Origin of the sequence: Aliiroseovarius zhejiangensis (assembly GCF_014656375.1) — a bacterium.
Classification (GTDB): Bacteria; Pseudomonadota; Alphaproteobacteria; order Rhodobacterales; family Rhodobacteraceae; genus Aliiroseovarius; species Aliiroseovarius zhejiangensis.
Window position 1 is genome coordinate 453,627 of sequence record NZ_BNCH01000002.1, and the last position, 56,408, is coordinate 510,034.

Annotated in this window: 55 protein-coding genes and 1 tRNA gene (2 of these 56 cut by a window edge); 34 read left to right on the forward strand and 22 right to left on the reverse strand. The window is 61.5% G+C overall.

The window, feature by feature from the left end:
* From queA to lpdA, 4 genes are all read left to right on the forward strand, one after another.
* Window positions 1–465: the 3' portion of a tRNA preQ1(34) S-adenosylmethionine ribosyltransferase-isomerase QueA gene (gene queA, locus IE188_RS06905; protein WP_191285722.1), read on the forward strand. It extends 597 nt beyond the left edge of the window; the window shows 465 of its 1,062 coding nt (coding positions 598–1,062); its start codon lies off the left edge, out of view; it ends in the stop codon at window positions 463–465.
* A 109-nt stretch (window positions 466–574) separates the two neighbouring features.
* Window positions 575–1,822, forward strand: coding sequence for an MFS transporter (locus IE188_RS06910; RefSeq protein ID WP_191285723.1), 1,248 nt, complete (start codon window positions 575–577; stop codon window positions 1,820–1,822).
* A gap of 57 nt (window positions 1,823–1,879) precedes the next feature.
* On the forward strand, window positions 1,880–2,464 hold the full coding sequence (locus tag IE188_RS06915) for a DUF924 family protein (RefSeq protein WP_191285724.1): 585 nt from the start codon (window positions 1,880–1,882) through the stop codon (window positions 2,462–2,464).
* 150 nt (window positions 2,465–2,614) lie between these two features.
* Window positions 2,615–4,009 carry a dihydrolipoyl dehydrogenase gene (gene lpdA, locus IE188_RS06920; protein WP_191285725.1) on the forward strand — a complete coding sequence of 465 codons (1,395 nt, stop codon included), beginning with the start codon at window positions 2,615–2,617 and terminating at the stop codon, window positions 4,007–4,009.
* Between the two features lie 57 nt (window positions 4,010–4,066).
* Here the strand turns inward: lpdA and IE188_RS06925 are convergent, their stop codons facing one another.
* The gene (locus IE188_RS06925) at window positions 4,067–4,420 is read right to left on the reverse strand and encodes a rhodanese-like domain-containing protein (protein ID WP_191285726.1); all 354 of its coding nucleotides are present in this window, start codon (window positions 4,418–4,420) and stop codon (window positions 4,067–4,069) included.
* 209 nt (window positions 4,421–4,629) lie between these two features.
* On the opposite strand from IE188_RS06925, the gene uvrA reads away from it, so the two are divergent.
* The gene (gene uvrA, locus IE188_RS06930; RefSeq protein ID WP_191285727.1) at window positions 4,630–7,500 is read left to right on the forward strand and encodes an excinuclease ABC subunit UvrA; all 2,871 of its coding nucleotides are present in this window, start codon (window positions 4,630–4,632) and stop codon (window positions 7,498–7,500) included.
* Between the two features lie 57 nt (window positions 7,501–7,557).
* On the opposite strand, the gene IE188_RS06935 is transcribed toward uvrA, so the two are convergent.
* Window positions 7,558–8,574 (reverse strand): Fe(3+) ABC transporter substrate-binding protein, encoded by a 1,017-nt coding sequence (locus IE188_RS06935; protein ID WP_191285728.1) that lies wholly within the window; start codon window positions 8,572–8,574, stop codon window positions 7,558–7,560.
* A gap of 82 nt (window positions 8,575–8,656) precedes the next feature.
* Window positions 8,657–9,502, reverse strand: coding sequence for a nucleoside triphosphate pyrophosphohydrolase (gene mazG, locus IE188_RS06940; protein WP_191285729.1), 846 nt, complete (start codon window positions 9,500–9,502; stop codon window positions 8,657–8,659).
* A 54-nt stretch (window positions 9,503–9,556) separates the two neighbouring features.
* Here mazG and IE188_RS06945 point away from each other — a divergent pair, with 54 nt between their 5' ends.
* The 3 genes from IE188_RS06945 to IE188_RS06955 all read left to right on the forward strand — a co-directional run bounded on the left by IE188_RS06945 (window position 9,557) and on the right by IE188_RS06955 (window position 12,414).
* Window positions 9,557–10,720, forward strand: coding sequence for a M20 aminoacylase family protein (locus tag IE188_RS06945; protein WP_191285730.1), 1,164 nt, complete (start codon window positions 9,557–9,559; stop codon window positions 10,718–10,720).
* An 81-nt stretch (window positions 10,721–10,801) separates the two neighbouring features.
* Window positions 10,802–11,764: an agmatinase gene (gene speB / locus IE188_RS06950; protein WP_191285731.1), complete on the forward strand. Its 963-nt coding sequence runs from the start codon at window positions 10,802–10,804 to the stop codon at window positions 11,762–11,764.
* Between the two features lie 197 nt (window positions 11,765–11,961).
* The gene (locus IE188_RS06955; protein WP_191285732.1) at window positions 11,962–12,414 is read left to right on the forward strand and encodes a DUF1499 domain-containing protein; all 453 of its coding nucleotides are present in this window, start codon (window positions 11,962–11,964) and stop codon (window positions 12,412–12,414) included.
* Here IE188_RS06955 and IE188_RS06960 read toward each other — a convergent pair.
* Window positions 12,411–12,704, reverse strand: coding sequence for a hypothetical protein (locus tag IE188_RS06960; RefSeq protein ID WP_229836586.1), 294 nt, complete (start codon window positions 12,702–12,704; stop codon window positions 12,411–12,413). The two genes, IE188_RS06955 and IE188_RS06960, sit on opposite strands and share 4 nt — an antisense overlap.
* A 73-nt stretch (window positions 12,705–12,777) precedes the next feature.
* Between IE188_RS06960 and prfA the strand changes: the two genes are divergently transcribed.
* From prfA to IE188_RS06975, 3 genes are all read left to right on the forward strand, one after another.
* On the forward strand, window positions 12,778–13,833 hold the full coding sequence (prfA, locus tag IE188_RS06965; RefSeq protein WP_191285733.1) for a peptide chain release factor 1: 1,056 nt from the start codon (window positions 12,778–12,780) through the stop codon (window positions 13,831–13,833).
* Window positions 13,830–14,690, forward strand: a complete 861-nt coding sequence (gene prmC, locus IE188_RS06970) for a peptide chain release factor N(5)-glutamine methyltransferase (RefSeq protein ID WP_191285734.1) — start codon at window positions 13,830–13,832, stop codon at window positions 14,688–14,690. Before prfA ends, prmC begins: the two co-directional genes overlap by 4 nt.
* Before the next feature lie 250 nt (window positions 14,691–14,940).
* Window positions 14,941–15,507: a DUF4167 domain-containing protein gene (locus IE188_RS06975; RefSeq protein ID WP_191285735.1), complete on the forward strand. Its 567-nt coding sequence runs from the start codon at window positions 14,941–14,943 to the stop codon at window positions 15,505–15,507.
* 158 nt (window positions 15,508–15,665) lie between these two features.
* Here IE188_RS06975 and gpt read toward each other — a convergent pair whose 3' ends face one another.
* Window positions 15,666–16,169, reverse strand: a complete 504-nt coding sequence (gpt, locus tag IE188_RS06980) for a xanthine phosphoribosyltransferase (RefSeq protein WP_191285736.1) — start codon at window positions 16,167–16,169, stop codon at window positions 15,666–15,668.
* Window positions 16,170–16,181: 12 nt separating this feature from the next.
* Complete coding sequence (fabI, locus tag IE188_RS06985) at window positions 16,182–17,000, reverse strand: enoyl-ACP reductase FabI (RefSeq protein WP_191285737.1); 819 nt, start codon at window positions 16,998–17,000, stop codon at window positions 16,182–16,184.
* Between the two features lie 168 nt (window positions 17,001–17,168).
* Here fabI and pdxH point away from each other — a divergent pair, with 168 nt between their 5' ends.
* The 6 genes from pdxH to IE188_RS07015 all read left to right on the forward strand — a co-directional run bounded on the left by pdxH (window position 17,169) and on the right by IE188_RS07015 (window position 24,103).
* On the forward strand, window positions 17,169–17,774 hold the full coding sequence (pdxH, locus tag IE188_RS06990; RefSeq protein ID WP_191285738.1) for a pyridoxamine 5'-phosphate oxidase: 606 nt from the start codon (window positions 17,169–17,171) through the stop codon (window positions 17,772–17,774).
* A gap of 114 nt (window positions 17,775–17,888) precedes the next feature.
* Window positions 17,889–18,440, forward strand: coding sequence for a cold-shock protein (locus IE188_RS06995; RefSeq protein ID WP_191285739.1), 552 nt, complete (start codon window positions 17,889–17,891; stop codon window positions 18,438–18,440).
* A 46-nt stretch (window positions 18,441–18,486) separates the two neighbouring features.
* The gene (locus IE188_RS07000; protein WP_191285740.1) at window positions 18,487–18,942 is read left to right on the forward strand and encodes a DUF192 domain-containing protein; all 456 of its coding nucleotides are present in this window, start codon (window positions 18,487–18,489) and stop codon (window positions 18,940–18,942) included.
* 79 nt (window positions 18,943–19,021) lie between these two features.
* Window positions 19,022–19,098, forward strand: a tRNA-Pro gene (locus IE188_RS07005).
* 562 nt (window positions 19,099–19,660) lie between these two features.
* On the forward strand, window positions 19,661–23,368 hold the full coding sequence (locus IE188_RS07010) for a vitamin B12-dependent ribonucleotide reductase (protein ID WP_191285741.1): 3,708 nt from the start codon (window positions 19,661–19,663) through the stop codon (window positions 23,366–23,368).
* A 402-nt stretch (window positions 23,369–23,770) separates the two neighbouring features.
* Entirely contained in the window at window positions 23,771–24,103 is a 333-nt protein-coding gene (locus IE188_RS07015) for a hypothetical protein (protein ID WP_191285742.1), read from the forward strand.
* 96 nt (window positions 24,104–24,199) lie between these two features.
* Here the strand turns inward: IE188_RS07015 and ilvN are convergent, their stop codons facing one another.
* From ilvN to IE188_RS07050, 7 genes are all read right to left on the reverse strand, one after another.
* Window positions 24,200–24,766: an acetolactate synthase small subunit gene (gene ilvN, locus IE188_RS07020; RefSeq protein ID WP_191285743.1), complete on the reverse strand. Its 567-nt coding sequence runs from the start codon at window positions 24,764–24,766 to the stop codon at window positions 24,200–24,202.
* Between the two features lie 13 nt (window positions 24,767–24,779).
* Complete coding sequence (locus tag IE188_RS07025) at window positions 24,780–26,534, reverse strand: acetolactate synthase 3 large subunit (protein WP_191285744.1); 1,755 nt, start codon at window positions 26,532–26,534, stop codon at window positions 24,780–24,782.
* Window positions 26,535–26,951: 417 nt separating this feature from the next.
* Complete coding sequence (locus tag IE188_RS07030; RefSeq protein ID WP_191285745.1) at window positions 26,952–27,803, reverse strand: arginyltransferase; 852 nt, start codon at window positions 27,801–27,803, stop codon at window positions 26,952–26,954.
* A 120-nt stretch (window positions 27,804–27,923) separates the two neighbouring features.
* Entirely contained in the window at window positions 27,924–28,412 is a 489-nt protein-coding gene (locus IE188_RS07035) for an RDD family protein (RefSeq protein ID WP_191285746.1), read from the reverse strand.
* 94 nt (window positions 28,413–28,506) lie between these two features.
* Window positions 28,507–29,043 carry a DUF2852 domain-containing protein gene (locus tag IE188_RS07040; RefSeq protein ID WP_191285747.1) on the reverse strand — a complete coding sequence of 179 codons (537 nt, stop codon included), beginning with the start codon at window positions 29,041–29,043 and terminating at the stop codon, window positions 28,507–28,509.
* A gap of 178 nt (window positions 29,044–29,221) precedes the next feature.
* Window positions 29,222–29,752, reverse strand: a complete 531-nt coding sequence (locus IE188_RS07045; protein ID WP_191285748.1) for a cytochrome b — start codon at window positions 29,750–29,752, stop codon at window positions 29,222–29,224.
* Between the two features lie 114 nt (window positions 29,753–29,866).
* On the reverse strand, window positions 29,867–30,346 hold the full coding sequence (locus tag IE188_RS07050; RefSeq protein ID WP_191285749.1) for a YbaK/EbsC family protein: 480 nt from the start codon (window positions 30,344–30,346) through the stop codon (window positions 29,867–29,869).
* Between the two features lie 133 nt (window positions 30,347–30,479).
* Here IE188_RS07050 and IE188_RS07055 point away from each other — a divergent pair, with 133 nt between their 5' ends.
* On the forward strand, window positions 30,480–33,281 hold the full coding sequence (locus IE188_RS07055) for a bifunctional [glutamine synthetase] adenylyltransferase/[glutamine synthetase]-adenylyl-L-tyrosine phosphorylase (RefSeq protein ID WP_191285750.1): 2,802 nt from the start codon (window positions 30,480–30,482) through the stop codon (window positions 33,279–33,281).
* Window positions 33,282–33,308: 27 nt separating this feature from the next.
* Window positions 33,309–33,581: a hypothetical protein gene (locus IE188_RS07060; RefSeq protein WP_191285751.1), complete on the forward strand. Its 273-nt coding sequence runs from the start codon at window positions 33,309–33,311 to the stop codon at window positions 33,579–33,581.
* 70 nt (window positions 33,582–33,651) lie between these two features.
* Here IE188_RS07060 and IE188_RS07065 read toward each other — a convergent pair whose 3' ends face one another.
* The 5 genes from IE188_RS07065 to cobA all read right to left on the reverse strand — a co-directional run bounded on the left by IE188_RS07065 (window position 33,652) and on the right by cobA (window position 38,594).
* Window positions 33,652–34,485, reverse strand: a complete 834-nt coding sequence (locus tag IE188_RS07065; protein WP_191285752.1) for a prenyltransferase/squalene oxidase repeat-containing protein — start codon at window positions 34,483–34,485, stop codon at window positions 33,652–33,654.
* A 40-nt stretch (window positions 34,486–34,525) separates the two neighbouring features.
* Window positions 34,526–34,951 carry a GFA family protein gene (locus IE188_RS07070; RefSeq protein ID WP_191285753.1) on the reverse strand — a complete coding sequence of 142 codons (426 nt, stop codon included), beginning with the start codon at window positions 34,949–34,951 and terminating at the stop codon, window positions 34,526–34,528.
* A 184-nt stretch (window positions 34,952–35,135) separates the two neighbouring features.
* On the reverse strand, window positions 35,136–36,362 hold the full coding sequence (locus tag IE188_RS07075) for an MFS transporter (RefSeq protein ID WP_191285754.1): 1,227 nt from the start codon (window positions 36,360–36,362) through the stop codon (window positions 35,136–35,138).
* Between the two features lie 79 nt (window positions 36,363–36,441).
* Window positions 36,442–37,725 (reverse strand): cobyrinate a,c-diamide synthase, encoded by a 1,284-nt coding sequence (locus tag IE188_RS07080; RefSeq protein ID WP_191285755.1) that lies wholly within the window; start codon window positions 37,723–37,725, stop codon window positions 36,442–36,444.
* Window positions 37,725–38,594 carry a uroporphyrinogen-III C-methyltransferase gene (gene cobA / locus IE188_RS07085; protein ID WP_191285756.1) on the reverse strand — a complete coding sequence of 290 codons (870 nt, stop codon included), beginning with the start codon at window positions 38,592–38,594 and terminating at the stop codon, window positions 37,725–37,727. Before cobA ends, IE188_RS07080 begins: the two co-directional genes overlap by 1 nt.
* 97 nt (window positions 38,595–38,691) lie before the next feature.
* On the opposite strand from cobA, the gene IE188_RS07090 reads away from it, so the two are divergent.
* The 9 genes from IE188_RS07090 (at window position 38,692) to pgi (ending at window position 47,437) form a co-directional block, all read left to right on the forward strand.
* Window positions 38,692–39,744: a cobalt-precorrin-5B (C(1))-methyltransferase gene (locus IE188_RS07090; RefSeq protein WP_191285757.1), complete on the forward strand. Its 1,053-nt coding sequence runs from the start codon at window positions 38,692–38,694 to the stop codon at window positions 39,742–39,744.
* Window positions 39,741–40,472 (forward strand): precorrin-6A/cobalt-precorrin-6A reductase, encoded by a 732-nt coding sequence (locus IE188_RS07095; protein WP_191285758.1) that lies wholly within the window; start codon window positions 39,741–39,743, stop codon window positions 40,470–40,472. The genes IE188_RS07090 and IE188_RS07095 overlap by 4 nt, the downstream gene beginning before the upstream one ends.
* Complete coding sequence (locus IE188_RS07100) at window positions 40,448–41,086, forward strand: DNA-3-methyladenine glycosylase family protein (RefSeq protein WP_191285759.1); 639 nt, start codon at window positions 40,448–40,450, stop codon at window positions 41,084–41,086. Before IE188_RS07095 ends, IE188_RS07100 begins: the two co-directional genes overlap by 25 nt.
* Window positions 41,086–41,766: an alpha/beta hydrolase gene (locus tag IE188_RS07105; protein WP_191285760.1), complete on the forward strand. Its 681-nt coding sequence runs from the start codon at window positions 41,086–41,088 to the stop codon at window positions 41,764–41,766. Before IE188_RS07100 ends, IE188_RS07105 begins: the two co-directional genes overlap by 1 nt.
* Window positions 41,767–41,946: 180 nt before the next feature.
* Window positions 41,947–42,531 carry an HNH endonuclease gene (locus tag IE188_RS07110; protein ID WP_191285761.1) on the forward strand — a complete coding sequence of 195 codons (585 nt, stop codon included), beginning with the start codon at window positions 41,947–41,949 and terminating at the stop codon, window positions 42,529–42,531.
* A 50-nt stretch (window positions 42,532–42,581) separates the two neighbouring features.
* Window positions 42,582–43,532, forward strand: a complete 951-nt coding sequence (locus IE188_RS07115; RefSeq protein ID WP_191285762.1) for an agmatinase — start codon at window positions 42,582–42,584, stop codon at window positions 43,530–43,532.
* A gap of 117 nt (window positions 43,533–43,649) precedes the next feature.
* Window positions 43,650–45,104 carry a glucose-6-phosphate dehydrogenase gene (gene zwf / locus IE188_RS07120; RefSeq protein WP_191285763.1) on the forward strand — a complete coding sequence of 485 codons (1,455 nt, stop codon included), beginning with the start codon at window positions 43,650–43,652 and terminating at the stop codon, window positions 45,102–45,104.
* On the forward strand, window positions 45,101–45,775 hold the full coding sequence (pgl, locus tag IE188_RS07125) for a 6-phosphogluconolactonase (protein WP_191285764.1): 675 nt from the start codon (window positions 45,101–45,103) through the stop codon (window positions 45,773–45,775). The genes zwf and pgl overlap by 4 nt, the downstream gene beginning before the upstream one ends.
* 30 nt (window positions 45,776–45,805) lie before the next feature.
* Window positions 45,806–47,437: a glucose-6-phosphate isomerase gene (pgi, locus tag IE188_RS07130; protein ID WP_191285765.1), complete on the forward strand. Its 1,632-nt coding sequence runs from the start codon at window positions 45,806–45,808 to the stop codon at window positions 47,435–47,437.
* Window positions 47,438–47,476: 39 nt separating this feature from the next.
* On the opposite strand, the gene IE188_RS07135 is transcribed toward pgi, so the two are convergent.
* Together IE188_RS07135 and IE188_RS07140 are read right to left on the reverse strand one after the other, a co-directional pair.
* Complete coding sequence (locus IE188_RS07135) at window positions 47,477–48,436, reverse strand: alpha/beta fold hydrolase (protein ID WP_191285766.1); 960 nt, start codon at window positions 48,434–48,436, stop codon at window positions 47,477–47,479.
* A gap of 20 nt (window positions 48,437–48,456) precedes the next feature.
* Window positions 48,457–48,747 (reverse strand): SCP2 sterol-binding domain-containing protein, encoded by a 291-nt coding sequence (locus tag IE188_RS07140; RefSeq protein WP_191285767.1) that lies wholly within the window; start codon window positions 48,745–48,747, stop codon window positions 48,457–48,459.
* Window positions 48,748–48,946: 199 nt separating this feature from the next.
* Between IE188_RS07140 and IE188_RS07145 the strand changes: the two genes are divergently transcribed.
* From IE188_RS07145 to IE188_RS07165, 5 genes are all read left to right on the forward strand, one after another.
* Complete coding sequence (locus IE188_RS07145; RefSeq protein WP_191285768.1) at window positions 48,947–49,552, forward strand: tetratricopeptide repeat protein; 606 nt, start codon at window positions 48,947–48,949, stop codon at window positions 49,550–49,552.
* Between the two features lie 50 nt (window positions 49,553–49,602).
* Window positions 49,603–52,500 (forward strand): helicase-related protein, encoded by a 2,898-nt coding sequence (locus IE188_RS07150; protein WP_191285769.1) that lies wholly within the window; start codon window positions 49,603–49,605, stop codon window positions 52,498–52,500.
* 56 nt (window positions 52,501–52,556) lie between these two features.
* Complete coding sequence (locus tag IE188_RS07155) at window positions 52,557–52,931, forward strand: RNA-binding S4 domain-containing protein (protein ID WP_191285770.1); 375 nt, start codon at window positions 52,557–52,559, stop codon at window positions 52,929–52,931.
* 49 nt (window positions 52,932–52,980) lie between these two features.
* Window positions 52,981–53,316 (forward strand): ferredoxin FdxA, encoded by a 336-nt coding sequence (gene fdxA / locus IE188_RS07160; protein ID WP_191285771.1) that lies wholly within the window; start codon window positions 52,981–52,983, stop codon window positions 53,314–53,316.
* Between the two features lie 296 nt (window positions 53,317–53,612).
* Window positions 53,613–54,119 carry a CarD family transcriptional regulator gene (locus IE188_RS07165; RefSeq protein ID WP_191285772.1) on the forward strand — a complete coding sequence of 169 codons (507 nt, stop codon included), beginning with the start codon at window positions 53,613–53,615 and terminating at the stop codon, window positions 54,117–54,119.
* Between the two features lie 63 nt (window positions 54,120–54,182).
* On the opposite strand, the gene cobS is transcribed toward IE188_RS07165, so the two are convergent.
* On the reverse strand, window positions 54,183–54,971 hold the full coding sequence (gene cobS / locus IE188_RS07170) for an adenosylcobinamide-GDP ribazoletransferase (protein ID WP_191285773.1): 789 nt from the start codon (window positions 54,969–54,971) through the stop codon (window positions 54,183–54,185).
* A gap of 80 nt (window positions 54,972–55,051) precedes the next feature.
* Between cobS and cobT the strand changes: the two genes are divergently transcribed.
* Entirely contained in the window at window positions 55,052–56,071 is a 1,020-nt protein-coding gene (gene cobT, locus IE188_RS07175; protein ID WP_191285774.1) for a nicotinate-nucleotide--dimethylbenzimidazole phosphoribosyltransferase, read from the forward strand.
* 3 nt (window positions 56,072–56,074) lie between these two features.
* On the opposite strand, the gene IE188_RS07180 is transcribed toward cobT, so the two are convergent.
* Window positions 56,075–56,408, reverse strand: partial view of an Lrp/AsnC family transcriptional regulator gene (locus IE188_RS07180; RefSeq protein ID WP_191285775.1) — the 3' portion only. The gene runs 128 nt beyond the window's last position; only the last 334 of its 462 coding nucleotides appear in the window; its start codon lies beyond the right edge, outside the window — the gene reads right to left on this strand; it ends in the stop codon at window positions 56,075–56,077.

Here is a 56,408-nt window from a genome sequence, read left to right on the forward strand (position 1 = left end):
ATCGCCGCGATGGGGGTGGGGCTGACCCATGTCACCCTTCATGTGGGGGCAGGCACCTTTCTGCCGGTCAAGGTCGTCGACATTGCACAACACAAGATGCACGCCGAATGGGGCCATGTCAGCGCCGAAGCCGCCGCCGAGATCGAGGCGACCATCGCCGCTGGCGGGCGCATCATTCCGGTCGGCACCACGGCGTTGCGGCTGATCGAAAGTGCGGCCACGGCACCGGGTCGGATCGCGCCTTGGCAGGGCGAGACGGATATTTTCATCACCCCCGGGTTCCGGTTCAACATCACCGATGGGCTGATGACCAATTTCCACCTGCCGAAATCCACCTTGATGATGCTGGTGTCGGCCCTGATGGGCACGGACCGGATGCGCGCGGTCTATGACCACGCCATCGCGCATCGCTATCGCTTCTTTTCCTATGGTGACAGTTCCCTGCTTCTGCCGGATCGGACCTAAAACCGGAAACGCGGGTCCGGGCCGGTGCCGGGCGCTGAAATGTCGTGAATTGTCATCGGTCCCGGGGCTGGGTCTGCTAAACTGACCGGGATGCAAACAGGAGACCTCCATGCTGCAAGTCTTGTCAAGCTCCTGGGCGCTGCTTCTGGGTATGATGCTGTTGATGGTCGGCAACGGTGTGCAGGGCACGCTGTTGGGGATCAGGGGCGGGTTGGAAGGGTTTTCCACCTTCCAGCTGTCAATGGTCATGTCGGGCTATTTCGCAGGTTTCCTGTTCGGGTCGCGCATGGCGCCGATCATGATCCGGCGTGTGGGGCATGTGCGGGTGTTTGCGGCGCTCGGCTCGTTCATTTCGGCGGTGCTGATCCTGTATCCGACGTTCACCGATCCATGGGCGTGGACTGCGCTGCGCGTGATCGTCGGCTTCTGCTTTTCTGGGGTGTATGTCACGGCGGAAAGCTGGCTGAACAACGCGGCCGACAATGAAAACCGTGGCAAGGCCCTGTCGCTTTACATGTTCGTGCAGATGGTTGGCATCATCGCCGCCCAGGGGCTTCTGGTGATCGGGGATCCCGGCGGGTTCATCCTGTTCATCCTGCCCTCTGTGCTGGTGTCGATTGCCTTTGCCCCCATTCTTTTGTCCGTCAACCCAACCCCGGCGTTTGAGACGACGAAAGGTCTGAGCCTGCGCGAGCTGTTCCATATTTCGCCGATGGGCTGTGTCGGGTTCATGTTGCTGGGTGGCGTGTTTGCCGCGCAGTTCGGCATGGCCTCGGTTTTCGGGCAGCAGATCGGGCTGACGGTGGGGCAGATCTCGGCCTTTGTGTCGGCGCTTTATATCGGGGGGCTGGTCCTGCAATACCCCATTGGCTGGATCTCGGACCGGATGGACCGGCGTATCCTGATCCTGATCGTCACGGCGATTGCCGCCATCGGGGCGATCCTGCCGGTCCTGTTCGGCGTCCGGTACGAGCTGTTGCTTCTGGCAGCCTTTCTTCTGGGGGGGATGACCAACCCGCTTTACGCGCTGCTTCTGGCCTATGTGAACGACTTTCTGGAACCCGACGACATGCCGGCGGCCTCGGCCGGGTTGATCTTCATCAACGGGATGGGGGCAATTGCCGGCCCGGTGGTAACAGGCTGGGTGATGGGCATCATGGGACCCCTGGGGTTCTTTGGGTATATGGCGCTGCTGCTGGTCGGGTTCCTGGCCTATGGCCTGTGGCGCATGACGCAGCGGTCCGGCCCGGCACCCAAGGACACCGGGGCCTATATGACAATGTCGCCCGCGGCCTCGCCGGTTGCCGTTGATATGGCGCAGGAGGTCTGGGCCGACGAGGCGGAAGAGGACGAATAGCGCCCGCTTGCACCGCTCCCCCGACCCGCTAGAGTGAGTGGCTGAGGAGGTGCCCGCATGAGCGAACCAAGTGAGATCATCAATTTCTGGATCGACGAGGTCGGACCGAAGGGCTGGTATGACGCCTCGGACAAGCTGGATCAGACGATCCGCGACCGGTTCATGGCCGATTATGAATCCGCTCGCGACGGTGCGCGCGATGCCTGGCGTGACAGCCCGGACGGGGCGCTGGCCTTTCTGATCCTGACCGACCAGTTCCCGCGCAACATGTTCCGCGGCGACGCCCGGTCGTTTGCCACCGACCCCGCAGCGCGTGCCTGCGCGGACCACGCCATTGCGCGCAATCTGGATATGCAGATCCCGTTGCCGGACCGGCAGTTCTTCTATCTGCCCTTCATGCACAGCGAGGCGATGGAAGATCAGGACCGCTGCATCGCCCTGATGGCCGAACGCATGGCCGAGACGCCGGGGCAGGGCGACACGCTGCACGCCCGCGTCCACCGCGAGATCATACGCCGTTTCGGCCGCTTCCCCTATCGAAACGAAGCCCTGGGCCGCGACAGCACACCCGAGGAAATCGCGTTCATAAAGGACGGCGGCTATACCGCACTGCGCAAGCAGTTCGAGGCGCAGGGGGCCTAGTGCGGTGTTGCCTGCCCGTGGCAACTGTGCTCCCATAATCTTGCGTGTTGCAGGGTTTCGCAGAGCGACTGGCAGGGTTTCCCTGACGTCATTGATCCGTTGAGCAAAATAGTTTAATGCCAAACTATCTTAGAACGAGGAGGAGACCCCATGGCGGGAAACGCTTTTGATACCGTGGTCATCGGCGCCGGTCCCGGCGGGTATGTTGCCGCCATCCGCGCGGCACAACTGGGCCAGAAAGTGGCGATTGTCGAACGCGAACACCTGGGCGGTATCTGCCTGAACTGGGGCTGTATCCCGACCAAGGCGCTTCTGCGCTCGGCCGAGGTGTTTCACCTGATGCACCGCGCCAAGGAATTTGGTCTGTCCGCAGGCAAGGTCGACTATGACCTGCCCGCCATCGTGAAACGCTCACGCGGGGTGGCCGCGCAACTTTCGGGCGGCATCGGGCATCTGATGAAGAAGAACAAAGTCACCGTGGTGATGGGTGAGGCAACGATTCCAGCCAAGGGCAAGGTCTCGGTCAAGACCGACAAGGGGACCGAGGATCTGACCGCCAAGAACATCGTTCTGGCCACCGGCGCGCGCGCTCGCGAATTGCCGGGGCTGGAGGCCGATGGGGATCTGGTCTGGACTTACAAACACGCGCTGAATCCACCGCGGATGCCTAAGAAACTTCTGGTGATCGGATCCGGTGCCATCGGGATCGAATTTGCCAGCTTCTTCAACACTTTGGGTGCAGACACCACGGTGGTTGAAGTGATGGACCGCGTGTTGCCCGTCGAGGACGCCGAGATTTCGGCCTTCGCCAAGAAGTCCTTTGTGAAACAGGGCATGAAGATCATGGAAAAAGCCATGGTCAAACAGCTTGATCGCGCCAAAGGCAAGGTCACCGCGCATATCGAAGAGGGCGGCAAGGTTGAGAAACAGGAATTTGACACGGTGATTTCAGCGGTCGGCATTGTCGGCAATGTCGAAGGGCTGGGACTGGAAGAGCTTGGCGTGAAAATCGACCGCACCCATGTGGTGACGGACGCCCACTGCCGCACCGGCGTCGACGGCCTTTATGCGATCGGAGACATCGCCGGCGCGCCGTGGCTTGCCCACAAGGCCAGCCATGAAGGCGTGATGGTGGCGGAATTGATCGCCGGTCTGCACGCCCATCCCGTGAAGCCCGAAAGCATCCCCGGCTGTACCTATTGCCACCCTCAGGTGGCCAGCGTCGGCCTGTCGGAAGCAAAGGCGAAAGAGCAGGGCTACGACATCAAGGTCGGTCGCTTTCCTTTTATCGGCAATGGCAAGGCCATCGCGATGGGCGACCCCGAGGGCATGGTCAAAACCATTTTCGACGCGAAAACCGGCGAGTTGCTGGGCGCCCATATGGTTGGTCCCGAAGTGACCGAGATGATCCAGGGTTATGTGGTCGGCAAGACGCTGGAAACCACCGAAGAAGAGCTGATGCACACGGTCTTCCCGCACCCGACGATCAGCGAATCCATGCACGAGGCGGTGCTGGACGCCTATGACCGCGTGATCCATATGTAAGCTGCAAAGAAGGCCGGTCCCCCGGCCTTTCTTTCTGCGCGGGTGTTCTGAGGACGTTTACCGCTCGATCTCGCCGCCCGCGCGGTGCCAATGGTCCAGTCCGCCGATGTTATAGACCTCGGCATAGCCCAGACGCTTCAAAACCTGCGCCCCTTGGGCCGAGCGGGCACCCGAAGCGCAGTACAAAGCGACGGGTTTTGCCGGGTCAAGATGCGCGTTGAAATCCGGCCCCTTGGGGTCGCATTGAAACGGCATCACGGTCAGCGGTACGACGATTGCGCCCTTGGCCTTGCCGGTCATCTGAACCTCGCCATGATCACGCACGTCGATCACGGTGATGTCACCGGCGCGCGCCTTGGCAACCGCTTCGCGCGGGTCCATCTTTGCACCGCCCATCATGAAACCAAACATGTGTCGCTCCTGTCCCGGTCGGGTTTGATCCGGGATATAGTTGGGTGCGTATTCGGGTCAATGGGTTGTGATAAATAATTCACAAAAGTGAATATAACCGACCGGGGGAGGCGGCAGGTTTGCGCATGTTCCGCAAATGTTCTAACTTTTCGATTGTCCCGCCACGCGGTTTGGCCTAACCGTTAAAGAATTGTGAACTGGGGGTCAGAATGGCCGAGTTGAAAGAAATACAGGTCCGCGGTGCGCGCGAGCACAACCTGAAATCCATCGACGTGGATATTCCGCGCGACCAGCTTGTGGTGATCACCGGGCTGTCCGGGTCTGGCAAGTCTTCGCTGGCGTTTGACACGATCTATGCGGAAGGGCAGCGGCGTTATGTCGAAAGCCTGTCGGCCTATGCGCGGCAGTTTCTGGACATGATGGAAAAGCCCGATGTGGATCACATTGCAGGGCTGTCGCCGGCGATTTCGATTGAGCAAAAGACGACCTCGAAGAACCCGCGCTCGACCGTGGGCACCGTGACCGAGATTTACGACTATCTGCGCCTGCTGTTTGCCCGCGCGGGCACGCCCTATTCCCCCGCAACGGGTCTGCCCATCGAAGCCCAGCAGGTTCAGGATATGGTCGACCGCGTGATGCAGATGGAGGACGGCACGCGCGCCTATCTGCTCGCCCCCATCGTACGCGACCGTAAGGGCGAATATCGCAAGGAATTTCAAGAGCTTCAGAAAAAAGGCTTCCAGCGCGTCAAGGTCAATGGCGAGATGTATGAGCTGGACGCCCCACCCACGCTGGACAAGAAGTTTCGCCACAATATCGACGTGGTGGTCGACCGGATCGTTGTGCGCGAAGGGATGGAGCAACGGCTGGCCGACAGCTTCCGCACGGCCCTTGATCTGGCCGACGGGATCGCCCTGTTCGAGACCGCCCCGAAAGAAGGCGAGGGCGAGATCATCACCTTCTCGGAAAATTTCGCCTGTCCGGTTTCGGGCTTTACCATCCCCGAGATCGAACCACGCCTGTTTTCCTTCAACGCACCGTTCGGGGCGTGCCCGGTCTGCGACGGTTTGGGCAAGGAGCTGTTCTTTGACGAACGACTCGTAGTGCCCGATGCCACGCTGCAAATCTATGACGGGGCGCTGGCCCCGTGGCGCAAGGGCAAGTCGCCCTATTTCCTCCAAACCATCGAGTCGATTGCGCGCCATTTCGAGTTCGACAAGAACACGCCATGGAAAGACCTGCCCAAACATGTACAGCAGGTGTTCCTGTATGGATCGGGCGAGGAAGAGATCAAGTTTCGCTTTGACGAGGGCGGACGGGTCTATGAGGTAACGCGGCCCTTCGAAGGTGTGATCCCCAATATGGAACGCCGCTATCGCGAAACGGATTCGAACTGGATCCGCGAGGAGTTTGAACGCTATCAGAACAACCGCCCTTGCGGCGCCTGTGGTGGGTATCGGCTGCGCGACGAAGCCTTGGCCGTGAAAATCGGGTCCGGGAAGGCGCTGTTGCATGTGGGGCAGGTGGTCGAAATGTCGATCCGCGAGGCGCTGGCCTGGGTCGAGGATGCGCCCAATCATCTGTCCGCCCAGAAAAACGAGATTGCCCGCGCCATCCTGAAGGAAATCCGCGAACGTCTGGGGTTTTTGAACAATGTGGGTCTGGAATACCTGACGCTCAGCCGCAACTCCGGCACCTTGTCGGGTGGCGAAAGCCAGCGCATCCGTCTGGCCAGCCAGATCGGGTCGGGGCTGACCGGGGTACTTTATGTGCTGGACGAACCCTCCATCGGGTTACATCAGCGCGACAACGGGCGGCTTCTGACCACGCTGAAAAACCTGCGCGATCAGGGCAACACCGTGATTGTCGTTGAACACGACGAAGAGGCCATCCGCGAGGCCGATTATGTCTTTGACATGGGGCCGGGGGCCGGGGTGCATGGGGGCGATGTGATCGCCCACGGCACGCCCGCCGATATTGCCGCCTGCGAGGCGTCGATCACCGGGCAATACCTGACCGGCACCCGCGAAATCGCGGTGCCCGCCCGGCGGCGCAAGGGCAACGGCAAAGCGGTGAAAGTGGTGAAAGCGACGGGCAACAACCTGCAAAACGTGACCGCCACCTTCCCGCTGGGCAAGTTCGTTTGCGTCACCGGCGTGTCGGGCGGGGGCAAATCCACGCTCACGATTGAAACGCTGTTCAAGACGGCGTCCATGCGCCTGAACGGTGCGCGCCAGACGCCCGCGCCCTGCGAGACCATCAAGGGGCTGGAGCATCTGGACAAGGTCATCGACATCGACCAGCGTCCCATCGGGCGCACGCCGCGGTCGAACCCGGCGACCTATACGGGGGCGTTTACCCCCATTCGCGAATGGTTCGCCGGGCTGCCCGAAGCCAAGACGCGCGGCTACAAGCCCGGTCGCTTCAGCTTCAACGTCAAAGGCGGGCGGTGCGAGGCCTGTCAGGGTGACGGTGTCATCAAGATCGAGATGCATTTTCTGCCCGACGTCTATGTCACCTGCGAAACCTGCAAGGGCAAACGCTATAACCGCGAAACGCTTGAGGTGCAGTTCAAGGGCAAGTCCATCGCCGATGTGCTGGACATGACGGTCGAGGATGCACAGACCTTCTTTCAGGCCGTGCCCTCGATCCGCGACAAGATGGATGCGCTGATGCGGGTGGGTCTGGGCTATATCAAGGTGGGCCAGCAGGCGACGACCCTGTCAGGGGGCGAGGCGCAGCGGGTGAAACTGTCGAAAGAGCTGTCCAAACGCTCGACCGGGCGCACGCTCTATATCCTCGACGAACCGACCACCGGCCTGCATTTCGAGGATGTGCGCAAGCTGCTTGAGGTGCTGCATGAACTGGTCGATCAGGGCAATACGGTCATCGTGATCGAACACAATCTGGATGTGATCAAGACCGCCGATCATCTGATTGATATTGGCCCGGAAGGCGGCGACGGAGGCGGGCGCATCGTGGCCTCCGGCACCCCGGAAGAGGTCGCACAGGTGGCGGAAAGCTATACAGGACACTATCTGGCGCAAATGCTGACGCCGATGCGCAAGGCGGGGGAATGAGCCACGAAAAAGCCCGGCTGAACAGCCGGGCTTTGACGTTTTTATCCGTGATGACGATCAGCCGTCAAAATCAACCTCTTGCACCAGCTTCAGCGCGTCGGCGCGGTGACTGGCCACTTCCATCAGGTTGACGCCATCCGGTGTGAAGCTGCCCCAGCTTTTGACCAGGTCCACCGCTTCCGTGCCCGGCGCAATCGGGTATTCGAAGTTGTCGGCGGCATAAATTTCCTGCGCTTTGGGCGAGGACAGGAATTCCATCAGCTTGATGGCGGCGTCCTTGTTTGGCGCGTGTTTTGCCAATGCAACACCCGACACGTTCACATGGGTGCCTGCGCCTTCAAAGACAGGGAATGTCACGTTCACGCTTTCAGCCCAAGCCTTCTGTTCGGGATCGCTGAGCATCTTGCCCATGTAATAGGTGTTGCCGATCGCGATGTCGCACTCGCCGGCCCAGATCGCTTTGACCTGTGCGCGGTCGTTGCCTTGCGGTTTGCGGGCAAGGTTGGCTTTCACGCCTTCCAGCCATGTCTTGGCCTCTTCCGCGCCGTGGTGCTGGATATAGGCCGACACAAGCGCCAGCGTATAGGCGTGGGTGCCTGAGCGGGTGCAGATGCGGCCTTTCCACTTGGGATCGGCCAGATCCTCATAGGTGGTCACTTCGCCCTCGGCCACGCGCTCTTTCGAGGCATAGACGATGCGGGCGCGGGTGGTCAGGCCGAACCACTGGTTGCCGGGATCGCGGTATTCGGCAGGGATATTGGCGTTCAGCGTTTCGCTTTCCACCGGCTGGGTCAGACCGGCATCCACCACACCGGCAAGACGCGAAATGTCGACGGTGAAAATCAGGTCGGCGGGGCTGCGTTGGCCCTCGGCCTCCAGACGTTCGATCATGCCCTTGTTCAGGAAGGCGACATTGACAGCAATCCCGGTTTCTTCGGTAAAGGCATCGGTCAGCGGCTGGATCAGCTCGGGCTGACGATAGGAATAAACATTGACCTCATCGGCGCTGGCAGCGGCGGGGATCAGGGTTGCGGCCAGGATCGAGGCCGAGGCGAGTGTGCGAACTGTGTTCATCACGCGAGTCTCCTTCATTTCGTTGACGCGCTTAAACCTGAGTCTTTTGCTTGGGTCAATACCTGATTAAATCAATCGGAAATTAATTGCTGCCCGCCCGCTCTGCCCGTTTCTCGGCCTCCCAATGGGCGTCCATTTCGTCCAGCGTGGCCTGTTCAGGACTACGCCCTTCGGCGGCCAGGCGCCGTTCAATCCCGCGAAAGCGGCGTTCAAACTTCGCATTGGCATGGCGCAGGGCCTCTTCCGGTTCGACATTCAGGTGACGTGCCAGGTTGGCGACCACGAACAGCAAATCCCCGATTTCGTCTCGCAATTCTTCTGGTCCCAGCGTGTCGCGGGCCTCGGCCACCTCGTGCGCTTCCTCGGTAATCTTGTCCAGAACGGGGCCGATATCGGGCCAGTCAAACCCGACGCGGGCCGCGCGTTTTTGCAACTTCACCGCGCGCAGAAGGGCAGGCAGGCCGATCGCGACACCGTCCAGTATCCCCTTCTGAGCTTTGCCCGCACGTTCCGCCGCCTTTATGGTCTCCCAATCGCGGGTCTGCTGTTCGGCGGATTTATCGCGCGATTCGTCGCCGAACACATGCGGGTGGCGGGCGACCATCTTGTCGGACATGGTGTCGGCCACCTCGTCAAATGTGAACATCCCGGCCTCTTCCGCCATTTGGGCGTGAAAGACCGATTGGAACAGCAGATCGCCCAATTCGCCCTTCAACTCGTCCCAGGCCTGACGCTCGATCGCATCGGCCACTTCATAGGCTTCTTCGATCGTATAGGGGGCGATGGTGGCGAAACTCTGTTCAATATCCCAAGGACACCCGGTCTGTGGATCGCGCAGGCGGCGCATGATCTCGCGCAACCGATCCATCCCCCCTTGCGGGTCGTGCACCAATTTGTCAGACGGGGAAAGATCGCGCGTTTTGCTCATTGCATCAGGGTCCAAATCAGGATTGTTTCATCGCACCCTTGATAGGAGGAAGTCATGGCGATCATCAACCGCATTGGCGAATTTGCGGACGACATGAAAACATGGCGGAGGCATATCCATGCCCACCCCGAACTGGGGCTGGAATGCCATGAAACCGCGGCTTATGTCGTCGAACACCTGCGCAGGTTTGGCGTGGACGAGATCCACGAAAAAATCGGTGTCTCGGGCGTTGTGGGGATCATCAACGGGCAGGGGGACGGTCCGACCATCGGCTTGCGCGCCGACATGGACGCCCTGCCGATGGACGAGGCGACGGGGCTTGACTATGCCTCGACCGTGCCGGGGCGGATGCATGCCTGTGGCCATGACGGGCACACCACCATGTTGCTGGGGGCCGCGCGCTATCTGGCGGAAACGCGGAACTTTCGGGGCCGCGTCGCGCTGATCTTCCAACCGGCCGAGGAAATCGACGGTGGTGCGAAATATATGTGTGACGAAGGGATGATGGAGCGGTTCGACATTGCCGAGGTCTATGCCCTGCACAATATGCCGGGGCATGAGGTGGGCAAGTTCTATACCACGCCCGGCCCGATCATGGCTGCGGTCGACACGCTGCGGGTCAAGGTGACAGGGCGGGGAGGGCACGCGGCCTATCCGCAGGACACGGTCGATCCGATCATGGCGGTCGTGTCGATGGTGCAGGCGGTGCAATCCATCGTCAGCCGCAATCTGTCACCAATGGACAATCTGGTGGTCTCGGTCACGATGATCGGCGGCGGGACGGCGGACAATATCATTCCCGAGGACGCGTGGTTTGCCGCCACCATCCGGTCCTTCACCCCCGAGGTGCGCCAGATGGTGCAGCGCCGCCTGCGCGAAGTGATCGGGGGGCAGGCGGCCAGTTTCGGTGTGACGGCCGAGATTGACTATGAACTGGGCTACCCGCCCACAATCAACGACCCGGACGCCGTGGCCAAGGCCGCCGACGTGGCACGCGAGATCAGTGGGGCCGATCGTGTGCGGGCCAATGAAGGGCGCGAGATGGGGGCCGAGGATTTTGCCTATATGCTGGAAGAACGCCCCGGTGCCTATCTGTTTCTGGGGCAGGGAGAAGACGGGGCTGGCGTCCATCACCCGGCCTATGATTTCAATGACGATGCCGCGCCTTATGGGGCCAGCTTCTTCGCCCGCCTGGTCGAGCGGTTGAACCCGGTCTGACAGCATATAGCGCAATTTGATCAAATTATCTGGCCAGAGCGGAAAACCTGTGCTAACCGATCACAAACAGGGGAGGCTGCCATGGCTTTGGAAGACGCAAAAACTCAGGTTGATACCGCGTTCACGCGGGACGGGTTCAAGGGCTTGGCCTTTGAAAACACCTTTGGCGGGGCCATGTCGTTTCTGCGCCGCACTTATACCAAAGACCTGACAGGCGTCGACATCGCGGTCACGGGTATTCCTTTTGACCAAGCGGTCACAAACCGGCCCGGCACCCGCCTTGGCCCACGCGCGATCCGCGAGGCATCTTGCCTGCAATCACCCGATCAGGCCTATGGCTGGGATTTCGATGTGATGAGCGAATTTGCGATTGCCGACTACGGCGACATGCCGTTTGACTATGCGCATATCGACCAGTTTCCCGCCGCTCTGGAAGCGCATATCACGGGTATTCTGGATCAGGGTGCCGCCTGTCTGACGTTGGGCGGAGACCACTATATCACCTTCCCGATCCTGCGCGCGCATGTGAAAAAACACGGGCCGCTGAGCCTGTTGCAGTTTGATGCACACACGGACACATGGGCCGATGACGACATAACGCGCGTGGATCACGGCACGATGTTCTATAAGGCGGTGAAAGAGGGGCTGATCGACCCGGCCCGCTCGGTTCAGGTGGGCATCCGCACCCATAACGCCGATACGATGGGCGTGAACATCATTGACGCGCGCGAGGTGCATGAAACCGGCCCCGCCGCCGTTGTGGACAAGATCAAGTCGATCCTGGGCGACCGCAAGACCTATCTGACCTTCGACATCGACGCGCTGGACCCGGCCTTTGCACCGGGCACGGGGACGCCGGTTTGGGGGGGGCTGACCTCGGCACAAGCGTCGATCATCCTGCGCGATCTTGCGGGGATCAGCATTGTGGGCGGCGACGTGGTCGAAGTTTCGCCACCCTTTGACACGACGGGCGCCACCGCCATCGCGGGGGCGCATGTGGCGATGGAAATTCTGAACCTGTGGGCGACAACACGGCGCGGCTGACCGCCGCTATGTGTCGCTGCGCACCTCTGTCACACTTGCCGCGCGTCACACCCGATTGCGTTGCCACATGACCATGTTCACCACCCGCCGCAAAGCCCATGGCAGGATAAGGGTTGCGGCCCTTGCCCCGCTGATCTATCGCTAGCGTCAGTTGCTTTGTCACGATCCGCTGGGGGGCGGAGGGTTCGGGGGCGTGTGTGAATTATTTCGTTTCTGCATTTCTGGGTGTCCTGTTTCTGGCCGTTCTCGCGCTTGGCTGGGTGCGTCTTGCCCCGCTGCCATCCGAAAGGTTCTCGGCCCGCCCCGGTCCGGACAATCCCGGCACGCACCGGATGCCGGGTGGCGTCAAGTATGTGATCCCGCTCAGCATCTTGCCAGAGGGGGCGCTGGATCACCTGGCCTGGATTGCGCTGGAAACCCCGCGCACTCACATGAAGTATCAGGAAGACGACCTGTTCGCCGTTGTGACCCGGTCGCGCCGGATCGGCTTTCCCGACATCACGGTCGCCTGGGTCGCCGGGGACGCTCTGCATATTCATGCCCATCTGGTCTATGGCAAAAGCGATATGGGCGTGAACGAGGCCCGTGTGGACGCATGGCTTGATCAGCTACGGCATCTTGACGACGACAATATCGACGACGAGTTCTAAAGCGCGGGCAGGTTGATGGGGGCATCGGTGTTGGGCAATGCCGACGGACTCGCCACCTCTGCCGAGACACAGCCTTTGCCCGTGTCACGCCAGATCGGCACATTCAGGCTCATCTCGCACCGGGCCATGAAGGCACGGCCCCCCACGAACAGGCAGATGCTCTCGCCCAGCTCGACCCGGCTGCCGGAGGTGTCGGTGCAATAGCAGTCAATGACCTTGCCCCCCGATGTGGTGACATCCGCCATCACCGGGTCTGCGAACAGTCCGCCCGCGACGAAGATTAGGGGCAATATCCTGAACATACCCAAGGTTAGCACAAACGCGGCTCTTGACCAAACCCCTGTGATAAGGGACACCGCCAGCATGGTTCCTTTGGAAAAACTCTCTGCGATCACGGAACGGTTCGAGTTACTGGAAGCCCGCATGGCCCAAGGCCTGTCGGGGGATGAGATTGCGCAGGTCGGGCGTGAATATGCCGAACTGAAGCCGGTGGTCGAGGAAATCGCCGCCTATCGCCGCCTTCTGGATGACATCGCCGAGGCCGAAGCGATGCTGGACGACCCGGAGATGCGCGAACTGGCCGAGGAAGAACTGCCCGCATTGAAAGAACGGCTGCCCGAGGTCGAACAGGCGATGCGGTTGGTCCTGCTGCCCAAGGACGCCGCCGACGCCCGCCCCGCGATGATCGAAATCCGTCCCGGCACCGGCGGCGACGAGGCATCGCTGTTCGCCGCCGATCTTCTGCGGATGTATCAACGCTATGCCGAAGCACGCGGCTGGAAGTTCGAGATCATGGAGCAATCCCTTTCCGAACTGGGCGGCATCAAGGAGGTCGTGGCCCATGTGAAGGGCGAGGGCGTGTTTGCCCGTCTGAAATACGAAAGCGGGGTACACCGGGTGCAACGGGTGCCGGAAACCGAAAGCGGCGGGCGCATTCACACGTCGGCAGCAACGGTCGCGGTCCTGCCCGAGGCCGAGGACGTGGACATCCAGATCAATCCGAACGATCTGCGCATTGACACGATGCGTTCATCCGGTGCGGGCGGGCAGCATGTGAACACCACCGACAGTGCCGTGCGGATCACACACCTGCCGACCGGGATCGTCGTAACGAGTTCGGAAAAATCCCAGCACCGCAACCGCGAGATCGCAATGCAGGTTCTGAAAACGCGGCTGTTTGATCTGGAACGCCAGCGGGTCGATGACGCGCGCGCCGCGGATCGAAAGGCGCAGGTGGGGTCGGGCGACCGATCAGAGCGGATCCGCACCTATAATTTTCCGCAGGGGCGCATGACGGATCACCGGATCAACCTGACGCTCTACAAGCTGGACCAGATCATCGCGGGCGATCTGGACGAGGTGATCGACGCCCTGATTGCCGAAGATCAGGCCGCGCAACTGGCCGATATGGACGCATGACCACCGGCACCGCGTTACTGGTCACGGCAACGCACCGGCTGAGGTCAGCTGGCGTCGAAGACCCGGCCCGCGATGCGCGCGTGTTGCTGGCCCATGTTCTGCGCATTGATCGCAGCCGCCTGACGCTGGTGTTGCCGGACGAGGTGTCGCCGGATGACGCCTCGACCTATGAACGTGCCATTGCCGCCCGCAGTCATCGCCAGCCGGTCGCCCAGATCATCGGCACGCGCGCGTTTTACGGACGGGACTTCACCGTGACGGGCGATGTGCTGGACCCGCGCCCGGACACCGAGCTTCTGGTCGATGCTGCCCTTACGGTGCCGTTTGCAACCGTTCTGGATCTTGGCACCGGATCCGGATGTATCCTGTTGACATTGCTGGCAGAACGGCCGGATGCGCTGGGGCAGGGGGGCGATCTTTCGGCCGCAGCTCTTGCGGTGGCAAAAGACAATGCACGCGCACTGGGGGTCATGGACCGAACGACGTTTCACCAAGGGTCGTGGTTCGACCCGCTGCCGAATGGTGCACGTTTTGACCTGATCGTATCGAACCCGCCCTATATCTCGGAATCCGAGATGGCGGAACTGGCCCCTGAGGTCCGACACTGGGAGCCGCATCTGGCTCTGACCCCCGGTGGTGACGGGCTTGGGGCCTATCGTCAGATCATCGCCCGCGCGCCGGAGCACTTGACCGAAGGCGGCCATCTGATGGTCGAGATCGGCGCGGGGCAAGGCGCGGCGGTGCGGGACCTGTTTCAGCAGGACGGCTTTACCAAGGTTGAGGTTCTGAAAGACCTGTCCGGCCATGACCGCGTGGTGACCGGAAGGCGGCCCCAAAAGCCCGGCAGACCGGCGTGAGCAGGGTGCTTCAGCCGGTAAACCTGCTGAAATCCGGCAAATTTCCCCGTTTCGATCAGTTTTTGCCAGATAAGGCTTGTGTTTCGACGGTCCACGTGACAATCAGGTCCTAGCAGTGTTGCAGTCCTTGTGACAGCCGCTGCTGGTAAGCCCTACAATTCGAACGATGGGACGCAGATTGGTGTCTGGTTCGAAAACACAGCACGGGATCTTTCCGTGCGATGGAAGCCAAAGCTGGAAAAACAAGCTGATGAGATCGCCGAAATCACGTTCGCGGAATAACAAGTCGAACCGAAACCGGAACAATCCGGGTAACATCATCAACCGCGTCTATGACAGTTCGGGCCCCGAAGGCAAAGTGCGCGGGACGCCTCAGCAGATCATCGACAAATACACCCAGTTGGCGCGCGACGCCTTTTTGTCGAACGACCGGGTGGCAGGTGAGAATTTTCAGCAGCATGCCGAACATTACACCCGCCTTCTGAGCGAAGCGCAGCGCGAAATGGAAGCCCGCCGGCAGCAATCCGAGCAGCAAAACCGTGAACGCCAGCAACGCGAGAAAGAAGAGCGTGAAGCACGTGCCGAACGCAAATCTGCTCAGGCAGCGGCAGGCGAGGGCGATCAGCCCGATATCGTGTCACAGCCGGATGTGGTGGATGACACTGCAGAAAGCGGGCTGGTCGATACCCCCGAAAGCAAGCCCAAGAAGGCGCCCACCCGGACCCGCAAACCCCGCAAGCCTGCCAAATCTGAAGCGCAAGGCACCAGCGGTGGTGAAAGCGGCGGCACCCCGGATGCGCCCGAGGCGGCCGAATAAAGCAGGCCAATCCGGCTTAGTTGCACCGATAAAAGGCCCGGCCTGTGACCCAGCGCCGGGTTTTTTCTTGTTTTTGGTGCGCGTGTCGCAAAAGAAAAACCCCGCCAAATGGCGAGGCTTTAATTGTCTGTTGCATCGGGTCGCTTGGGCGGTGCCGCTTAATCCGTGCCGCGATACGGTTCGACATATTGCAGCGCCATGTCCCACGGGAAGAAAATCCAGGTGTCCTGGCTGACCTCGGTGATGAAGGTGTCCACCAGCGGGCGGCCTTTGGGTTTGGCATAGACGGTGGCGAAATGCGCTTTGGGATACATTTTGCGCACCAGTTCCAGTGTCTTGCCGGTGTCGACCAGATCGTCGATGATCAGAATGCCTTCGCCATCGCCCATCATCTCGGCATCCGGGGCTTTCAGAAGCTCGGCTTCGCCCTGTGACTGATGGTGATAGGATTTGACCGAAACGGTGTCGACGGTGCGGATATCCAGCTCGCGCGCGACGATCATTGCCGGGGCCAGACCGCCGCGGGTGATCGCAACCACCGCGCGCCAGCCGGTGTCTTTTGGGCCCTGACCGTCCAACCGCCAGGCCAGTGCCCGGCTGTCGCGATGGATCTGGTCCCAGCTGATATGAAAACCTTTTTCGTGGGGCAGGCGGTCGCTCATGTCGGATGCTCCTTACTTGCGACCCGTGGCCACGTCGATATCGGGGGCGTCAACCGCCTTCATGCCGACGACGTGATAGCCGCTGTCCACATGATGCGTTTCACCCGTGACGCCCGAGCCGAGGTCGGACAGAAGATACAGGGCCGAGTTGCCGACATCCTGAATGGTCACGTTGCGGCGCAGGGGCGAGTTCAGCTCGTTCCATTTCAGGATATAACGGAAATCACCGATGCCCGAAGCCGCGAGCGTCTTGATCGGTCCAGCAGAAATCGAGTTCACGCGAATGCCGTCCTTGCCCAGATCCTCGGCCATGTAACGCACCGAGGCTTCAAGTGCAGCCTTGGCCACGCCCATCACGTTGTAATGCGGCATGACCTGTTCGGCGCCGTAATAGGTCAGTGTCAAAAGCGATCCGCCATCCGGCATCATATCCGCTGCGCGACGGGCGACGGCGGTGAAGGAATAGACCGAAATATCCATCGTGACGCGGAAGTTTTCAGGGCTGGTATCGACATACCGCCCGCGAAGCTCGTTCTTGTCCGAGAAACCGATGGCATGGACAACAAAGTCCAGCTTGCCCCATTTGTCCTTCAGTGCGTTGAACAACCTGTCGATGGAACCCTGATCGGCCACGTCGCATTCCAGCACAAGATCCGACCCCAATTGGGCTGCCAGAGGATCGACGCGTTTCTTCAATGCTGCGCCCTGATACGAGAACGCCAGTTCGGCCCCTGCGTCGGCACAGGCTTTCGCGATCCCCCAGGCGATGGACTTGTCATTTGCAAGTCCCATAATCAGGCCGCGTTTGCCCTTCATCAATTCGGTCGACATTCTGGTTCCCCGTCCCGAGATACTCCGTTATGCCCGTTTAGGCGATTGGTCCTGTCTCTTCAAGTCTGTGGCTGTGCCACCTTTCGGGGTTTGTAACACAGTTGGCACGGAACCGCGCAGGTCATATGTTTGGCCATATCGTTGATCGTGAACGAAAAGGAGGCCGGAATGGCGGAACGTGGCGGGATATTTGCAGGCGACGACCCTTTCGTGATCGCGCGCAACTGGCTGGCCGAGGCCGAGAAAACCGAACCCAACGACCCCAATGCCATCGCGCTGGCCACGGTTGATGCCGACGGGCTTCCGAACACGCGCATGGTGCTGTTGAAGGACATCGAAGACGATGCTTTTGTCTTTTACACGAACTACGGATCCGCCAAGGCGCAGGAGCTTGACGGTGCCGGCAAGGCCGCCTTCGTCATGCATTGGAAAAGCCTGCGTCGGCAAATCCGCGTGCGCGGTGTGATTGAACGCGAAGAGGGACCGCAGGCGGATGCCTATTACGCGTCCCGATCGCTGAAAAGCCGGCTGGGCGCCTGGGCGTCACATCAAAGTCAGCCACTGGCATCACGTGCCGCCCTGATGGCCGAGGTGGCGAAGGTGACCGCGACCCATGGCCCCAACCCGCCGCGCCCCCCGTTCTGGGGAGGATATCGCATCCGTCCCGTCGAAATCGAGTTCTGGGCCGACGGCGCGTTTCGCCTTCACGACCGGTTCCGCTGGCGCCGGAATCAAAAAAATGACTCGTGGTCAGTGGAAAGATTAAACCCTTAGAAAAATTGGGTTTTCGTGCTATACCTGCCTAAAAGTATAAGTGTTAAACACTTGCACCCGGAAATCAAAGGCCTCAATAGTATGGGCGGGGATGAGAATGATTTGAGGACAATTATGGCGCAAGGAAATGACGCGCATGATCCCGTCGTGCTGCGTGGCCAGGTTAAATGGTTTGATCCAAGCAAAGGGTTTGGGTTCGTGATCGCGGATGAAGGTGGGGCAGATATTCTGCTTCATGCCAATGTGTTGCGCAATTTCGGCCAAAGCTCTGTCGCGGACGGATCGGTGATCGAGATTTCGGTGCAATCCACCGAACGCGGGCGCCAGGCCGTCAACGTGTTGTCCATCGAACCGCCCGCAGGCGGGTCCGAACACCAGCTTGAGGAATTTGCCGAAGGTGCCGTCGATCCCGACAGCGTCGGCCCGCTGGAGCCTGCGCGGGTCAAATGGTTCGACAAGGCCAAGGGGTTCGGCTTTGCCAATGTGTTCGGGCGCTCGGAAGACGTGTTCATCCATGTCGAAGTGTTGCGGCGGTCGGGTCTTGCCGATTTGCAACCAGGCGAAGCGATCGGCCTGCGCTCGGCGGCGGGCAAGCGGGGCTGCATGGCGGTCAGTGTCTCGTCCTGGGATGCGGCGACCGATCACACGCCATCTGACAGGGACTGACGGTCGCGCCATGTGGAAGCGGTTTTTGACATTCGGGGCGTCCGTGATGGGCGCCCTTCTTCTGTGCGCCCCGGTCCAGGCCCAGACCTGCGATCCGGGCCATGTGGACCTGCGCGGCGACTGGGGGCAGGCGCGCTTCTCGGTCGAGGTGGCCGACGACCCCGGTGAACGCGCCCTTGGTCTGATGAATCGTGACAGCCTGCCAGTGTCGCATGGCATGTTGTTTCTGTTCGAAACGCCCCAATCGGTCAGTTTCTGGATGAAAAACACGTTGATCCCGCTGGACATGCTGTTTTTGCAGGCTGACGGCACGGTGGCGCGCGTGCATTCGAATGCCATTCCACATGATCTGACCCCCATCCCCGGCGGGCCGGACATTCAGGCCGTGCTTGAGATCAATGGCGGTCTTGCACAACGATTTGGCATCGGCGAAGGCACCGTGCTGCGCCATCCCGATCTGGACCAGTCGATTGCAGCATGGCCTTGTCCCCCGACTGATTGACCGGACGGGGCGCGAAGATCGCTCCTGCTGTCAATTTGCCCTTTTCATCGTCCTGAACCCCCGTTAAGGAAGGGGCGTTCGGGGCGTAGCGCAGCCTGGTAGCGCGACGGTTTTGGGTACCGTAGGTCGCAAGTTCGAATCTTGCCGTCCCGACCATTTTTCCTTTCGAATGATCTCATCGTGATTCTGTTCGGGGTCGTCAGCCCCCGTGTCGTGGTCATCCGAGATGTCGGAGAAAAGGGGCGTCGGGTTGCGCACATATGCGGGCCGGTTCGAGGGTCGATTTGCCAGCTGCATTCAGGTGATGCTTTGCGTTTTGGCTTTAAGTCCGCCGCCCCGTTGCAAAAATCGGAAACCATCCACAGGGCGTGGCCTGCGAGGAATCAAGTGGTTAATCTGCGCTGTCTCAATCGCCGATCAAGGTCAACGCAAAAGAGTTGTGGATAGTCGGTAAGTTTCTGTTGACCTATTGGGGTTCGATACGCCACCTTGTGCGTGCTGATCAACAAGCCACAACATATAGTGGCGGCAGGTTACAGCAGGACAGTGAAACACCAAACCTTGACCGACCGGTCGCACCAAACCGGGGCCATTACATGTGAGCCCGGGGACAGGGGGTCTGTGCCTTTGATTGTCCTTTGTGGTCAGCGGAATTTGAAAGGGTGAAGGCGTGCCCAGACACGCACCACCACAGCGCACGAAGGACCGACGGGGCACAATGAAAATCGAACGCAAATTTACCAAGGCAGGCAAGGACGCTTATTCCGATCTGGATTTTGTCACCACAACATCCGAAATCCGCAACCCGGACGGCACTGTTGTGTTCAAACTGGACGCGTGCGAAGTGCCCGCAGAATGGAGCCAGGTCGCCTCGGACGTGATTGCGCAGAAATATTTCCGCAAGGCCGGTGTGCCCGCCGCCCTGAAACGCGTGAAAGAAAAAGGCGTGCCGGAGTTCTTGTGGCGCTCGGTCCCTGACGACAAGGCGCTGGCGGAACTGCCGCAAAAGGACCGCTTCGGCGGTGAAACATCGGCCAAGCAGGTGTTCGACCGTTTGGCAGGCGCGTGGACATATTGGGGCTGGAAGGGTGGCTATTTTACCACTGAAGCCGACGCCAAGGCCTATTTCGACGAAATGCGCCATATGCTAGCCAGCCAGCGCGCCGCGCCCAACTCGCCCCAGTGGTTCAACACCGGTCTGCATTGGGCTTACGGCATCGACGGCCCGGCCCAGGGTCATTATTACGTCGATCACAAGACCCGCAAGCTGACCAAATCCAAGTCGAGCTATGAACACCCGCAGCCCCATGCGTGTTTCATCCAGTCGATCGGTGACGATCTGGTGGGCGATGGCGGCATCATGGATCTGTGGGTGCGTGAGGCACGTCTGTTCAAATACGGCTCGGGCACCGGCACTAACTTCTCGTCGCTTCGTGCCGCAAACGAGCCGCTGTCCGGCGGTGGCAAATCCTCGGGCCTGATGGGCTTTCTGAAGATCGGCGACCGGGCTGCCGGTGCGATCAAGTCGGGCGGCACGACGCGCCGTGCGGCCAAGATGGTGATTGTGGACAGCGACCACCCGGATATCGAGGAATACATCAACTGGAAGGTCAAAGAGGAACAGAAGGTCGCGTCGCTGGTGGCAGGTTCGAAGATGCACGAAGAGCATCTGAACCACATCTTCGCCGCGATCCGCGCATGGGATGGCGCCGAGGAAGATGCCTTTGACCCCAAGGTCAACGACACCCTGAAAGACGCCATTCGTGCCGCGAAAAAGGTTGCAATCCCTGAGGTTTACGTCAAGCGCGTGCTGGACTACGCCAAGCAGGGCTACGGCTCGATCGAGTTCCCGACCTATGACACGGATTGGGATTCAGAGGCCTACGCGACCGTATCGGGCCAGAACTCGAACAACTCGGTGCGTGTGACCGATGCGTATCTGAAAGCCGTCGAAGCTGATGCCGATTGGGAACTGATCCGCCGCACCGATGGTTCGGTCGCCAAGACCATCAAGGCGCGCGATTTGTGGGACCAGATCGGTCACGCCGCATGGGCCTGTGCCGACCCCGGCATTCAGTATCACGACACGGTCAACGCCTGGCACACTTGCCCGGAAGACGGCGAGATTCGCGGTTCGAACCCGTGTTCGGAATATATGTTCCTGGATGACACCGCCTGCAACCTGGCCTCGATGAACCTGCTGACCTTCTTGGAAGACGGCGTGTTTCAGGCCGAGGATTACATGCACGCCACGCGCCTGTGGACCATCACGCTGGAAATCTCGGTGATGATGGCGCAGTTCCCGTCGAAAGAGATTGCCGAGCGCAGCTATGTCTTCCGCACGCTGGGTCTGGGCTATGCCAATATCGGCGGTCTGCTGATGAACATGGGCTACGGCTACGACTCGCCCGAAGGCCGGGCGATGTGTGGCGCGCTGACCGCGATCCTGTCGGGCGTGTCCTATGCCACGTCTGCGGAAATGGCGGGCGAATTGGGCGCATTCGAAGGATTTGAGCGCAACAAGGATCACATGCTGCGGGTCATCCGCAACCACCGGACGGCGGCGTATGGCGCGACCGAGGGCTATGAGAACCTTGAGATCAAACCGCTGGCGCTGGATCACGCCAATTGCCCGGACGCCAAGCTGGTCGATCTGGCGATGGGCGCATGGGACGAAGCCTTGGCGCTGGGTGAAAAGCACGGATATCGCAACGCGCAGGTGTCCGTGATTGCACCCACCGGCACCATCGGTCTGGTGATGGATTGCGACACCACGGGGATCGAACCCGATTTCGCGCTGGTGAAGTTCAAGAAGCTGGCCGGGGGCGGGTATTTCAAGATCATCAACCGCTCGGTTCCCGCAGCCCTTGAAAAACTGGGCTATGCCTCGTCCGAGATCGAGGAAATCATCAGCTACGCCGTCGGTCACGGCACCCTTGGCAATGCACCGGGCATCAACCACACGACCCTGATCGGCCATGGTTTCGGCGAAAGCGAGATCGACAAGATCGAAGCAGCACTGCCATCGGCCTTCGACATCCGGTTCGTGTTCAACCAGTGGACGCTGGGCGAGGAGTTCTGCACCAATGTTCTGGGCATTCCGGCGGAAAAGCTGAACAACCCCGATTTCAGCCTGCTCAGCCATCTGGGCTTCACCCGCAAGGATATCGACGCGGCGAACGATCACGTTTGCGGCACAATGACCCTGGAAGGTGCGCCGCATCTGAAAGAAGAGCATTACAACGTCTTCGACTGTGCCAACCCGTGCGGCAAGAAAGGCAAGCGTTTCCTGAGTGTTGACAGCCATATCTACATGATGGCCGCGGCGCAGAGCTTCATTTCCGGCGCGATTTCGAAAACCATCAACATGGCGAATGACGCGACGATCGAGGACTGCCAGAAGGCCTACGAACTCAGCTGGTCGCTGGGCATCAAGGCCAACGCGCTTTACCGCGACGGCTCGAAACTCAGCCAGCCTTTGGCCGCTGCATTGGTTGAAGATGACGAAGAGGCCGAGGAAATCCTCGCCTCGGGGTCGACCCACGAAAAGGCGGTGACGCTGGCCGAGAAGATCATCGAAAAAGTGGTGATCAAAGAGGTGGCGCGCGGCCGCGAGAAGCTGCCCGAACGCCGCAAGGGCTATACGCAGAAAGCCATCGTCGGCGGTCACAAGGTTTACCTGCGCACCGGCGAATATGAAGACGGTAATCTGGGCGAGATCTTCATCGACATGCACAAGGAAGGCGCGGGCTTCCGCGCGATGATGAACAATTTCGCCATCGCGGTGTCCGTGGGCCTGCAATACGGTGTGCCGCTGGAGGAGTTCGTGGATGCCTTCACCTTCACCAAGTTCGAACCGGCGGGCATGGTGCAGGGCAACGATTCGATCAAAAATGCGACCTCGATCCTTGACTATATCTTCCGCGAACTGGCGGTGTCCTATCTGGACCGCACCGACCTGGCGCATGTGAAGCCCGAAGGCGCGAGCTTCGATGATCTGGGGCGCGGCGAGGAAGAAGGCGTGTCGAACGTGCAGGAAATCACCGAAACGGCGGCCTCCAAATCATTGGAAGTGTTGAAGCAAATCAGCTCGACCGGCTATCTGCGCAAGCGCCTGCCGCAAGAGCTGGTGGTGCTGCAAGGCGGGGCCGAGGCCGGTGGGTCGGTGTTGACCGGAACCGATCCGGTCGGGGTGCTGAACACACTGGTGCCTGAAACGACAGGGGTGAAAACCACCGTCACCGAAACGCTGGTCAGCGAAACCGCAGTGTCGGCGGGAACGATCAACAAGATCGACGCGCGCACCAAGGCCAAGATGCAGGGCTACGAGGGCGATCCCTGTGGTGAATGCGGAAACTACACGCTGGTGCGCAACGGCACCTGCATGAAATGCAACACCTGCGGGTCGACCACGGGCTGTAGCTGAGACCATACCGGGCAGGGTGGTCGCGACCGCCAGCCCAAACGGACACGGGGCGGGTGCGCTCGCCCCCTGACGCGGATAAGGCCGCAGGCAAAAACTACCGGGCGGTATTAATCAAGAGCCTTATCAGCGAAACTGGGGTGCCCTTGGGCGCCCCTTTTTCTTTGTGGTTCGGTCTGTGCCGGGTCTGAAAAGACCGGGCATTGCCCCATTGATTCCCGGCCCGGTCCAGGCGTGGGGGTGCAAAAGTTGACGTTACGGCACCAATCGGCGCCAAGCACCGGGATTGGGGCCAAAAAAACCAAAAAATGAAAAATAGTTAAGGCTTTCTTGTCATGGGCGAAGATTTGCCCTGTTCCTGCCATATCCAGCCGGTAAAATATCCACCAGAAGTGGAGAAGAAATATGTTGGGGATAATCCTATGGTACAACGCCGATAAGAGCGTTGGCATGGTCTGGTGCGAGGATCAGGGACCGCTGGCGTTCATCGGTCCCGAGATTGTCGCGCCAGAGGGCGTTGGCAAACTGCAACGCGGTTCGCAGATCTGGTTCGATTTTGACGAGGCGAACGGCTTTCGTATGGTCAGCCGCATCGAAGCGGTCGGCGTGATCATGGGCGGGATCGACCCGGCCCAAGTGCTAAGCAGTTTCGGCAGGTCGGAACAAGACGGGCAGGATCCGGACCGGGTAGAGTTCGACGGGGCAGACACGCGGCCCGCCCTGCGCGTCGTCGCCTGATCAGGCACGGGAAGGGCAGATCCTGCCGGTTTACTGATGAATAAACAAAACGCCCGCCATTCGACATGGCGGGCGGTGGGGGCGTGGCGCCCGCGTTTATCCGGTTGCGCCGCGCGACAGGGCGGCCACGCCGGTACGGGCCACCTCGATCAGGCCCAGAGGGCGCATCAGCTCGGCAAAGGCCGAGATTTTCTCGGTCGTGCCGGTGATTTCAAACACGAAGCTGTCCAGCGTCGAATCCACCACATTGGCGCGGAAAATGTCGGCGAGGCGCAGTGCCTCGACCCGCTTGTCGCCCGCGCCTTCCACCTTGAACAAAGCCAGTTCACGCTCCACGGCGGGGCCTTCGACGGTCAGGTCATGCACGTCGTGAACGGGCACGATCCGGCCCAGTTGCGCCTTGATCTGCTCGATCACGGCGGGCGTGCCGGTGGTTACGATGGTGATGCGTGACAGGTGGCCCAGATGATCGACTTCGGCCACGGTCAGGCTTTCGATGTTGTACCCCCGGCCGGAAAACAACCCGATGACGCGGGCCAGAACACCTGCCTCGTTGTCGACCACGATGGCCAGCGTGTGGCGTTCGATCACATCGGAATTGGGATCGCGCAGGTCATAAGCCGATTTGCGTGACGAGCCTTTTTTGATCTTCAGTGCAGACATTTACAGACCCTCCTTAAACCAGCGTTGCGCCCGAGGAGCCGATGACGCCCTGCGTCTCGGCTTCGCCCAGAAGCATCTTGTTATGCGGCTCGCCCGACGGGATCATCGGGAAGCAGTTGGCGTGTTTTTCGACCAGAACATCCAGAATGTAAGGACCGTCATAGTCGATCATTTCCTGAATGGCGTCATCCAGTTCGGCCGGATCGGACACCTGCCGGCCCTTGCAGCCAAACGCTTCGGCCAGTTTCACGAAATCGGGCAGGCTTTCCGACCAGCTGTGGCTGTAGCGTTCGCCGTGCAGAAGCTCCTGCCACTGGCGCACCATGCCCAGCCGTTCATTGTTCAGGATGAACTGCTTGATCGGTGCGCGGAACTGAACGGCGGTGCCCATTTCCTGCATGTTCATCAACCAGCTTGCATCCCCCGCCACGTTGATCACCAGCGCATCCGGATGCGCAATTTGTGCGCCCAGCGATGCGGGCAGGCCATAGCCCATCGTGCCAAGCCCACCCGAGGTCAGCCAGCGGTTGGGGTCGTTGAAACCCAGGAACTGCGCGGCCCACATCTGGTGCTGGCCCACTTCGGTGGCGACATAGCGATCCTTGTCGCGGGTCAGCGCCTCAAGCCGTTCCATCGCGTATTGCGGCTGGATGACCTTGTCGTCCGGCTGATAGGCCAGGCAATCGCGCCCGCGCCATTCCTCGATCTTGGCGGTCCAGTTTTTCAGCGCCTCGCCATTGGTCTTGCGGCCGCGCGCTTTCCAGATTTTCAGCATGTCTTCAAGCACATGGCCCACATCACCAATGATCGGGATGTCCACGTGGATCACCTTGTTGATCGAGCTGGGATCAATGTCGATATGGGCCTTTTTCGACCCCGGGCTGAAGGCGTCGATCCGCCCGGTGATCCGGTCGTCAAACCGCGCGCCGACGCAGATCATCAGGTCGCAGTCATGCATGGCCATGTTGGCCTCATAAAGACCGTGCATGCCCAACATGCCCAGCCAGTGTTCGCCACCTGCGGGATAGGCACCCAACCCCATCAGGGTCGAGGTGATGGGAAACCCGGTGGCATCCACAAGTTCGCGCAGCAATTGGCAGGCCTCGGGCCCCGAGTTGATGACACCGCCACCGGTATAGAAAATCGGCCGTTTGGCGGTTTCCATCGCGGCCACCAGATCGGTGATCGCGTCAATGTCCCCACGCAGTTGCGGTGTATAGTGACTTGTTTCGACCTTCGCGGGCGGGGTGTAGTCCCCTGTCGCAAACTGCACGTCTTTTGGAATATCCACCAGCGTCGGCCCCGGACGACCGGCTGTTGCCACGTGGAACGCCTCGTGGATGACGGCAGACAGTTTGTCCGTTTCTTTCACCAGCCAGTTGTGTTTGGTGCAGGGGCGGGTGATGCCGACCGTGTCCGCCTCCTGAAACCCGTCGGTGCCGATCATGAAGGTCGGCACCTGCCCGGTCAGGACGACGATGGGAATGGAATCCAGCAGCGCATCGGTCAGACCCGTCACCGCGTTGGTCGCGCCGGGGCCGGAGGTCACAAGGACCACGCCCGGCTTGCCGGTTGACCGCGCATAGCCTTCGGCGGCGTGCACCGCGCCTTGTTCGTGACGCACCAGAATGTGACGGATGTCGTTTTGCTGGAAAATCTCGTCATAGATCGGCAGGACCGCGCCCCCCGGATAGCCGAATACCGTGTCGACACCCTGATCCTTCAGGGCTTGCACCACCATTTTCGCTCCGTTCATCTGACGTGTCATCACTCTCTCCGTTCCACGTGCGTTCTTCACAAAAAAGCCCCCGATTTTCGGGGGCGCATGGGGATCCAATATGGTTCCGTTACCGGCCCATGCGCCATTTTCTTACAAGGACGAGGACGCTGCGCATCGCAACATATTCCCTGGCTGTGCCCCCCGGTTGCGCGGTGGGGCGGTTTGACAATATGGGCGCGACATTATGAGGGGGGGTGAGGGGCGTCAACCGTGAAAAGGACGAATAAAGTGTCGCAGGTTGGAAAAAATTGTAATTTTAGGACGTTTTTGACGAAGGTGGCGCAACTTATGGAAATTCGGGGTCGGTCCGACGCATGGCGCAGCGGTCGTCTGGTTGGGGTCGGACGGGGTTTGCAGTTGGTTCGCGGATATGGCGGTGCGCATGGACGCGCGTGGGGCTGTCCGTCAGCTGCCGCCGGATTTTGCGGTGTCGGGCAGGGTGATCCCGGCCACCTGTTCGGCGATCGGGTCGGTTGAGAGCGGATGCAGCTCTGCGCTGTAATCCTCGTCCCCCCTGAGCGGCGTCCATTGGCCGCGGCGGTATATCTCCAGCGCCGAAAAGCGGGCCTTGTAATCCATCTTGGGGCTACCTGGTACCCAATAGCCCAGATAGACATAGGGCAGGCCAGCCTCGCGTGCGATCTGGATGTGATCCAGGATCATATGCGTACCAAGCGAGGTTCTGGTGCGATCGGGGTCGTAAAAGGAATAAACCATCGACAAGCCGTCATCCAGCACATCAGTCAGGCAGACGGCGCGCAGGGGGCCGGTGGGTTCGTCGCCCGGGGTCTGATCGGCGCCACGCTCGGCATATTCGATCACCCGGCTTTTGATCGGCGTTTCCTCGATCATTGCGGCAAATTCGAACACATCCATATCGGCCATGCCGCCATCGGCATGGCGCGTGTCCAGATAGCGGCGGAACAGCTCGTACTGGTCTTCGCTGGCCCAGGGCGCGCGGGCACGGCGTTCCAGATCGTCATTGCGCTTCATCGTGCGGCGCTGGCCTTTTGTGGGCACGAAATCCGACACCCGGATACGTGCCGACAGGCAGGCCGAACATTCGGCGCAAGACGGGCGATAGAGCACGTTCTGCGACCGGCGAAAGCCTTGCTTGGACAGGGTGTCATTCAGGGTATTTGCATGTTCGCCCTGCAGGGCGGTGAACAACTTGCGTTCCATCCGGCCATCCAGGTAGGGACATTCCTGCGGCGCGGTGACGTAGAACTGGGGTGCGAGCGGTAAAGTATGTCGCATGACACTTTCAAGATTGTTCAAGTGTTCAAAAGTTAGCCCGGAGAACCTGATCCGGCAAGTCCCCGGCGCGCATAAGGTAAATGGAACGCGCCGGGGCGCCTCAGATAAACTGACCCGGAGTCAGCGTCCGGCGGCGCGGTTGACGGCTGCGGTGCCCAGCATCATGTCGACCAGGCTTTGTCCGCGCGGTGTGGTGCACATCATCACGATGGAAATCAGTTGCACGACAAAAGTCGACATCGACACGAAATAGCCCAGCGTGTGCAGCGCGGCCGTGGTGCGGTCGAACCGTTCGCCGCGATGGGTGCGCAGCTCGATCGCGGTCAGGCGCATGCCCAGCGTCGCCGACGCGTTCGACAAGGTCGTCACGCGATAGACGAAGCTGACCGCCAGATAGATCAGCCCCCAGAGGAAGAAGCCGATGCCGAAGGTCAGAAGGCTGATCAGCACGCAGATTGCGGCAATCAGCACCACGTCGATCAGCCAGGCAAACAGGCGCTTCAGGGTGACATCGGCGTAGAACTCGGCCTGAGTGACGGGATCGGGCAGACCCCAATAGGGACGGCGACCGTGGTCATTGCGATGGTCGGCATGAGAATAGTCAGACATGGTCGGTCCTGTGTGCTTGCGTTTGTCGGCAGACACCCGGCCCAAATTCAGGGGCCGGGCGGGGCTGTCACCTATGTAAGTGTCAGCGGTCGATTTACGACTTTTTCTTCTTCTTGTCGCGGGCGGGTTCGTCCAGCACCTCGACATCGTCCATTTCGGCGTCGGCATAGTCGTCGGCGAAGTCGTCGTCATATGCCTCGTCGCGGGCAGCCTTGGCGGCATTTGCCCGTTCTTCCATGAACTGGTCGAACTCGGACTTGTCCTTGGCCGCGCGCAGGCGTTCCAGGAAGGCTTCGAATGCCTCCTGCTCGCTCATCAACCGGCGCAGGGTTTCCGCCTTGTAGGCATCGAACGCGGTGTTGCCCGAGGACGAGAAACCGTGGCGGCGTGCATAGCGTGCATCTTTCCAGGCGGTCGAGTCGGTGGAACGGCTGTGGCTGCATTTCGAAAACATGCGTTTGCTCCAGATCATATAGGCAAGAAGGGCCAGCCCGATGGGCCAGAAGAAGATGAAGCTGATGACCATGACCGCGATCCAAGCGCCTTTGCCGCGCTCATCCAGCCATGCTTCGCTTCGCGAAAACCAGCCGCGCGGGGCGGCGGGGAAGTCGGTTTGAGCGGCGGTGTTCATGTCAGGTCTCCGTTGTTGGCGTTGAATGTGAATGTCTTTCACATGACTAGGATGTGGGTATTTCTGTCCCGCCATCAAGGGGTAATGTAAAACTTTTTTACATTATTTGGCCAAAGCATTGAGGTGAAACGAAAAAAGCCGCCGAAAATCGACGGCTCTTGCAGGGGTTTCAAGCGGATTAGCCGCGCGGACCGAACCACATGCGACGGATCAGCCCGTCTTTCAGCACAAACTGATGATACAGCCAGCCTGCGATATGGGCCAGGATCGTCAGGGCCAGCAAGGTGGCAATGATCCCGTGCGCCGCGCGCGGGGCCAGGTCATTGAAGGTCTCGGGCAGGGGGTCGCCCGATCCGCCGAACACGATGGCGGGCAGCCCGGCGGTGATCGAGATCCCGATCCCGCTGGCCACCATCAGCAATACCAGCACATACAGCCCCCAATGCGCTGCGCGTGCGCCGGTGTTCAGAAGGGCGTTGCCTGCGTCCGCCTTGGGCGGGTGCGGCGTTTTCAACCGCGTAACCAACCGCACCAGCATCAGCGCGCCGATCACCAGCCCGACCGTCATATGGGCGCGCAGGCTGAACATTTTGTCGGGGTTGTCATTGGGCAGGGCGGCCAGCACCTGACTGCCCATGATCAGGGCACCGATGACAAGCCCGGCAAGGATCCAGTGCAGGGCAACCAGTAGGGGGTGATAGCGGGTCATGATGGCCTCCGATTCATAAAGGTATGCGGCGTATCATAGATGCAGGTGCACGATGGGCAAGCAAAACTTGCAAATGCAAGTAACGGTATTTGCCGCCGCAGGACGGGCAGAGGGTCAGTCCCGGTCCGCGACGAAATCGCCCTTGATGGCAGAGGCAGCCGCGATCAGCGCAAGGGGCGGGGCGGGAAAGACATGGCGCGGGGTGCCGGCCGCCGCCCAGACCGTGTCAAAGGCCAACAGTCGCGGGTCATAAAACGCCCGTACGGCCTGCGTCAGCCCGACAGGCGACACGCCCCCGATCGCAAAGCCGGTCTCGGCGCGGATCAGTCGGGCATCCGCCTTGCCCAATGGCTCGCCCGCCAGCGCCGAGGCTTTCGCCGCATCCACTCGATTGCCGCCCGCGGTCAGAAACAGGACCACATGGCCGCTGTCTTCGCCGCGAAAGATGATCGACTTGGCAATCTGGTCAAGCTCGCAGCCAACCGCGCGGGCGGCATCGGCTGCGGTGCGGGTGCCGTCCGACATCTCGCGCACATTCGTGTCGATCCCAAGCTCGACAAGCGCCTGTTTCACGCGCTTCAGGCTTTTTGACATGTGACCGGACCTCGTGTTGATGCGTTGTCTGGCCACGTTATCCAAATGCACGATCAGCACAAGCCGGGGTATTGTTGCCGCACCGGGATCGAGTCCAGTTGACCCGCCCCGGTCGGCAGCGCAATTTGCGGCCATGACGCATTCGCCCTTTGCCACCCGCATCACCCGTTGTCCGATTCCGTTCGAGGTCGAACCGGCAGACGAGATCGACACCCTGTTTGCCGACCAGCCTTCAGACATACGGGCGGTGCTGTCTGGCGCGGCAGGCTGTGCGCCGTATCTGAAAGGGTTGGTGGAGAAGCAGGCCGACTGGCTGCGCGACGCCTTGTCCGGCGCGCCCGAGGATGCGATCGCTGAGGTTCTGGTGGAGCTGTCACCTTTTGCGGACAATGATAGCGCCTTGCGGGCCAGCTTGCGCGTTGCCAAGCAGCGCATCGCGCTCTTGGCGGGGCTGGCCGATCTGGCCGGGGTGTTCACGCTTGAACAGGTGACAGGGGCGCTGACCGATCTGGCGGACATGGCCACCAACACCGCCATGCAGTTTCAGGTGGCGCAGGAAATCCGTCGCGGCAAGCTGCCGGGCATGACCGAGGACGACATCGCCACCGCCGGTGGCATGGTGGCGCTGGCGATGGGCAAGATGGGCGCGTTTGAGCTGAATTACAGCTCGGATATCGACCTGATCATGCTGTTTGATGACAGCAAATTCGAGGGGGCGGATTTTCACGATGCCCGCGCCAGCCACATCCGTGCCACACGAAAGATGAGCGCGATGCTCTCAGAGCTCACCGCCGATGGCTATGTGTTCCGCACAGACCTGCGCCTGCGCCCCGATCCGGCGGTGACGCCGGTCTGCGTCTCGATGGAGGCCGCCGAGCGATATTATGAAAGCCTTGGCCGCACGTGGGAGCGCGCCGCCCACATCAAAGCCCGCCCGTGTGGCGGTGACATTGCCGCGGGCGAGGCTTATCTGACCCGTTTGCGCCCGTTCATCTGGCGCAAGCATCTGGATTTTGCCGCCATTCAGGACGCCCATGATATGCGCCTGCGGATCCGCGAACACAAAGGCCTGTATGGTGACATCACCTTGCCAAGCCACGATATGAAGCTGGGGCGCGGCGGCATCCGCGAGATCGAGTTCTTCACCCAGACCCGCCAGATCATCGCGGGTGGGCGCGACGAAGACCTGCGCGTTCGTGGCACTGTGGATGGGTTGGCGGCGTTGGCGGACAAAGGGTGGATCCCCACCGATGTGGCCGAGACCCTGACCGATCACTACCGCTTCCACCGCGAGGTCGAACACCGGGTGCAGATGATGCGGGACGCGCAAACGCACAAGCTGCCGTCGACTGACGAGGGGTTCGACCGGCTGGCGCGGATGATGGGGGAAGGCGATACCGACGCGCTGAAAGCGCGCATCCATGACGCCCTGTCCGAAGTGCATACGGTCACGGAAAGCTTCTTTGCCCCCGACGGCTCTGCCGCCGACACGCGCGAGCTGGACGAAACCGAAGCCGAGATTGTGCGCCGCTGGGAAAGCTATCCCTGCCTGCGCTCAGCCCGCGCGGTCGAGATCTTCAACCGGCTGAAACCGGACCTTCTGGCGCGACTTGCCGAAGCTCCGCGGCCGCATGACGCGCTGATCCATTTCGACGGTTTCCTGTCGCGTCTGCCCGCCGGTGTGCAACTGTTTTCCCTGTTCGAAGCCAACCCGACATTGGTAGACTTGATCATCGATATCGCCGCCACGGCACCAGCCCTGGCGGCGTATCTGGGGCACAATGCACAGGTGTTGGATGCGGTGATCGGCGGCGGATTTTTCGAAGACTGGCCGGGGGCCGAGGCGCTTCAGGCGCAACTGGAAGACCGATTGCAGGACTGGCCGGATTACGAAGCACGATTGGATGGCACCCGGCGTTGGATGAAGGAATGGCATTTCCGCGTGGGTGTGCATCTTCTGCGCGGCCTGATCACGGCACGCGAGTCAGGCACGCAATACAGCGATCTGGCGGATGCGGTGATCCGCGCGATCTGGCCGGTGGTGGTCGGGAATTTCGCGGCCAAACACGGCGACCCGCCGGGCGCGGGGGCGGCGATCATCGGCATGGGATCACTGGGCGCGCGCAGCCTGACGGCAACCTCGGACCTTGACCTGATCATGATCTACGACCCCCAGGGTGAAGAGATGTCCGACGGCCGGCGCCCCCTGGCCACCCGCACCTACTACGCGCGCCTGACGCAAGCCTTCCTGACCGCCCTGTCCGCGCCCATGGCCGAGGGGCGGCTTTACGAGGTCGACATGCGCCTGCGCCCCTCGGGCCGTCAGGGGCCGGTCGCAACCTCGATCGACAGCTTCCGTGCGTATCAGCGGGACGAGGCCTGGACATGGGAACATCTGGCGCTGACCCGCGCGCGCGTCGTGACCGGACCGGACAGCGTGGCCCAGGCCTATGACGCGGCCCGCGCCGAGGTGATGGCCTTTGACCGCGACCCGGCAAAGGTGGTGGCGGACGTGATCGACATGCGGGGCCGCATTGCCGAGGCGAAAACCGGCGGTGGCGCGCTGGATGCCAAGCTGGGCGTCGGGCATTTGCAGGACGTGGAACTGGTCGCGCAGGCGGCGGCCCTTCTGTCTCACGACACCGCGCGCGACCCGGCCGCGCAGATCGAACAGGGCGTGGCGCTTGGCTGGTTCACGCCCGCACAGGGGCAGGCGATGGCCGACAGCCACGATTTGATGTGGCGGCTTCAGGCGGTGTCGAAACTGTTGTCCGATGATCCATTGGACCTTGACGCGCTGGGGAAGGGCGGTCAGGACTTGCTTATGCGCGAGACCGGTGCCGAAAGTGAGGCGGCGCTGGTCAAGGAACTGGAGACCAGGGCAAGGGCCGCCGCCCGCGCCATAGACGAGGTGCTGGCATCACCCCCGAACTGATTTCGGGTCGCCACACCGGGGGGCAACATGACAGACCTCATCAAAGCCATCGACCCGCGCGGCCTGATCCGCGAAAGCTATCGCATCGACGGGATCCGGATCGAGGAATGCCGATCCATCTTCCTGGACTGGGCGCTGTTCGACGATCACGAGATGCCGCAGGCTGAGCGGATCAAGACCCTGCTGACCCATTTTGGTGCCGACGCGCCGGAGCACCCGATGACCGAGGTGATGAAACTGGCGCTGGACGACGCTGCGGCGCCCAAGCGGCGTGGGGGGCGCAAGGGACGGGTGGGGTGAGTAAATGTCGGCGTTGCGGGACATAGTTAGCATTCGCTGCGGTTGCGCCAATGGCAGCTTTGGAATGATCCTACTCCGCTGCTTCAATGCGTTTGCAGATGTCTTCCCAATACTTCGTTGCCGGACGGCTGGGGCCCGTCTCTGGGGCAAGTATCGAGTCTTTCCAAGCCTTGTGTGGGGCCGTGATGCGAAGACCATTGCCCTTGGCTTGCCGCTTCAGAGCTGCAAATGCCTGTCTAAACCGATGGTCTCGGATTGCGCGATCATACTGCGATAACACGAAGACATAGTAGAAGAGGTTATACCTGCGAAATGGGAATTCTGTTTTCAGGAACCGACTGCCGATCCCGAACGTGCAGGGTCCCAGCGGCTTGCGGCTGTCCCAATGGTCCAACAGGAAATCGACACCCTGATTGAGCTGTGCTTTCACCTTCTTGCTGTGTTTCCTGAAGAGACACGCGTCGAGGACCCAGAGTGTTGTTCCTGGATTGCTGGCATCCGTTTCAGGAGACTTGCCAAGCTTCGTAGTGGCACAGCGCCAGCCGCCGTCGCTCGCTTGATTAGACCGCAACCATTCATATGCCGCGTCCAGACCTGGCCAGTCAGAAGCACCGAGGCGACCAAATACGCATAAGACGTTGGCTGTGATGCAAGGCAGTTTTGATTGCTTGTCTGTGTATCGAAAGGAACCGTCATCGTTCTGATATGTTTCAAGGAAGCTCAGGGCATCCTTCAAAACAGGATTGCCGGCGGCAGACCCTCCCAGCTGACCAATCGCATGCAAAACATCTATGGTGCAGAACCCGGCTGGTGCATGGATATTGCCATCGAGACGAGACCAGAAAGGACCTCCGTTTTCATGCTGGCGGGCAATCAACGCGTTGATTTCAGGCTTTAAGTCCATTCAAGAGGCCTCCTTCAGGGGCAACGACGACAATGCCGCGCTACTCGGGCGGCGGCGCGAACGCAGCAACGACCTGTTCGCCCGTCATCATCTTGGTTTTGTTTGCGAATTCATAAAACGACGGCTTGCTATCAGTGAACACCTGCAAGGATAATTGCAGTTTTGATTGATCATCAAGCAACCCAACGGACAACTGATACTCATCTGCCCCAATAATGTGGTAAAACAGGTTGGAGCCGCATGCCTTGCAAAAGCCGCGCTCGGCCCATTCGGACGAACGAACACGACCGATGTTTTCTTCACCTTCAAAGTTCACTTGATCGCAGGTAACTTCCATGAACGGCCCTGCGGACCAGCGGCGGCACATTTCACAATGGCAAACCGTGACGTCCGGCTTGGTTGCCTCTCCAGAGACCCTCACAGCACCACACAGGCACTTGCCCGTTAGTCCAAGTTTTCCAGCCATCGGTATTCCTTTTCCTCATAGCAAACGCGTTGTAGTCTGGATTCGAGACACTAAAATGCTATCAGTCGAAATGATCGACATGATTGATTTCCATCAACACCGGCACCGCAAGCGGCCATTCGCTACTTTGCAGAAATTTAGCACTGCGGGCTCAAAGTAGACCTTCAAGTCAACTTTATCCCCCTCACACCTCATCCTCCTGCGGCCGCAGCATCAGCCAGATCAGCGATGCTCCTGCCAGCGCAAGGAACGGCACCATGGCGAGGTTGACGGCGTTCCAGCCCTCGACCGTCGAGCCGCCCGAGCAGTTCATCAGCCCGCCCGAGGCCAGTGACGCAATGGTCACGCAGCCAAAGACGATCATGTCGTTCATGCCTTGTACGCGGCCGCGCTCCTCGGGCGCGTGGGCACCGGCCAGCATCGAGGTCGCACCGATGAAGCCAAAGTTCCAGCCGACGCCCAGCAGGATCAGGGCGACGAAGAAGTTCTCCAGCTCGACCCCTTGCAGCGCGACGACGCCGGCAAGGCCAAGGATGGCCAGGCCGGTGGCGATCACCTTGCGGGTGCCGAAGCGCGCGATCAGGTGGCCGGTGAAGAAGCTGGGCACGAACATCGCCAGCACGTGGGCGGTGACGACATTGCCCGCCATGTCGGTTTCAAACCCGCAGCCGACCACCGCCAAGGGCGTCGAGGTCATGACAAGGTTCATCAGCGCGTAAGAGACCATGCCGCAGATGATCGCCACCGCAATCACCGGGTCGCGCAGAAGCTCGCGCCTTGTGCGGCCCTTGGGATCGTCAGCCGTGGGTTTGGGCGGTTTGGGAATGTCCAGCCCAAGGAACAGAAACGCGCCCAGAATGTTGATCGCGATAATGGTCAGATAGGCGCCCAGAAATGGCACAACCAGCATGTCATTGGTGGCATTGAACAATTGCGGGCCGATGATCGCCGAGGCCAGCCCCCCCGCCATCACATAGGAAATCGCCTTGGGCCGAAAGGCGGGCGAGGCCGTGTCGGCGGCGGCGAAGCGATAGAACCCCTGCGCCGACTGATACAGCCCCATCAGGAAGGACCCGATCAGGAAGATGGTGAAATCCGCTTGCGTCAGGGCATAGGCGCTGATCGCGGCGCCCAGCGATCCGCCCAGCGTGCCCAGCCAGAAGCCCACGCGCCGCCCGAAGGTCTGCATCACCCAGGCGACCGGGTTGGCAAACACCATCGAGCCGCCCACCATCAGCGAAATCGGCAGCGTCGCCCAGCAGGGGTTCGACGCAAGCGATTGCCCGGCCAGCCCCGCCATGGTGAAGATCATCGGCATTTGCGACCCAAGGATGGCTTGCGCCAGCACCAGGATGGTCACGTTGCGCTTGGCGCGGGCGTCGTCGGTCGGGGTCAGGGTCGCGTCACTCATGCGCATATGCGTATCTGTGAGCAGGAGATTTGACCAGACGGAAAAAACCGCGCCGGACGCGGCATTTGATCGCCCTTGGTCAGGCGCGGTCAATCAAATGGGCAAAACTGCCGGAGACATGGCCCCGGATCAGCCCCATGGGGGGCAGGGCGTTGCCTTCGGCGTCATAGGCGGTGAACAACGGCGTTCCCTCGGCCCGCAGAGTGGTGGCGTAATGAAACTCATGCGCCGTCCAATCGCCCGCGAACGGGCCGTGCGTGGCGGTCAGCGACCGATACCCCAGATGCAGTTTACGCGTCGCAAAGCTGGTTTCCAGGTCCAGCAACCCCAGCATCGCGTGTCTGATGCCGTCCTTGTCGGTGATCGCGTGGCCCAGCACCATGTAGCCCCCGCATTCGCCATAGATCGGGCAGGTCGCGGCGCGCATGCCGGCCCTGAACGTCCGGGCTGTGGCGAGTGTTTCGGCGTGCAGTTCGGGATAGCCGCCGGGCAGGAAGATGAAATCCGCGGTTGGGTCCGGGGTTTCATCGGAAAGCGGCGAAAACGGCAGGATCACCGCACCCTCTGCCTGCCAGTCGGCCAGAATATGCGGATAGGCGAAGGCGAAGGCGCGGTCCGACGCGATGGCGATCCGCTTTCCGGGCGCGGATATTTGCGGGCCGGTTTGTGCCAGCGCCGGGATCGGTTCCGCCAATTCTGTCATAGCGTCAAGGTCGATCGCAACCTCGACCGCGTCGGCCACGCGGTTCAGATAGGCCTGCAGGTCAGGGTGTTCGCCCGCCTGCACCAGCCCCAGATGGCGCGACGGATGCTCCATCCCCGCTTGCCGATGCACGGCGCCCAGCACCGGGATCCGGTTGTCTTTCAAGGCAGAACGCAGCATCGTTTCATGGCGCGGGCTGCCGACATTGTTCAGGATCACACCAGCCACGCACACATCTCTGTCATGGGCAGCGAAGCCTGCGACCAGCGGCGCAACCGAATGGGCCAGCCGCGCGCAGTCGACAACCATCACGACGGGTACGCCCAGCTGGCGCGCCAGATCCGCTGTCGCCCCACGCCCGTCCGGCGGCGCACCATCGAACAACCCCATCGCGCCTTCGATCAACAAAAGATCTGCGCCGGTGGCGGCAAGGGCGTTTATCCGTGCGGGTTGCATCGCCCAGGCGTCCAGATTGGGGCAGTCCCGCCTGCAGGCGGCGGCGTGGAAGCGTGGGTCGATATAATCGGGGCCGGATTTCGCGCCGCTCACGTCCACACCCCGGCGCGACAAGGCGCGCAAAAGGCCAAGCGTCAGCGTGGTCTTGCCGCTGCCCGAGGATGGCGCGGAAAGGATCAGACCATTCTGACCCAAGCGGGTCATCAGCGATCCTCGGCCGGACGGCCACGGCCCAGCGGGTCGGTGTTGCGCGGGGCCATTCCGGCCGCCAGCGCCTGCCAGTCCAGCGCCTGACGCATCAGAACGGCACGGCCGACGCAGATGATCGCAGGGGCTTCGATGCCATCGCGCGCGGCGTCCTCGAGACAGGTGCCAAGGGTGGTTTCCAGAACGCGTTGATCGGGCGTGGTCGCGTTTGAGGTGATGGCGACGGGTTCATCCGCGGGGCGCCCTGCCTCCATCAGCGCGGCACGAATCCGGTCCAGATGCTTCATACCCATATAGATCACGATCACCTGCGAGCCGCGGGCAATCGCGGCCCAATCCAGCGATCCGGGCGTGTCGCCCGACTGGTCATGGCCGGTCACGAAGGTCACGGATTGGTTCACATCGCGATGGGTGACGGGAATGCCCGCATAGGCCAGCCCGCCGATCCCCGCCGAAATGCCGGGAATGATGCGGATCGGGACGCCATGTTGCACAAGTGTCTGGCCTTCTTCACCGCCGCGCCCAAACACAAAGGGATCGCCGCCCTTCAGGCGCAGAACTTTCTTGCCCGCACGCGCCAGATCAACCAGTTGCAACGAGATGTCGCGCTGTTTGGCCGACGGTTTCCCGCCGCGCTTACCTGCATAAATTATCTCGGTCCCAGGCTGTGCCCAGGACAGGATTTCAGGGGCGACCAATGCGTCATGCACGATCACGTCAGCTTGCGACAGGGCGTTGACCGCATGGATGGTCAACAGCCCGGGATCGCCGGGACCGGCCCCCACCAGCCACACCCAACCGGGCTGCATCTGGGGCCAGTCTGTGCCCGGCAGGCGGGGCAGGGTGTATTCATGCGAGTCGGTCATGCGCTTCTTATGCACCGGGGCGCGGGGGACGAAAAGCGCCGATGCGACCTCAATCGGTGGATTGGCGGCGCTGCGGCCTCGGCCTATAGTCGGCGCGATGACCAGTGATTTGCCCCCCAAACTCAGACGCGGCTGGACCACGGGCGCTTGCGCGACCGCAGCGGTGAAAGCCACGCTTGAGGGGCTGTGGGGGGGCGGTGTGCCGGATCGCGTGACGATCACCCTACCCAGAGGCGAAACACCGACATTTGTCGTCGAAGAGGCTGGGCAGGCAGACAGCTGGGCCGAGGCCGCGATCATCAAGGACGCAGGCGATGACCCGGACGTGACCCATGGCGCCCTGATCCGCGCGCGGGTCGCCACCGGCCGGGCCGGGCAGGGTATCCGCTTTCTGGCAGGCGATGGCGTGGGCATCGTGACCAAGCCCGGCCTGCCGATCCCGCCGGGCGAACCTGCCATCAACCCCGTGCCGCGCCAGATGATGAAGGGGGTTATCCATGAAGCGGCAGAGACGTTCGGGAAAAGCCCCGATCTGAATGTAACGATTTCCGTGAGGAATGGCGCGCAACTGGCTGAAAAGACCTGGAATCCGCGTTTGGGGATCAAGGGCGGCCTGTCGATCCTGGGCACCACGGGCATCGTGCGCCCGTTTTCCTGTGCGGCGTGGATCGCCTCGATCCATCGGGGCATCGACGTGGCCCGCGCCGAGGGGCTGACCCATGTGGCGGGCTGCACTGGCGCGACCTCGGAACGGGTCGTGCAGGCGCTTTATGGCCTACCGGATGGGGCCATGCTTGATATGGGGGATTTTGTTGGGGGAATGTTGAAATACCTCGCGCGCCATCCGATCCGGCGCGCAACCATCGGTGGAGGCATTGGCAAATTGACGAAACTGGCCCAAGGCGCGCGCGATCTTCATTCAGGCCGCAGTCAGGTGGATTTCCACCAGCTTTCTGACTGGATGGGGGATCCAGAGGTCCGGGGCATGAATACTGCCCTGGAAGCATATGAAAAGCATGGAAAAAGAATGGCTGATGTGGTCGTGGAGAAGGCCCGGGACGAGGCTGCCAAGATGCTGCGGGAGGCTGATATAAGACTTGATGTCGTGATGATTGACCGAAACGGCACCGTGATCGGACGGGCGTCGTGAAGCTCCTTCTGCTGGCAGGGACGCAGGAAGCGCGCGCCATCGCGGACCGATTGGCCGCCGAAGGGATTGATGCCATGGCGTCATTGGCCGGGGTCACGGACGAACCCAGATTGTTCCCCATTCGGACGCGCAGGGGCGGATTCGGAGGTGAAGAGGCGCAGGAGCGCTATCTGAAAGACGGCAAATTCGACACGGTGATTGACGCAACCCACCCGTTCGCGACCCGTATTTCCAGTCGGACGCTGACCATCGCGCGGAGACACGGGCTGCGCTATCTTCGCGTTTTGCGCCCAGCCTGGCGGGCGCAGGACGGCGATCTGTGGCACGCGGCGACGACCAGGGAAGACGTGGAAAGACTGGTTCCCAAGGGTGCCCGTGTTTTTCTGGCGACCGGCGCGCAATCCATTGATGAATGGTCCGAATTTGCCAAGGGCAGAACGCTGTTCTGCAGGCGCGTGGATCGGACCGATGATCCGTTCCCCTATGACGGCAGCTGGATCATCGGGCAGCCGCCCTTCGTACTGGCCTATGAGATGCGGCTTCTGAAAACCTATGCAATTGATTGGGTTGTGGCGCGAAATTCAGGCGGACCGACACGTGCGAAACTGGATGCTGCGCGCGCGCTTGGGCGTCCCGTCGCGCTTCTGGACCGGCCCGCGATGATGGATTGTGACCACGTTTCAACACCCGACGAGGCGCTGGCGTGGCTGACCAAACAGACCGCCTGATCCACGGACCGGATTGCCTGCGCGAAGGGGCGAAATGGCTCTGTGCGGCAGAGCCTGCCTTCCAAACTGTCCACGATCAAATCGACGACATTCCCCTGCGCCTGCGCGATGACGGGTTCGGGGCCCTGATGTTTGCCATCGTGGGGCAACAGGTCTCGACCGCCTCAGCCGCTGCGATCTGGGCACGGGTCGAAGGCGCGGGCATGGTGACGCCGGACGCGGTTGCCTGCGCAAGCCCTGATGATCTGGCCGCCTTGGGCTTGTCACGCCCCAAGATCCGCTATGCCCATGCGTTGGCGCGGGCAGGGATCGACTATCCCGCTTTGCGCAGGATGCCGTCGGATCAGGTGATCACCACGCTGACGGCCGTGCCGGGGATCGGGACATGGACGGCCGAGATCTATGCGCTGTTCGCGCTGGCGCGGGCGGATGTGTTTCCGGCGGGTGATCTGGCCCTGCAGGAAGCCGCAAGGCTGCTGTTCAACCTGCCCGCGCGCCCGGCGGAAAAAGAGATGCGGTCCCTTGCCTTCGCGTGGTCTCCGTGGAGAGGCGTTGCGGCCCGGCTGCTCTGGGCCTATTACCGGCTGGAAAAGCAACGCGAAGGGATCCGCTGATGAACCGAATACTGGATGTGAAACGCCGCCCGGCGGCCTCGGGCAACACCAAATCGGTGGTGGTGTTCCTGCATGGCTATGGCGCGGACGGGGCTGACCTTCTGGGCCTTGCCGACCCGTTGTCGGAACATCTGCCGGATACGGTGTTCATCGCCCCCGACGCGCCCGAGAAATGCGCGGGCAATCCGTTCGGCTTTCAGTGGTTTCCCATTCCTTGGCTTGACGGCTCGTCGGAAGAAGACAGCATGAAAGGCGCCAATCAGGCCGCGCAGGATATCGACGCCTTTCTGGATCAGGTGCTTGAGGATGAGGGGATAAGCCCTGAACAACTCATCGTTTTCGGCTTCTCGCAAGGCACCATGATGGCGTTGCGTGTGATCCCGCGCCGGGACGAACCGATTGCCGGGATCGTCGCGTTTTCGGGACGGATGCTGGAGCCTGACCAGTTTGCCGATCACATCAAGTCCAAGCCGCCCGTGCTTTTGGTGCATGGCGATCAGGACGACATGGTGCCGCCGGGCCATTTCTCGGAAAGCGGCGAAATCCTTCAGGCCAACGGGTTCGAGACCTATGGTTTCATCATGAAGGGCACAGGCCACGGCATCGCGATGGACGGCTTGTCGGTTGCGCTGAGCTTTATACAGGACAAGCTGGGCATCAAATCGGCCGCGAAGGAATAGCCTTTCCCGTCACATCGTTGTCATGCTGTTGTCATGCCGCGACTTCATACTCATGTTACCCCAACATGATGGGGCTTGTCAGGTTGATCATCCTATATATAGTCAACCTTAGAGCATGGGGCGGGCGTCCCCGCCCCGGTGGCCTGACCAAGGGCCAATACGGGCGAGGATTGACGCGAGATGGATGGCGATTTCAGGACAGAGTTTGTGCGCGAAGGCGGCGGGGCCAGAACCAATGCAGCCCTTGTGCTCAATGCCGATTACCGGCCCCTGTCATACTACCCCTTGTCCCTGTGGCCCTGGCAGGAGGCGGTGAAGGCCGCGGTGCTGGACCGGGTCAACATATTGGCCGAATATGACGAGGTGGTCCGAAGCCCGTCGCTGGAGATACGGATCCCCTCGGTGGTTGTCCTGAAAGACTATGTGAAACCTCAAAAGCGCGTGGCCTTCACGCGCTTTAATCTTTTTCTGAGGGACGAATTTTGTTGCCAGTATTGCGGGGCCAAGGGGGATCTGACCTTTGATCATGTGGTGCCACGGGCCGCAGGTGGCGTGACCAGTTGGGAAAATGTCGTGGCCGCCTGCCAGAAATGCAACCTGCGCAAAGGGTCAAAGCCCCTGCGATTTTCCGGGCTGAACCTGCGCAAACCGCCGCGCCAGCCTGCCGCGGGAGAATTGCGCAACATCGGGCGCAAGTTTCCGCCCGGCCACTTGCATGAAAGCTGGATGGATTTCCTCTATTGGGATGCCGAACTGGAGGCGTGACGGTGACTGCGCAAGGCGCTAGCCTGCCTTCATGAAAAGGGAGCTTCGCCATGCCTGATCCATTCTTCACGCCGATTTCTGGATTCGATCTGCCGCGCTTTGCAGGTGTGCCGACCTTCATGCGTCTGCCACACGTCGAATTTGACCATCCCCGATTTCCCGAGGTGCAGATCGGGCTGATTGGCGCGCCGTGGGATGGGGGCACGACAAACCGGCCCGGCCCGCGCCACGGCCCGCGACAATTGCGCGATATGTCCACCATGATCCGCGCGCAGAACGGGGCGACCGGCGCGCGACCGTTCGAGGCCGCGAACTGCGCCGATCTGGGTGATGTGGCCCCGAACCCTGCCGATCTGATGGACAGTTTGCAACGGATGGAGACGTTCTATGCGCGGGTGAGGGCGGCAAATGTCCGCCCGTTGACCGCCGGGGGTGACCACCTGTGCACCCTGCCGATTCTGCGAGCATTGGCCAAGGATCGCCCCCTTGGCATGATCCACTTCGACAGCCACACAGACCTGTATCATTCCTATTTCGACGGCACCATGTACACGCATGGAACCCCTTTCCGCCGCGCGGTGGAGGAGGGGTTGCTGGATCCGCAGCGCGTGGTGATGATCGGCATTCGCGGCACCGCCTATGACAACGAGGATCGGGATTTCGCCGATAGTGTCGGTATTCGGGTGATCCCGATCGAAGAGTTTCACACGCGCGGCGTTGCCGATGTGATGAGCGAGGCGCGCGATATTGCTGGGGCAGGTGACACCTATGTCAGCTATGATATCGATTTCGTGGACCCCGCCTTCGCCCCCGGCACCGGCACGCCCGAAGTGGGTGGCCCAAATTCATATCAGGCGATCGAGGTGGTGCGCGAGTTGCAAGGGGTGACGATCGTCGGGGCCGATCTGGTCGAGGTCTCGCCCCCCTTCGATGCCACAGGTGCGACCGCCTATCTGGGGGCGTCGATCATGTTCGAACTTCTGTGCGTAATGACAGGCTGACCGCTCACGGCCACCACTTTCGCTTGAGGTGGGGCGGATGAATGCTAGACTTCGCGGCACGGGATGTTTAGAAGCCGTGACAGAACCCGTTAGCGCTAACAGCAAATGGAGCAGCCCATGGTCTCGCGCGTCATTCCCGTCGATCCGTTCGATCTTGTGATTTTTGGGGGCACGGGTGATCTTGCCCGCCGGAAGATCTTGCCGGGCCTCTACCGGCGGCATCAGGATGGCCAGATGCCCGACGATGCGCGGATTATCGGGGCTGCACGGGGGGAAATGGACGCCGAAGGTTATCGCGTTTTTGTCGAAAATGCCGTGCGCGAATTTGTGCCCAAAAAGAAATGTGATCCCAAGGATTTGAAAGGGTTTCTTGCACGTTTGAGCTTTGTTCAACTGGATGCGACGGGGACGCAGGGCTGGTCAGATCTGAAAGCTGTTGTGCGACAGGATGTTGTGCAGGCCTTCTATTTCTCGGTTGGGCCGAGCCTGTTCGGGGCCATAGCCGAACGGCTACACACCCATGGCATCGCCGGGCCCGAGGCGCGGATCGTCGTCGAAAAACCTTTCGGCCATGATCAGGCCAGCGCGCAGGCGCTGAATGATACTTTGGCGCAGCATTTCGCCGAACATCAGATCTATCGCATCGACCATTATCTGGGCAAGGAAACCGTGCAGAACCTGATGGCGCTGCGCTTTGGCAACATGCTGTTTGAACCGCTCTGGAACGCGCAATATGTGGATCACATCCAGATCACCGTGGCCGAAACCGTGGGCGTCGAAGGGCGCGGCAGTTATTATGACAGGTCGGGCGCGATGCGCGACATGGTGCAGAACCACCTGATGCAACTACTGTGCCTGACCGCGATGGAGCCGCCGTCGAAGTTTGAACCCAACGCGGTGCGCGACGAAAAGCTCAAGATCATCCGCGCGCTGGACCCGGTCGCCACCGATGACATCGTGCGCGGGCAGTATCGCGGCAGCAACACTGTGGCCTCGTATCTGGAAGATGCCGAAACCGATGCCAGCACGACCGAAAGTTTCGTGGCAATGAAGGTGCATATCTCGAACTGGCGCTGGAATGGCACGCCGTTCTATCTGCGCACCGGCAAACGGATGCGGGGGCGAATGTCGGAGATTGTCGTGCGCTTCAAGGAGCCACCGCATTCGATTTTCGAAGAAGACACTGGCCAGTCCGCCAACGAATTGTCGATCCGCCTGCAACCAAATGAAGGCATGGACCTGAAGGTCACGATCAAGGAGCCGGGATTGGGCGGGATGCGCCTGATTGATGTGCCGCTGGACATGACCTTCGCCGACGCCTTGGGGGAAGAGGCCGCCGATGCCCCGGACGCCTATGAGCGACTGATCATGGATGTGATCCGCGGCAACCAGACCCTGTTCATGCGCGGTGACGAGGTCGAAGCCGCCTGGGCCTGGACCGATCCGATCATCGCCGGGTGGGAGGATCGGGGCGACAGGCCCAAGCCCTATGACCCGTTCTCGACGGGGCCGGAAGAGGCGCTTATGCTGCTGCACAAGGATGGACGCCGCTGGAGGGAGATCCGCGAATGAAACTGGTCGAATATGCCGATCGCGACATGATGATGCTGGACCTTGCCGACAAGATCGCGTCCGAACTGGCGATGGCATTGGACCACGGGGACCGCGCCGCGCTGGCGGTGCCCGGCGGTTCTTCGCCCGGCCCGGTTTTTGACGCCTTGTCGGGCGTCGATCTGGACTGGGAACGGGTGGATGTGATGCTGACCGATGAACGCTGGGTGGCCGAGGATCATCCCCGGTCGAACACCGCGCTTCTGAAATCCCGCCTGCTGGTCGACAAGGCCGCTGCGGCGCGCTTGATCCCGCTTTACGGTGGCTCGGCAGCGCCGGAAGACTGCCTGAACACGCTGACAAAAGATGTCGAGGACGCCCTGCCGCTGGCGGTCGTGTTACTGGGCATGGGCGAAGACATGCACACCGCCAGCCTGTTTCCCGGCGCCTATCGTCTGTCCGATGCTTTGTCGGCGAAGGCCCCGGTGCTTCTGCCCATGCGCGCGCCCGGTGCGGATGAACCGCGTATCACCCTGACCGCACCGGTATTGAACGGCGCCATGTCCAAGCATCTGCTGATCATGGGCGAAGGCAAGCGCGCCGCATTGGCGGCGGCGTTGGATGCAGCCGATGCCCTTGACGCCCCGGTCAAGGCGGTTCTGGCCGATATGACGGTTCATTGGGCGGCCTGATCCCGGGCCAACAGTTTTTTGAGGAAAAGCATGAGTTTCAGCGATTTGAAAGCCTATCACGCGGCCGGTCAGACGCGCCGGATCGCGGATCTGTTTGACGATGAAAATCGGGCAAGGACGTTTTCAACACGGGCTTTGGGGCTTGTTTTCGACTGGTCCAAGACCGCGCTGGATGATCAGGGGGTCGAGCTTCTGCTGGCGTTGGCAGACGAAGCGCAGGTGGCCGCGCGGCGGTCGGCTATGTTTTCGGGCGAGAAGATCAATCTGACCGAGGATCGCGCGGTCTTGCACGTGGCCCTGCGCGCCGGTGGCGACACCCGGATCGAGGTGGACGGGACCGATGTGATCCCCGCAGTGCATGAGACCCTGGCGCGGATGCGGGATTTTGCATCGCGCCTGCGGTCGGGCCAGATCCGTGCGCCGGGGGGTGGGCGGTTTCGTGATGTGGTGAACATCGGCATCGGCGGGTCGGACCTTGGCCCGGCGATGGCAACACTTGCCCTTTCGCCTTACCATGATGGACCGCGTGTGCATTTCGTCTCGAACGTCGATGGGGCGCAGATCGCGGATGTGCTGGCTCCGCTCAACCCGGCGGAAACGCTGGTGATCGTGGCGTCCAAGACCTTCACCACCATTGAAACCATGACCAACGCCGCCACCGCGCGCGACTGGCTAGCGCGCGAGGTGGGGCAGGGCGCGGTGGGGCTGCATTTCGCCGCACTGTCGTCAAATCTGGAAAAGACGACCGAATGGGGCATCGCGGATGAGCGTGTCTTCGGATTTGAGGACTGGGTTGGTGGACGTTACTCCATGTGGGGGCCGATTGGCCTGTCACTGATGATCGCGATTGGCCCGGACCGGTTTGACCAGATGCTCGAAGGCGCACGGGCGATGGACGAGCATTTCTGCCAGGCAGAGGGTCGTGGAAACATGCCCCTGATGCTGGCACTGGTGGGGATCTGGCACCGGCAGGTTTGTGGCTATCCGACACGCGCGGTCTTGCCCTATGAACAACGGCTGGCGCGGCTTCCGGCCTATCTTCAGCAGTTGGAGATGGAGAGCAACGGCAAGCGCGTTGCACTGGATGGCAGTCTGCTGGACGAGGTGTCAGGCCCCGTGGTCTGGGGCGAACCCGGCACCAACGGGCAGCATGCATTTTATCAGCTGATCCATCAGGGAACGGATATCATCCCGTGCGAGTTCATGGTCGGCGCCTCGGGGCACGAGCCGGAACTGGACCATCAACACCGGCTGTTGATGGCCAATTGTCTGGCGCAGTCTCAGGCGTTGATGCAAGGTCGGTCGCTAGAGGAGGCGCGGCAGATGATGGCCGCGCAGGATTTCGAAGGGGATGAGCTGGAACGTCAGGCCGCGCATCGGGTGTTTCCGGGCAACCGGCCGTCAACCACGCTCTTGTATCCCAAGCTGACGCCCGAGGTGCTGGGCCAGATCATCGCGCTGTATGAACACCGGGTGTTTGTCGAAGGGGTGATCCTTGGCATCAACTCTTTCGATCAATGGGGGGTCGAACTGGGCAAGGAACTGGCGGTGGCGCTGGAACCGGTCGTATCCGGCGTCGCAGAGGGGGCGGAGTTGGACGGATCCACCCGTGCCCTGGTCGCGCATCTTCAGGCGATGAAGAAAAGCCGCACCGTGACATAAACCGCCCCGGGTCCGCCGGGCAGAGAACGCGGGTCGGGATCAGGCGGCTGTCGTGGCCATGCGCCCTTCGGCGAGTTCTTCAATCGAATCGTAAACCCGACCGCGCACCTCTGGCGCTTCCATGATCACTTCGTGTTCAAGCCCTTGCAGGATTTCCAATCGCCCCTTCGGCCAGCGCGCCATCAGCGAATGAATGGGGGCGGGTTCGACGATGCGTTCACGCGTGCCCAGCCAGGTGACCGCTGGCAGGTTCGGGGCGGGCAGGCGGGACAACGCCTGCATTTCGGACAGAGCCGCAAACAGCCAGCCTGCTGTCGGCCCGCCCAGCGTCAGTTCGGGATGCGCCTTGGCCTGCGCGCGCATCATGTCCCACATCTCGCGATTGGTGGTCAGCATATTGTCGTCAAAGGCTTCGGCCAGCACATAGGTCTGGCGCGCGGTGCCGGGGGACAGGGCCAGCTTCCACGGGCTGCGATGCAAGGCCCAGGAAAAGCCCCATGCCAGCGGGCGAACGGGTTTGGACATCACGATGCCCCACATCGGCGCACTGAAACAGGCCCCGACCACGTCCAGCCCGTTGTGCAGCGCGCGCAGCCCGATGCAACCGCCCATCGAATGGGCCAGAAGCGTGAAGGGGCGCGGCAGGTCAAGGTCGCCCGCCAGCGCCAGCATCTGGGTCAGGTCAAGCTGGTATTCATCGAAGTCATCGACATGCCCCAGTGCGCGTTCCTCATCAGGCCGATCGGCCAGCCCCTGTCCGCGCCAGTCGATGATCAGCGTGTCAAATCCGCGTTCGGCCAGCTCAGCCGCTGTCAGGCCGTATTTTTCGATATATTCGGTGCGGCCGGGAAGCAGAAGGACCGTCCCACGCCCGGTCGTGCCCTCGTGCTTGGGCCAATGCGCCAGACGCACCCGCACCCCGTCCGATGCCATACGCCAGAAGGCGCGCCCATTGGGCGGCCCTTTCGCGATCTCGTTGAACAGCGGGGCGTCTGACATTTTGTGTCCTTCCGGTGGCGTCAGGCCAGCGCCGCGCCAAGCTGCATCGCCAGCCCCATATTGCCATCCACCGACAATTTGCCGGTCATGAAGGCCGTGGTCGGGTTTGTCTCGCCCGACAGCATCTTTTGAAACACATCGGTGTCGGCGGTCAGGGTGACGTCGGCTTCTTCATCGCCGGGGCGGGCGCCGTTGCTGTCGACCATGATCGCGCCTTCACCGTTCAGCACGAATTTCGCCGTTCCGCCGTCAAAGCCGCCATCCATCTTTTCGTTCAGGGCGGCCACTGCCGCATTGATCACGTCGCTCACGTCATATCCTTTCGTTTGCTGCCCGCTTGGGCGTCAGTATCGCAGGGATGCTAACGCAGTGTTGACGCGGGCGTAAATCGCTTTTCGGTAAAGTGACGTTCGGGAAATTCGCCCGGGTGCGATGTTTCGCCGGCGATCAGGGTCGGTTCCGCACGCAAAAGTGTCTGCCGTTGGGGCGGGGTTCTGCTAGGATTGCGGCATGGCCCGCTCATGTCTCATTGCCGCGTCGATTCTTGCGCTTGCCGCTGGTCTGCCGATCTCGGCAGCCGCCCAGACGGCCGCGCCGTCGCCGGATGCGCCGCGCGCCACGCAAAACATCACGCAGCCCGCGGCAGATCAGCTGGAACATTTGTTCGCGCTGTTGGCCGAGGCAGATGACAGCAACTGGAAGGCGTTGGAAGACGAAATCTGGGATCTCTGGTCGCGGTCCGGGTCGGATGCGTTCGACCTTCTGCTGGAACGCGGGCGCGATGCGATGGAGGCCGGTGACTTCGATGTCGCCATCGAGCATCTGACCGCGCTGACCGATCACGCCCCCGGCTTTGCGGAAGGGTGGAACGCCCGTGCCACTGCCTTTTACCTGTCGGGGCGGTTGGGTCTGTCGCTGGACGATATCGCGCGTGTCCTGACGCTTGAGCCGCGTCACTTCTCGGCCTTGTCCGGCCTTGGCATGATCATGGAGGAGTTGGGCGACCCTCAAGCCGCGCTTGAAGCCTATCGGCATTCACTTGCTATACATCCCCGCAATCCGCGCATAAAAGAGGCCGTCGAACGACTTGAAACCGCCGAGGGGCGGGATATCTGAGGGGCGGGCGCGGGCAATCGCGCCCACCGACACGGACGGAAGGGCAGAACATGGTCTCGGACAGCGCGCGGGGTGGCCCGCGGATCACTGCCGTGCTTGGCCCCACCAACACCGGCAAAACCCACTATGCTCTGGATCGGATGCTGGGCTATCGCACCGGCGTCATCGGCCTGCCGCTGCGCCTCCTGGCGCGCGAGGTCTATGACAAGCTGGTGGCCTTGCGTGGCCCCAACGCGGTCGCGCTGGTCACGGGCGAAGAACGCATCGTGCCGGAACGTGCGCAATACTGGGTCGCGACGGTCGAGGCGATGCCGCTGGGTCTTGGGGCCGATTTTGTGGCCATTGATGAGATCCAACTTTGCGCCGACCCGGAACGCGGCCATGTGTTCACCGACCGCCTGCTGCATATGCGCGGCACGCAGGAAACGCTGTTCATGGGGTCCGACACGATGCGCGGCGCGATTGCGGCCTTGGTGCCCGAGGTGCAGTTCCTCTATCGCGAACGGTTTTCCGAACTGGTCCACGCCGGGTCCAAAAAACTAAGCCGGATGCCGGGACGATCTGCGATTGTCGGATTTTCTGTCGACAACCTCTATGCCATCGCCGAGTTGATGCGCCGCCAGAAGGGGGGCGTCGCCGTGGTGATGGGCGCCCTGTCGCCGCGGACACGCAATGCGCAGGTCGAGATGTATCAAAGCGGCGAGGTTGATTACCTGATCGCCACCGATGCCATCGGCATGGGGCTGAACCTTGATATCGACCATGTAGCCTTCTCGGCCCTGTCGAAATTTGACGGACACCGGATGCGTGATCTTGCGCCTAACGAACTGGCGCAGATCGCAGGGCGGGCAGGGCGCTATATGAAACATGGCTCGTTCGGGGTAACGGGCGAAGCCGCGCCACTGTCTGACGAGATGGCCGAGGCGATCACATCGCACAGCTTTACACCCATCCGCAAACTGTGCTGGCGCAATGCAGACCTGTCCTTTGGCAGCGTTCCGGCGCTTATCCGCTCGCTTGAAATGCCGACCACGAATGACCGCCTGACACGGGCGCGCGACGCCGATGATCTGGTGGCGCTGAAGATGCTGGCCGAGGATGCCGAGGTGGTCGCGCGCACGACCGACGCCCGCTCGGTCAGGTTGCTGTGGGACGTGTGCCGCCTGCCTGATTTTCGCGGCATCAGCCACGCCGAGCACGCTACGCTGATCACCAACCTGTTCAGCGATCTGCATCAACATGGGCGGGTGCGCGCCGACTGGTTCGCGCGTCAGGTGAAGCGTATTGACCGCATGGATGGCGATATTGATACCCTTTCCAAGCGTTTGGCATATATTCGTACATGGACATATGTTGCACAACGGGGCGATTGGCTGGATGATGTTGCCCATTGGCGCGGAGAGACTCGTGCTGTAGAAGACCGCCTGTCGGATGCGTTGCACAGCGCATTGACCAAAAGATTTGTAGATCGCCGCACATCCGTTTTGCTGCGGCGGTTGAAACAGAAGGAGAGCCTCGTGGCTGACGTGAATGACAAAGGTGAAGTGACCGTGGAAGGCCAGCATGTTGGCCGGCTGGAGGGGTTCCGGTTCAGCCAGGACACCGCCCAAAGCCCGGAAGAGGCGAAAACCCTTCGCGCAGCCAGTCTGAAGGCGCTGGCGCCGGAATTTCACCTGCGCGCCGACCGGTTCTATAACGCCCCGGATACCGAACTGGACTTCACCGAACAGGGTGGCCTGATGTGGGGCGAGCTGGCCGTGGGCAAGCTGGTCAAGGGCGACGAGCTGCGCAAGCCTCGCGTTCAAGCGTTTGTGGATGAAGAAGCCGGAACGGATGTGGCTGAAAAGGTCACGCGCCGCTTGCAGCATTTCATCGACCGCAAGGTGCAGGCCCTGTTCGAGCCGCTGTCCGCGATCGAAAAGGACGAAAGCCTGACCGGTCTGGCCCGCGGCTTCGGCTTCCGCATGATCGAGGCACTGGGGATCATCCCCCGCGATCAGGTCGCGCAAGAGGTCAAGGAGTTGGATCAGGACGCCCGCGCCGCGCTGCGCAAGCACGGTGTTCGTTTTGGTCAGTTCACCATCTTCATGCCGCTGCTTTTGAAACCCGCGCCGACCCGTCTGCGACTGGTGCTGGACAGCCTGTTCAAGGATCTGGCCGAGTTTCCGGAATCGCCCCCGCCCGGTCTTGTCACCATCCCGGTGGTCGAAGGCGTGGACCCGTCTGCGTATATGCTGGCAGGCTACCGTCCCGCTGGTGCGCGCGCGATCCGTATCGACATGCTGGAACGGCTGGCCGACCAGTTGCGGGCCGAGGACAGCCGCGGCGGGTTCGAAGCCAAGGCCGATATGTTGTCGATCACCGGCATGACGCTGGAGCAATTCGCCGACCTGATGCAGGGGCTTGGCTACAAGGCCGAAAAGGGCGAGCGGGTGAAGGTCAAGGCGCCGGTAGCCCAGACAGAGGCACAGGCGAAGGCCGATGGCGGAACACCGGACGAGGTGCCCGGCCAGACACCCGCGGAAACGCCGGTTCAGACCCCTTCCGAAACCCCGACCCCGCCACCTGCCGAAGTGCCGGTCGAACAACCGGGCGAAACCCCGTCAGACCCCCCGGCGGAAGTGCCGGAGACCCCGACAGACAGTGCCGACGCGCAGACAGGCGAAGAAACACCCGAACAGGAGGTCTTCTATACCTTCACCTGGGGTGGGTTTGCCCGTGCCCGTGGCGGCAAGCCCCGAGGGGACCGCGCTGGCGGGGATCGCCCGCGCGGCAAGCAAGGGGCGAAACCGGACGGCAGGAAGGGTGGCAAGCCGGGGCGTGGCGGACCGCGCAAGGGGCCGCGTGACAACAAGCCCAAAAGCTACCAGTCCGGTCCGAAAAAGGAAAAAGCCATCGACCCGGACAACCCTTTTGCCGCCCTTCTGGCCCTGAAGGAAAAGAACTGACCCGCGCAACCGGAACAGACCCATCCGCGCAGGGCTTCGACCGGACGGGGCCTAGGATGCGCGCCGACAAATGGTTGTGGCACGCGCGTTTTTTCAAGACGCGCGGGCTGGCCACCAAGATGGTCGCGGCAGGTCATTTGCGGGTCAACAGCGACAAGGTGTCCAAACCGTCCTTTGGGATCGGGGCAGGGGATGTGCTGACCTTTCCGCAGGGCCGCCAGGTGCGGGTAATCCGAATCCTTGCGCTGTCGACGCGGCGCGGACCGGCCCCCGAGGCACAGGCGCTGTATGATGACCTCGATCCGCCCGCCACGGGCAAGGACACTGTTCCCGGCTCGTCGGCGCCAGCAAACCGGTCTGACCGGAAAGGCCGCCCGACCAAGAAAGATCGTCGCAGCCTGGACCTTTCGCGCAAGCGATCCCTTGAATGATGGCGCGGGCTGCAATATTGGGGGCTGTATGCCAAAGTGAGGTGTCATCATGACCTATGTCGTCTTAGACAATTGTATCGCCTGCAAATACACCGATTGTGTGGAAGTCTGCCCCGTAGATTGCTTCTACGAAGGCGAGAATATGCTGGTGATCCACCCTGATGAATGCATCGACTGTGGCGTGTGCGAACCGGAATGCCCCGCCGATGCCATTCGGGCCGACACCGAACCGGGCACGGAAAGCTGGGTCGAGTTCAACCGGAAATACTCGGAACTTTGGCCGGTGATCATCGAACGCAAGGACCCTTTGCCCGATGCGGAAGAACGCGACGGGGAAGAAGGGAAGTTGCAGAAATACTTCTCCGAAGCGCCGGCAGAGCAGTGATTCGCCTGTGTCGCGGATCGGCACCGATCGGGTGGGTATTTGACCAACGGTCAGTTGGCTAATCCCTTGGGGAACAAGCGAAAATACCACCTGCCGCACTGCGGCGCTTTCGCTATGTCGTTTTTTGTGATATGATAGGGGTGATTTTGTTGGGGCAAGCACCACCGGATGCCGGTGAAACGTACCGAAAATGACAGTCAGCCGACGGGTATTTTCATACCCTGCGGTTTTTTGTCGACCGGACAGATCGTGCCAGCCTGACAAGCCAAGCAACATTTACGCGAAGGATGCGCCGTATGAGTAAGAAAAAGCTGGATTTCCGCCCGAACGAATATGTCGTCTATCCGGCCCATGGGGTTGGACAGATCGTTTCGATCGAGGAACAGGAAGTCGCCGGGATCAAGCTGGAGCTTTTCGTCATTTCGTTCGAAAAAGACAAGATGACACTACGGGTGCCGACCAACAAGGCGACCGAGGTGGGGATGCGCAATCTGGCCAGCCCGGACGAGGTGTCGGATGCGATGAAAACCCTGAAAGGCAAGGCGCGGGTCAAGCGCGCGATGTGGTCGCGCCGGGCACAGGAATACGAACAGAAGATCAACTCGGGCGACTTGATCGCCATTGCCGAAGTGGTGCGCGACCTGCACCGCACGGATGACCAGCGCGAACAAAGCTATTCCGAGCGTCAGCTATACGAAGCGGCGCTGGAACGTCTGACGCGCGAAGTGTCGGCCGTTGCGGGTGGCGACGATCTGGCGGCACAGAAAAAGATTGGCGACGTGCTGCAATCGCGCGCCGCCTAAACCCTACGTCGCAAGCCCAAGGACCGCCGTCTGCACCTGTCAGGCGGCGGTTTTCATTTACGGTCAGGTCAAAAGGGCCGCGAAGACCGCCAGCGCCGCAATTTCAGCAATCTGCTGGCTGGCACCCAATATGTCACCGGTCTGGCCTCCGATCTTCTGGCGGGCCAAGGCGGCCAGCAGAAGGCTGCTGAGCCCCGTCCAGAAAAACAGCGCAACCAGCGCATAGGGTGTCAGGATCAGCGCAACCAGCAGGGTGCAGCCAAGCGCCAGCAGCAACGTCTGCCGAGGCACCCGCCCGACAGTCTGCGACAGGCCCCCGGAACGCGCGTTGGGCAGCATGGCCAACAGTGCCACCATTGGCGTCCGGCTGACAGCTCCGACGGTCAGAAGCGCCCAGAACGCGCCCTCGGACGGCAGGATCACGGCCAGCGCCGCGGCGCGCAACCCAAGCGACAGGACCAGCGCAATCACGCCATAGGCGCCGATGCGGCTGTCTTTCATGATCTCAAGCCGCCGTGCGCGCGTGGCGCCCCCCCACAACCCGTCGGCGGTATCGGCCAGACCGTCCTCATGCATGGCCCCGGTCATCATGATCTGCACCACCAGCGCCGCCAGCGCCGCCCAAAGCGGTGGCAAGTCCAGCCCGAGGGCAACCAGCCCGACCGCCGCGCCCAGCCCGGCCGGGATCAGCCCGACAAGCGGCCAGGCCCAGGCCGACCGGGCGCCGCGCTTGACCGCCGCACCCGTATCCAGCCGCACCGGCAACCGCGTCAGCAGCCCAATGGCGGCGGGAAGATCCACGCGCGTCGCCAGCGCCTCGTCATCCTGGGGGCGAATGTCGTCTTTGGTCATTTTTGGTCTGTTGCGGTCTGGTTGTGCATCACCGCCATGGGTAAAGAGGGTGGCAACGGGAATCAATCAGGAACCACGACATGAGCACCGCACCGTTCGCCACGCTTGCCGATTTCAAAGCCTTGCTGACAGGGGCACCCGGCCCCGACACAGCGGCACGGGCAGCGGCAGAGGCGCGCAATGGCCAGTTGACCAAGCCCCCCGGCGCGCTGGGGCGGCTAGAGGATCTGGCGATCTGGTACGGAAGCTGGCGCGGCACCGGGCGGCCTGTGATCAACGCGCCGCAAGTCATTGTGTTTGCAGGAAACCACGGTGTCACGGCACAGGGGGTCTCGGCCTTCCCGGCAGAGGTGACCGAGCAGATGGTTCTGAACTTCCAACACGGCGGCGCGGCGATCAACCAGTTGTCCAGAACCTTCGGGGCGAAGATGGATGTTCATGCATTGGCGCTGGACCACCCAACTGCCGATTTCACCCAAGGCCCCGCGATGAGCGAGGCGGACCTGCTTGCGGCCCTGGCGACGGGGTGGACCGCAGTGGACGCGTCCACCGACTTGCTCGTGGTCGGCGATATGGGGATCGGCAACACCACCGCCGCCGCGGCGATCGCGCATGCGCTTTTCGGCGGCACGGGCGCCGATTGGGCCGGGCGTGGCACGGGTGTCGATGACGCGGGCGTTGCGTTGAAGGCGCGGGTCGTGGAAGCGGGTCTGGCGCAGAACCCGACGGCCAAAGGGGACGGCGTCGAGGCGCTGCGCTGCCTTGGCGGACGAGAACTGGCCGCAATGGCCGGCGCCATGGCACGCGCGCGGGTCGAGCGCATTCCGGTGATCCTGGACGGGTTCATTTGCTCGGCGGCGGCAGCGTGCTTGCAGCAGATTTCAGCTTCGGCGCTTGATCACGCCGTGGCTGGGCATGTTTCGGCGGAAGGCGCGCATGGCGCGGTACTGAAGGCCCTTGGGAAAGAGCCCCTGCTGTCGCTGGGTATGCGTCTGGGCGAAGGGTCGGGGGCGGCTTTGGCCATCTCCATCCTGCAAGGTGCGGTGGCTTGTCATTCCGGCATGGCGACCTTTGCCGAGGCGGGCGTTTCGGACGGTTGATGCCTATCCGTGATCCGTGGGCAGGGGCGTGTCCTGTTTGACGTGATCCAGCACGATCTGGCTTTGCACCCGCGCCACCGACGGGTGCGGCAGCAGCACCTCGTGAATCAGCACGTTCAGCGCGCCAAGGTCGGTGCAATAAACCCGCATCAGATAGTCGGAGTTTCCGGTCAGGGTCCAGACCGATGTGATCTCGCTGCGCAGGTTGACCAGTCGCAGAAAGGCGCGCGCGGACTCGGGTGATTGGCTTTCCATCTGCACTTGCACGAAGGCCTGCACCTGCAGCCCCAGCCGCGCCGGGTCAAGCCGCGCGGCATAGGCGCGGATATAGCCTTGC

Bases quoted from the DNA above. Each gene is read 5' to 3' on its own strand.
- ilvN (WP_191285743.1), bottom strand. From the start codon at position 24,766: ATGTCTGCACTGAAGATCAAAAAAGGCTCGTCACGCAAATCGGCTTAT.
- uvrA (WP_191285727.1), top strand. From the start codon at position 4,630: ATGGCCGAGTTGAAAGAAATACAGGTCCGCGGTGCGCGCGAGCACAAC.
- pdxH (WP_191285738.1), top strand. From the start codon at position 17,169: ATGGCGGAACGTGGCGGGATATTTGCAGGCGACGACCCTTTCGTGATC.
- prfA (WP_191285733.1), top strand. From the start codon at position 12,778: ATGGTTCCTTTGGAAAAACTCTCTGCGATCACGGAACGGTTCGAGTTA.
- pgl (WP_191285764.1), top strand. From the start codon at position 45,101: ATGAAACTGGTCGAATATGCCGATCGCGACATGATGATGCTGGACCTT.
- pgi (WP_191285765.1), top strand. From the start codon at position 45,806: ATGAGTTTCAGCGATTTGAAAGCCTATCACGCGGCCGGTCAGACGCGC.
- IE188_RS07090 (WP_191285757.1), top strand. From the start codon at position 38,692: ATGACCAGTGATTTGCCCCCCAAACTCAGACGCGGCTGGACCACGGGC.
- IE188_RS07000 (WP_191285740.1), top strand. From the start codon at position 18,487: ATGGGCGCCCTTCTTCTGTGCGCCCCGGTCCAGGCCCAGACCTGCGAT.
- IE188_RS07060 (WP_191285751.1), top strand. From the start codon at position 33,309: ATGACAGACCTCATCAAAGCCATCGACCCGCGCGGCCTGATCCGCGAA.
- speB (WP_191285731.1), top strand. From the start codon at position 10,802: ATGGCTTTGGAAGACGCAAAAACTCAGGTTGATACCGCGTTCACGCGG.
- cobA (WP_191285756.1), bottom strand. From the start codon at position 38,594: ATGACCGACTCGCATGAATACACCCTGCCCCGCCTGCCGGGCACAGAC.
- IE188_RS07145 (WP_191285768.1), top strand. From the start codon at position 48,947: ATGGCCCGCTCATGTCTCATTGCCGCGTCGATTCTTGCGCTTGCCGCT.
- IE188_RS07045 (WP_191285748.1), bottom strand. From the start codon at position 29,752: ATGACCCGCTATCACCCCCTACTGGTTGCCCTGCACTGGATCCTTGCC.
- IE188_RS07070 (WP_191285753.1), bottom strand. From the start codon at position 34,951: ATGGCTGGAAAACTTGGACTAACGGGCAAGTGCCTGTGTGGTGCTGTG.
- fdxA (WP_191285771.1), top strand. From the start codon at position 52,981: ATGACCTATGTCGTCTTAGACAATTGTATCGCCTGCAAATACACCGAT.
- IE188_RS07035 (WP_191285746.1), bottom strand. From the start codon at position 28,412: ATGTCTGACTATTCTCATGCCGACCATCGCAATGACCACGGTCGCCGT.
- IE188_RS06925 (WP_191285726.1), bottom strand. From the start codon at position 4,420: ATGTTTGGTTTCATGATGGGCGGTGCAAAGATGGACCCGCGCGAAGCG.
- IE188_RS06995 (WP_191285739.1), top strand. From the start codon at position 17,889: ATGGCGCAAGGAAATGACGCGCATGATCCCGTCGTGCTGCGTGGCCAG.
- IE188_RS07075 (WP_191285754.1), bottom strand. From the start codon at position 36,362: ATGAGTGACGCGACCCTGACCCCGACCGACGACGCCCGCGCCAAGCGC.
- gpt (WP_191285736.1), bottom strand. From the start codon at position 16,169: ATGAGCGACCGCCTGCCCCACGAAAAAGGTTTTCATATCAGCTGGGAC.
- IE188_RS07010 (WP_191285741.1), top strand. From the start codon at position 19,661: ATGAAAATCGAACGCAAATTTACCAAGGCAGGCAAGGACGCTTATTCC.
- IE188_RS07150 (WP_191285769.1), top strand. From the start codon at position 49,603: ATGGTCTCGGACAGCGCGCGGGGTGGCCCGCGGATCACTGCCGTGCTT.
- IE188_RS06975 (WP_191285735.1), top strand. From the start codon at position 14,941: ATGAGATCGCCGAAATCACGTTCGCGGAATAACAAGTCGAACCGAAAC.
- IE188_RS07165 (WP_191285772.1), top strand. From the start codon at position 53,613: ATGAGTAAGAAAAAGCTGGATTTCCGCCCGAACGAATATGTCGTCTAT.
- cobT (WP_191285774.1), top strand. From the start codon at position 55,052: ATGAGCACCGCACCGTTCGCCACGCTTGCCGATTTCAAAGCCTTGCTG.
- IE188_RS07155 (WP_191285770.1), top strand. From the start codon at position 52,557: ATGCGCGCCGACAAATGGTTGTGGCACGCGCGTTTTTTCAAGACGCGC.
- cobS (WP_191285773.1), bottom strand. From the start codon at position 54,971: ATGACCAAAGACGACATTCGCCCCCAGGATGACGAGGCGCTGGCGACG.
- zwf (WP_191285763.1), top strand. From the start codon at position 43,650: ATGGTCTCGCGCGTCATTCCCGTCGATCCGTTCGATCTTGTGATTTTT.
- fabI (WP_191285737.1), bottom strand. From the start codon at position 17,000: ATGTCGACCGAATTGATGAAGGGCAAACGCGGCCTGATTATGGGACTT.
- IE188_RS07110 (WP_191285761.1), top strand. From the start codon at position 41,947: ATGGATGGCGATTTCAGGACAGAGTTTGTGCGCGAAGGCGGCGGGGCC.
- IE188_RS06945 (WP_191285730.1), top strand. From the start codon at position 9,557: ATGGCGATCATCAACCGCATTGGCGAATTTGCGGACGACATGAAAACA.
- IE188_RS06915 (WP_191285724.1), top strand. From the start codon at position 1,880: ATGAGCGAACCAAGTGAGATCATCAATTTCTGGATCGACGAGGTCGGA.
- IE188_RS07030 (WP_191285745.1), bottom strand. From the start codon at position 27,803: ATGCGACATACTTTACCGCTCGCACCCCAGTTCTACGTCACCGCGCCG.
- IE188_RS06935 (WP_191285728.1), bottom strand. From the start codon at position 8,574: ATGAACACAGTTCGCACACTCGCCTCGGCCTCGATCCTGGCCGCAACC.
- IE188_RS07050 (WP_191285749.1), bottom strand. From the start codon at position 30,346: ATGTCAAAAAGCCTGAAGCGCGTGAAACAGGCGCTTGTCGAGCTTGGG.
- IE188_RS07115 (WP_191285762.1), top strand. From the start codon at position 42,582: ATGCCTGATCCATTCTTCACGCCGATTTCTGGATTCGATCTGCCGCGC.
- IE188_RS07055 (WP_191285750.1), top strand. From the start codon at position 30,480: ATGACGCATTCGCCCTTTGCCACCCGCATCACCCGTTGTCCGATTCCG.
- IE188_RS07025 (WP_191285744.1), bottom strand. From the start codon at position 26,534: ATGACACGTCAGATGAACGGAGCGAAAATGGTGGTGCAAGCCCTGAAG.
- IE188_RS06910 (WP_191285723.1), top strand. From the start codon at position 575: ATGCTGCAAGTCTTGTCAAGCTCCTGGGCGCTGCTTCTGGGTATGATG.
- IE188_RS07105 (WP_191285760.1), top strand. From the start codon at position 41,086: ATGAACCGAATACTGGATGTGAAACGCCGCCCGGCGGCCTCGGGCAAC.
- IE188_RS07135 (WP_191285766.1), bottom strand. From the start codon at position 48,436: ATGTCAGACGCCCCGCTGTTCAACGAGATCGCGAAAGGGCCGCCCAAT.
- IE188_RS07040 (WP_191285747.1), bottom strand. From the start codon at position 29,043: ATGAACACCGCCGCTCAAACCGACTTCCCCGCCGCCCCGCGCGGCTGG.
- IE188_RS07065 (WP_191285752.1), bottom strand. From the start codon at position 34,485: ATGGACTTAAAGCCTGAAATCAACGCGTTGATTGCCCGCCAGCATGAA.
- prmC (WP_191285734.1), top strand. From the start codon at position 13,830: ATGACCACCGGCACCGCGTTACTGGTCACGGCAACGCACCGGCTGAGG.
- lpdA (WP_191285725.1), top strand. From the start codon at position 2,615: ATGGCGGGAAACGCTTTTGATACCGTGGTCATCGGCGCCGGTCCCGGC.
- mazG (WP_191285729.1), bottom strand. From the start codon at position 9,502: ATGAGCAAAACGCGCGATCTTTCCCCGTCTGACAAATTGGTGCACGAC.
- IE188_RS07015 (WP_191285742.1), top strand. From the start codon at position 23,771: ATGTTGGGGATAATCCTATGGTACAACGCCGATAAGAGCGTTGGCATG.
- IE188_RS07080 (WP_191285755.1), bottom strand. From the start codon at position 37,725: ATGACCCGCTTGGGTCAGAATGGTCTGATCCTTTCCGCGCCATCCTCG.